Annotated in this window: 54 protein-coding genes (2 of these 54 cut by a window edge); 22 read left to right on the plus strand and 32 right to left on the minus strand. The window is 67.5% G+C overall.

Annotated features, from left to right (window positions below; translation table 11 throughout):
* From ilvD to iscR, 11 genes are all read right to left on the minus strand, one after another.
* Positions 1–1,363, minus strand: the 5' portion of a protein-coding gene (gene ilvD, locus EKE94_RS03865; RefSeq protein WP_127905259.1) for a dihydroxy-acid dehydratase. The gene continues 353 nt to the left of window position 1, outside the view; the window shows 1,363 of its 1,716 coding nt (coding positions 1–1,363); its start codon is at positions 1,361–1,363; its stop codon lies off the left edge, out of view.
* Positions 1,364–1,580: 217 nt separating this feature from the next.
* Positions 1,581–2,801 carry a cysteine desulfurase gene (locus EKE94_RS03870; RefSeq protein WP_127905260.1) on the minus strand — a complete coding sequence of 407 codons (1,221 nt, stop codon included), beginning with the start codon at positions 2,799–2,801 and terminating at the stop codon, positions 1,581–1,583.
* The gene (locus EKE94_RS03875) at positions 2,794–3,393 is read right to left on the minus strand and encodes a YIP1 family protein (RefSeq protein ID WP_127905261.1); all 600 of its coding nucleotides are present in this window, start codon (positions 3,391–3,393) and stop codon (positions 2,794–2,796) included. Before EKE94_RS03875 ends, EKE94_RS03870 begins: the two co-directional genes overlap by 8 nt.
* Complete coding sequence (locus EKE94_RS03880; RefSeq protein ID WP_127905262.1) at positions 3,390–3,905, minus strand: YIP1 family protein; 516 nt, start codon at positions 3,903–3,905, stop codon at positions 3,390–3,392. Before EKE94_RS03880 ends, EKE94_RS03875 begins: the two co-directional genes overlap by 4 nt.
* 5 nt (positions 3,906–3,910) lie before the next feature.
* A complete protein-coding gene (gene sufD / locus EKE94_RS03885; RefSeq protein ID WP_127905263.1) occupies positions 3,911–5,200 on the minus strand; it encodes a Fe-S cluster assembly protein SufD in 1,290 nt (429 codons plus the stop codon).
* A complete protein-coding gene (gene sufC / locus EKE94_RS03890; RefSeq protein ID WP_127905264.1) occupies positions 5,200–5,955 on the minus strand; it encodes a Fe-S cluster assembly ATPase SufC in 756 nt (251 codons plus the stop codon). The genes sufD and sufC overlap by 1 nt, the downstream gene beginning before the upstream one ends.
* A gap of 6 nt (positions 5,956–5,961) precedes the next feature.
* Positions 5,962–6,282: a heavy metal-binding domain-containing protein gene (locus EKE94_RS03895; RefSeq protein WP_127905265.1), complete on the minus strand. Its 321-nt coding sequence runs from the start codon at positions 6,280–6,282 to the stop codon at positions 5,962–5,964.
* Positions 6,279–6,488, minus strand: a complete 210-nt coding sequence (locus tag EKE94_RS03900) for a hypothetical protein (RefSeq protein ID WP_127905266.1) — start codon at positions 6,486–6,488, stop codon at positions 6,279–6,281. Before EKE94_RS03900 ends, EKE94_RS03895 begins: the two co-directional genes overlap by 4 nt.
* Complete coding sequence (sufB, locus tag EKE94_RS03905) at positions 6,485–8,053, minus strand: Fe-S cluster assembly protein SufB (protein ID WP_127905267.1); 1,569 nt, start codon at positions 8,051–8,053, stop codon at positions 6,485–6,487. The genes EKE94_RS03900 and sufB overlap by 4 nt, the downstream gene beginning before the upstream one ends.
* A 16-nt stretch (positions 8,054–8,069) precedes the next feature.
* A complete protein-coding gene (locus EKE94_RS03910) occupies positions 8,070–9,116 on the minus strand; it encodes a cysteine desulfurase family protein (protein ID WP_127905468.1) in 1,047 nt (348 codons plus the stop codon).
* 88 nt (positions 9,117–9,204) lie between these two features.
* Positions 9,205–9,666 carry a Fe-S cluster assembly transcriptional regulator IscR gene (gene iscR, locus EKE94_RS03915; RefSeq protein WP_127905268.1) on the minus strand — a complete coding sequence of 154 codons (462 nt, stop codon included), beginning with the start codon at positions 9,664–9,666 and terminating at the stop codon, positions 9,205–9,207.
* A gap of 173 nt (positions 9,667–9,839) precedes the next feature.
* Between iscR and EKE94_RS03920 the strand changes: the two genes are divergently transcribed.
* The 7 genes from EKE94_RS03920 to prfB all read left to right on the plus strand — a co-directional run bounded on the left by EKE94_RS03920 (position 9,840) and on the right by prfB (position 17,533).
* A complete protein-coding gene (locus EKE94_RS03920; protein WP_127905269.1) occupies positions 9,840–10,493 on the plus strand; it encodes an alpha/beta hydrolase in 654 nt (217 codons plus the stop codon).
* Between the two features lie 3 nt (positions 10,494–10,496).
* Positions 10,497–11,117, plus strand: a complete 621-nt coding sequence (locus tag EKE94_RS03925) for a glutathione S-transferase family protein (protein WP_127905270.1) — start codon at positions 10,497–10,499, stop codon at positions 11,115–11,117.
* Between the two features lie 200 nt (positions 11,118–11,317).
* Positions 11,318–12,529 (plus strand): NADP-dependent isocitrate dehydrogenase, encoded by a 1,212-nt coding sequence (locus EKE94_RS03930; RefSeq protein WP_127905271.1) that lies wholly within the window; start codon positions 11,318–11,320, stop codon positions 12,527–12,529.
* Positions 12,530–12,691: 162 nt separating this feature from the next.
* Positions 12,692–13,309, plus strand: a complete 618-nt coding sequence (locus EKE94_RS03935) for a YitT family protein (protein WP_127905272.1) — start codon at positions 12,692–12,694, stop codon at positions 13,307–13,309.
* Positions 13,296–13,652 (plus strand): SMR family transporter, encoded by a 357-nt coding sequence (locus EKE94_RS03940; protein WP_127905273.1) that lies wholly within the window; start codon positions 13,296–13,298, stop codon positions 13,650–13,652. The genes EKE94_RS03935 and EKE94_RS03940 overlap by 14 nt, the downstream gene beginning before the upstream one ends.
* A 143-nt stretch (positions 13,653–13,795) precedes the next feature.
* On the plus strand, positions 13,796–16,315 hold the full coding sequence (locus EKE94_RS03945) for a penicillin-binding protein 1A (protein ID WP_127905274.1): 2,520 nt from the start codon (positions 13,796–13,798) through the stop codon (positions 16,313–16,315).
* A 93-nt stretch (positions 16,316–16,408) separates the two neighbouring features.
* Positions 16,409–17,533, plus strand: coding sequence for a peptide chain release factor 2 (gene prfB / locus EKE94_RS03950; protein WP_127905275.1), 1,125 nt, complete (start codon positions 16,409–16,411; stop codon positions 17,531–17,533).
* 160 nt (positions 17,534–17,693) lie between these two features.
* On the opposite strand, the gene glpK is transcribed toward prfB, so the two are convergent.
* From glpK to EKE94_RS03975, 5 genes are all read right to left on the minus strand, one after another.
* On the minus strand, positions 17,694–19,187 hold the full coding sequence (glpK, locus tag EKE94_RS03955) for a glycerol kinase GlpK (protein WP_127905276.1): 1,494 nt from the start codon (positions 19,185–19,187) through the stop codon (positions 17,694–17,696).
* Between the two features lie 84 nt (positions 19,188–19,271).
* Positions 19,272–20,876, minus strand: coding sequence for a glycerol-3-phosphate dehydrogenase (gene glpD / locus EKE94_RS03960; RefSeq protein ID WP_127905469.1), 1,605 nt, complete (start codon positions 20,874–20,876; stop codon positions 19,272–19,274).
* Between the two features lie 168 nt (positions 20,877–21,044).
* Positions 21,045–21,665: an exopolysaccharide biosynthesis protein gene (locus EKE94_RS03965; RefSeq protein WP_127905277.1), complete on the minus strand. Its 621-nt coding sequence runs from the start codon at positions 21,663–21,665 to the stop codon at positions 21,045–21,047.
* A 210-nt stretch (positions 21,666–21,875) separates the two neighbouring features.
* The gene (locus EKE94_RS03970) at positions 21,876–23,132 is read right to left on the minus strand and encodes an N-acetylmuramoyl-L-alanine amidase (protein WP_235855884.1); all 1,257 of its coding nucleotides are present in this window, start codon (positions 23,130–23,132) and stop codon (positions 21,876–21,878) included.
* 84 nt (positions 23,133–23,216) lie between these two features.
* Positions 23,217–24,356 carry a pyridoxal phosphate-dependent aminotransferase gene (locus tag EKE94_RS03975; RefSeq protein ID WP_127905279.1) on the minus strand — a complete coding sequence of 380 codons (1,140 nt, stop codon included), beginning with the start codon at positions 24,354–24,356 and terminating at the stop codon, positions 23,217–23,219.
* 270 nt (positions 24,357–24,626) lie between these two features.
* Between EKE94_RS03975 and EKE94_RS03980 the strand changes: the two genes are divergently transcribed.
* Entirely contained in the window at positions 24,627–25,412 is a 786-nt protein-coding gene (locus EKE94_RS03980; protein ID WP_127905280.1) for a DsbA family protein, read from the plus strand.
* Between the two features lie 88 nt (positions 25,413–25,500).
* On the opposite strand, the gene hflX is transcribed toward EKE94_RS03980, so the two are convergent.
* The 4 genes from hflX to trkA form a co-directional block, all read right to left on the minus strand.
* Positions 25,501–26,784, minus strand: a complete 1,284-nt coding sequence (hflX, locus tag EKE94_RS03985) for a GTPase HflX (RefSeq protein WP_164870815.1) — start codon at positions 26,782–26,784, stop codon at positions 25,501–25,503.
* Entirely contained in the window at positions 26,781–27,014 is a 234-nt protein-coding gene (gene hfq, locus EKE94_RS03990) for an RNA chaperone Hfq (protein ID WP_127905281.1), read from the minus strand. Before hfq ends, hflX begins: the two co-directional genes overlap by 4 nt.
* A 123-nt stretch (positions 27,015–27,137) precedes the next feature.
* Positions 27,138–28,646: a TrkH family potassium uptake protein gene (locus EKE94_RS03995; RefSeq protein WP_127905282.1), complete on the minus strand. Its 1,509-nt coding sequence runs from the start codon at positions 28,644–28,646 to the stop codon at positions 27,138–27,140.
* Positions 28,647–28,785: 139 nt separating this feature from the next.
* Entirely contained in the window at positions 28,786–30,162 is a 1,377-nt protein-coding gene (gene trkA / locus EKE94_RS04000) for a Trk system potassium transporter TrkA (RefSeq protein ID WP_127905283.1), read from the minus strand.
* Positions 30,163–30,521: 359 nt separating this feature from the next.
* Here trkA and EKE94_RS04005 point away from each other — a divergent pair, with 359 nt between their 5' ends.
* Positions 30,522–30,998, plus strand: coding sequence for a hypothetical protein (locus EKE94_RS04005; protein WP_127905284.1), 477 nt, complete (start codon positions 30,522–30,524; stop codon positions 30,996–30,998).
* An 86-nt stretch (positions 30,999–31,084) separates the two neighbouring features.
* Here EKE94_RS04005 and EKE94_RS04010 read toward each other — a convergent pair whose 3' ends face one another.
* The 7 genes from EKE94_RS04010 to dusB all read right to left on the minus strand — a co-directional run bounded on the left by EKE94_RS04010 (position 31,085) and on the right by dusB (position 40,490).
* Positions 31,085–32,182 (minus strand): transglutaminase-like domain-containing protein, encoded by a 1,098-nt coding sequence (locus EKE94_RS04010; protein ID WP_127905285.1) that lies wholly within the window; start codon positions 32,180–32,182, stop codon positions 31,085–31,087.
* A 145-nt stretch (positions 32,183–32,327) separates the two neighbouring features.
* Positions 32,328–33,263 (minus strand): alpha/beta fold hydrolase, encoded by a 936-nt coding sequence (locus tag EKE94_RS04015; protein ID WP_164870816.1) that lies wholly within the window; start codon positions 33,261–33,263, stop codon positions 32,328–32,330.
* Positions 33,223–34,644, minus strand: a complete 1,422-nt coding sequence (gene ntrX / locus EKE94_RS04020) for a nitrogen assimilation response regulator NtrX (RefSeq protein WP_127905287.1) — start codon at positions 34,642–34,644, stop codon at positions 33,223–33,225. The genes EKE94_RS04015 and ntrX overlap by 41 nt, the downstream gene beginning before the upstream one ends.
* An 18-nt stretch (positions 34,645–34,662) precedes the next feature.
* A complete protein-coding gene (locus EKE94_RS04025; RefSeq protein WP_127905288.1) occupies positions 34,663–36,900 on the minus strand; it encodes a sensor histidine kinase NtrY-like in 2,238 nt (745 codons plus the stop codon).
* Positions 36,901–37,001: 101 nt separating this feature from the next.
* Positions 37,002–38,375, minus strand: coding sequence for a response regulator (locus EKE94_RS04030; RefSeq protein ID WP_127905289.1), 1,374 nt, complete (start codon positions 38,373–38,375; stop codon positions 37,002–37,004).
* A 28-nt stretch (positions 38,376–38,403) separates the two neighbouring features.
* Positions 38,404–39,477, minus strand: a complete 1,074-nt coding sequence (locus EKE94_RS04035; RefSeq protein ID WP_127905290.1) for a two-component system sensor histidine kinase NtrB — start codon at positions 39,475–39,477, stop codon at positions 38,404–38,406.
* Positions 39,474–40,490 (minus strand): tRNA dihydrouridine synthase DusB, encoded by a 1,017-nt coding sequence (dusB, locus tag EKE94_RS04040; protein ID WP_127905291.1) that lies wholly within the window; start codon positions 40,488–40,490, stop codon positions 39,474–39,476. The genes EKE94_RS04035 and dusB overlap by 4 nt, the downstream gene beginning before the upstream one ends.
* A 180-nt stretch (positions 40,491–40,670) precedes the next feature.
* Here dusB and EKE94_RS04045 point away from each other — a divergent pair, with 180 nt between their 5' ends.
* From EKE94_RS04045 to EKE94_RS04055, 3 genes are read left to right on the plus strand one after another with little or no spacing between them, the layout of a single operon-like run.
* The gene (locus EKE94_RS04045; RefSeq protein WP_235855885.1) at positions 40,671–41,882 is read left to right on the plus strand and encodes a bifunctional 2-C-methyl-D-erythritol 4-phosphate cytidylyltransferase/2-C-methyl-D-erythritol 2,4-cyclodiphosphate synthase; all 1,212 of its coding nucleotides are present in this window, start codon (positions 40,671–40,673) and stop codon (positions 41,880–41,882) included.
* The gene (locus tag EKE94_RS04050; protein WP_127905292.1) at positions 41,879–42,370 is read left to right on the plus strand and encodes a phosphatidylglycerophosphatase A family protein; all 492 of its coding nucleotides are present in this window, start codon (positions 41,879–41,881) and stop codon (positions 42,368–42,370) included. Before EKE94_RS04045 ends, EKE94_RS04050 begins: the two co-directional genes overlap by 4 nt.
* Positions 42,367–42,882, plus strand: a complete 516-nt coding sequence (locus EKE94_RS04055) for a CinA family protein (RefSeq protein WP_268878270.1) — start codon at positions 42,367–42,369, stop codon at positions 42,880–42,882. Before EKE94_RS04050 ends, EKE94_RS04055 begins: the two co-directional genes overlap by 4 nt.
* A 108-nt stretch (positions 42,883–42,990) precedes the next feature.
* On the opposite strand, the gene EKE94_RS04060 is transcribed toward EKE94_RS04055, so the two are convergent.
* The gene (locus tag EKE94_RS04060) at positions 42,991–43,437 is read right to left on the minus strand and encodes a type II toxin-antitoxin system RatA family toxin (protein ID WP_127905294.1); all 447 of its coding nucleotides are present in this window, start codon (positions 43,435–43,437) and stop codon (positions 42,991–42,993) included.
* Positions 43,438–43,502: 65 nt separating this feature from the next.
* Here EKE94_RS04060 and hpt point away from each other — a divergent pair, with 65 nt between their 5' ends.
* The 4 genes from hpt (at position 43,503) to EKE94_RS04080 (ending at position 45,905) form a co-directional block, all read left to right on the plus strand.
* The gene (gene hpt, locus EKE94_RS04065) at positions 43,503–44,051 is read left to right on the plus strand and encodes a hypoxanthine phosphoribosyltransferase (protein WP_127905295.1); all 549 of its coding nucleotides are present in this window, start codon (positions 43,503–43,505) and stop codon (positions 44,049–44,051) included.
* Positions 44,052–44,067: 16 nt separating this feature from the next.
* Positions 44,068–44,250: a hypothetical protein gene (locus EKE94_RS04070; protein WP_127905296.1), complete on the plus strand. Its 183-nt coding sequence runs from the start codon at positions 44,068–44,070 to the stop codon at positions 44,248–44,250.
* Between the two features lie 110 nt (positions 44,251–44,360).
* On the plus strand, positions 44,361–44,861 hold the full coding sequence (locus EKE94_RS04075) for a c-type cytochrome (protein ID WP_127905297.1): 501 nt from the start codon (positions 44,361–44,363) through the stop codon (positions 44,859–44,861).
* A gap of 93 nt (positions 44,862–44,954) precedes the next feature.
* Positions 44,955–45,905: a cytochrome c gene (locus EKE94_RS04080; RefSeq protein WP_127905298.1), complete on the plus strand. Its 951-nt coding sequence runs from the start codon at positions 44,955–44,957 to the stop codon at positions 45,903–45,905.
* 94 nt (positions 45,906–45,999) lie between these two features.
* On the opposite strand, the gene lipA is transcribed toward EKE94_RS04080, so the two are convergent.
* Positions 46,000–46,953 (minus strand): lipoyl synthase, encoded by a 954-nt coding sequence (gene lipA / locus EKE94_RS04085; protein ID WP_127905299.1) that lies wholly within the window; start codon positions 46,951–46,953, stop codon positions 46,000–46,002.
* 267 nt (positions 46,954–47,220) lie between these two features.
* The gene (locus tag EKE94_RS04090) at positions 47,221–48,156 is read right to left on the minus strand and encodes a LysR substrate-binding domain-containing protein (RefSeq protein ID WP_127905300.1); all 936 of its coding nucleotides are present in this window, start codon (positions 48,154–48,156) and stop codon (positions 47,221–47,223) included.
* 105 nt (positions 48,157–48,261) lie between these two features.
* On the opposite strand from EKE94_RS04090, the gene EKE94_RS04095 reads away from it, so the two are divergent.
* Positions 48,262–49,752: a catalase gene (locus EKE94_RS04095; RefSeq protein ID WP_127905301.1), complete on the plus strand. Its 1,491-nt coding sequence runs from the start codon at positions 48,262–48,264 to the stop codon at positions 49,750–49,752.
* A 255-nt stretch (positions 49,753–50,007) separates the two neighbouring features.
* On the opposite strand, the gene EKE94_RS04100 is transcribed toward EKE94_RS04095, so the two are convergent.
* Positions 50,008–51,207: a DUF6456 domain-containing protein gene (locus tag EKE94_RS04100; protein ID WP_127905302.1), complete on the minus strand. Its 1,200-nt coding sequence runs from the start codon at positions 51,205–51,207 to the stop codon at positions 50,008–50,010.
* Between the two features lie 237 nt (positions 51,208–51,444).
* Here EKE94_RS04100 and EKE94_RS04105 point away from each other — a divergent pair, with 237 nt between their 5' ends.
* Positions 51,445–51,729 carry a DUF6477 family protein gene (locus EKE94_RS04105; protein ID WP_235855886.1) on the plus strand — a complete coding sequence of 95 codons (285 nt, stop codon included), beginning with the start codon at positions 51,445–51,447 and terminating at the stop codon, positions 51,727–51,729.
* 260 nt (positions 51,730–51,989) lie between these two features.
* On the opposite strand, the gene EKE94_RS04110 is transcribed toward EKE94_RS04105, so the two are convergent.
* Positions 51,990–53,525, minus strand: coding sequence for a trimethylamine methyltransferase family protein (locus EKE94_RS04110; protein ID WP_127905303.1), 1,536 nt, complete (start codon positions 53,523–53,525; stop codon positions 51,990–51,992).
* Between the two features lie 308 nt (positions 53,526–53,833).
* Between EKE94_RS04110 and guaA the strand changes: the two genes are divergently transcribed.
* The 4 genes from guaA to EKE94_RS04130 form a co-directional block, all read left to right on the plus strand.
* Positions 53,834–55,402: a glutamine-hydrolyzing GMP synthase gene (gene guaA / locus EKE94_RS04115; protein WP_127905304.1), complete on the plus strand. Its 1,569-nt coding sequence runs from the start codon at positions 53,834–53,836 to the stop codon at positions 55,400–55,402.
* Complete coding sequence (locus EKE94_RS04120; RefSeq protein WP_164870817.1) at positions 55,399–56,052, plus strand: YdcF family protein; 654 nt, start codon at positions 55,399–55,401, stop codon at positions 56,050–56,052. The genes guaA and EKE94_RS04120 overlap by 4 nt, the downstream gene beginning before the upstream one ends.
* A gap of 61 nt (positions 56,053–56,113) precedes the next feature.
* On the plus strand, positions 56,114–56,395 hold the full coding sequence (locus EKE94_RS04125) for a putative quinol monooxygenase (protein ID WP_127905306.1): 282 nt from the start codon (positions 56,114–56,116) through the stop codon (positions 56,393–56,395).
* Positions 56,388–56,511, plus strand: partial view of a DMT family transporter gene (locus EKE94_RS04130; RefSeq protein ID WP_407940863.1) — the 5' end (the start) only. Its footprint extends 818 nt past the window's final position; 124 of the gene's 942 nt are visible here — the first part of the coding sequence; the start codon lies at positions 56,388–56,390; the stop codon falls past the right edge of the window. The genes EKE94_RS04125 and EKE94_RS04130 overlap by 8 nt, the downstream gene beginning before the upstream one ends.

The following is a 56,511-nucleotide window of genomic DNA, read 5'->3' on the forward strand; positions in this document are numbered from 1 at the left end:
GCGAGGCACCGCCCATGCCGGGGCCGCCGCGCACCCCCTGCCCGCGCAGCACGACGACGTCGCCCGGCGTAATCTCGCCCGCCAGCAATGCCGCCTCGGCTTCGGCCGAACCGTCGTAGACCTTGGCCGGCCCGCGGAACTGCAACTTGCGGTCGGGGGTGCGCAGGCCGATCTTCACCACGCCCGCCTCGGGCGCCAGCGTGCCCTTCAGGATCACGATTGCCGGCTTGTCGCCCCAGGGGTCGTCGACCGGGCGGATCGCGTTGTCGTCATGGATGACCACGTCCCTCAGCGTCTCGCCCAGCGTCTGACCGGTGACCGTCAGGACGTCGGTGTCGAGTACGGCTTCGAGCCGCTTCATCGTGCCCTGCGCCCCGCCCGCGGCGTCGAATTCCTCGATAGACAGCGGACCTATCGGGCGCACAGCGGTCAGGACCGGGGTGCGCGCGCCCTCTTCGTCGAAGACCTTCCACATGTCGATGTCGACACCCGCCTCGACCGCGATGGATTGCAGGTGCTTGATGCAGTTGATCGATCCCGCCTGCGCCAGGTCCACCCGTGCGGCATTGCGAAAGGCGCCTTCGGTCATGATGTGGCGCGGGCGCAGATCCTCCCACACCATGTCGACGATGCGGGCGCCCGAGCGCGCGACATAGTCCCACATCCGCTCTGAATTCGCGGCCACGGGGGCGGCCCCCGGCAGGCACATGCCCAGGCCCTCGGTCACCGAATGCATCGAGTTCGCCGTGCCCATGCCCGAGCAGACGCCCGGCGACCGGATGGCCTGTTCGCTCATTTCCTTCAGCCGGTCAAAGCTCGTGTTGCCCTGCGCGTGGTAGCCCGCGTGCAGGAACACCTCTTCGATATCGACATGCTCGCCGTCGATCTCGCCCGAGGCCTGGTAGCCGCAGATCACCATCAGGGTCGGGATGTCTTGCCGTGCGGCCGCCATAAGCTGGCCGGGAACCGTCTTGTCGCAGGAAGTCAGCATCAGCATGCCATCCAGCTGCGCGCCCTCGACCTGCACCTCGATGTCATTGGCGATCAGGTCGCGCGTCGGGAGGATGTAGGTCGCCCCCCGTCCGCCCGAGATGATAAAGTCCGACGGCGCCGCGGTGCGGATCTCGAACGGCAGGCCGCCCGCGTCGCGGATCGCCTGCTTGGCCTTTTCGGCGATGGCGTCGAGATGCGAAAAGCAGATCGCCATTTCCGACGAGGTGTTGACCACCGCGATCTTGGGCTTGGCCATGTCCTCGTCGGTCAGCCCAAGGGCACGCCATTGCGCCCGGCGCACGGCCCAACGGGACGTACCCTCTTCGAAATTGGAACGGAGTCGCGATGGATCGCGGCTGTCGCTGGTCATTCTTCCCCCCTGACGCCGCCCGTGGGGACGGCCTTCCTCCGGGATCAAGCGTGACCTATCGCGGATCGCGGGACAATACCCTGAAATCCATTATCAGCTTTCGCGTATCGTGAAAGATCCAACGAACGTGCTGCCTGCGCAGCGCGGCGCGTGAAAACGGCCCGCGCCTGGGGGCCGGGCCGTCTCAGAAAGGGCAGATCGTGGGCGCCGGGTTACGTCAGGCGAAAAGCTCGTGACACAGCTCCAGCGCCGAGACCAGGCGGTCGACCTCGTCGGTGGTGTTGTAAAGCCCGAAGGACGCGCGGCAGGTGGCCGAGACGCCCAGGTGATCCATCAGCGGCCCGGCACAGTGGTGCCCCGCGCGCACGGCGACGCCGCTCTTGTCCAGCACGGTCGAGATGTCGTGCGGGTGCGCGGCCCCCTCCAGCATGAAGGAAAAGATCGCGCCCTTGTCCGGCGTCGTCCCCTGGACCTGCACCCAGTTCAGCCCCCCCAGACGCTCGGCGGCGTAATCGCGCAGCCCGGCTTCGTGCGCGGCGATGTTCTCCATCCCCAGCGCGGTCATGTAGTCCAGCGCCGCGCCCAGCCCGATCTGCGCGACGATGCCGGGTGTGCCGGCCTCGAACTTCATCGGTGGGTCGGCATAGACGACCTCGTCCTTCGAGACCTCGCGGATCATGTCGCCGCCCCCCATAAAGGGGCGCATCTCGGCCTGCCGGTCGGCGCGGATGTAGATCCCGCCCGAGCCCGATGGGCCATAAAGCTTGTGCCCGGTAATGGCGTAGAAATCGCACCCGATGGCCTGCACGTCGACGGGCCCGTGCACGGCGGCCTGGCTGCCGTCGACCAGAACCGGCACGCCCCGTTCCCGTGCGCCCGCGCAGATCGCGGCCACGTCGACCCGCGTGCCCAGAACGTTCGACATGTGGGTGACGGCAACAAGCCGCGTCCGCGGTCCGATCGCGTCCAGCACCGCCTGCGGATCGAGCGCGCCCGTCGCGTCGACATCGACCCACCTGATCACCACGCCCTGACGTTCCCGCAGGAAATGCCATGGCACGATGTTCGCGTGATGCTCCATCACGCTCAGCACGATCTCGTCGCCGGGTTCCAGCCGCGGCATCGCCCAGCCATAGGCGATCAGATTGATGCCCTCGGTCGTGCCGGTGTTCATCACGATCTCATCCTCGCTGCCTGCATTCAGGAAGCGGGCGATCTTGCCACGGACGGCCTCGTACTTGTCGGTGGCGATGTTTGACAGGGTGTGCAGACCGCGGTGCACATTGGCATATTCCATCGCGTAGGCCTTCGTCACCGCGTCGATCACCGCCTGCGGTTTCTGCGCCGAGGCGCCATTGTCGAGGTAGACCAGCGGCTTGCCGTTCGCCTGCCGCGACAGGATGGGGAAATCGGCGCGGATTTTGGTGACGTCATACATTGGCGGGAACCTCGATAACCTGCACGCCGGCCAGCGTCAGTAGAATGGACAGAACGAACGCGGCGGCGACGAAGCTGGCGGCGATCATCGCGAACACCTTGATGAGCGAGGTGAAGCCGTGCATCGCCGCGACGAAATGGGTAAAGACCCAGGCCATGACCAAAAGGCCAATGGCGCCGGTCAGGGACGACAGCAGCGGTGACAGCAGCAATACGAGAATCTGGACCGCCTGCACGCAGATGCGCAGGACTTCGAGCCATGTGAGCAGGATCATCCCGTCCTCGAGCCTGCCGTGCCCGCCGCAGGCCCGTCCGATCCCGAGCACGAGCCACACCGTCACCACCAGAAGCCCGGTCTGCATGATCGCAAAGATCAGCGGGCCGGGCAGCATCAGCGGCGTGACCGGTTGGGCAATCATGTCGAACACCCACTGCGACGCCTCGCCGATCAGGGTCGACACGATGGAGACCGCGATCAAGGCCTGCCAGAGCACCGGCCGCGGCAGGCCCAGCTGCATCAGGCCGTGCGCGGTGCCACGCGGGTCGCGCAGTGTCTGCCCCATCCGCGACGTCAGGGCACTGATACCGTTCATGTTCGCGAAACTCCGGACGTTTCAGGGGCGGGGCGGCGCTCGACGGCGGCAAGACCGGCGCCCCAGATGCCAAAAAAGGCCACCAGAGCCGCGATCCCCACCACATCCTGCAGGACGCCCGGGCCAGGCAGCCCAGACAACGCCCCCCAGAGCACCCAGAGCGGGGCCGCGGCCAGCAATGCCCAGAACAGCGCCAGCCGCGCGGCGAAGAAACTGCCGCGTCCACCCAACGCCCGTGCGCCAAGGTGGCTGAGCGCGGCCAGACCGTAGAAGAGCAGCGGCGCGATGAAAATCCAAGCCAGAAGCGCGCCGGCCAGCCGGGCCTGAAGGTCGATGCCCGGGTCGCTCTCGGCCGCGCGGGCCAGACGTGGCCATTGCGCCACGTAGATCAGCGCACAGCCGAGCATAAGCGTCGCGAGCGCCGCGGCCTCGCGACGCTCGCCCGCCATGCGACGGCGCAGCACCCGCCCCGGAGACCGGTACGAGCGCAGGATGTCCCCCAGCAGCGTCACCCGCTTCAGTCGTCCTTGCGCCGGGCCAGCCAGCCTTCGAGACGTCCGATCAGGTCTTCGGCGATACGGGTGTCGTCGATCTCGTCGATCGCCTCGGCGAGGAAGGCCAGGATCAGCAGGTCGCGGGCCTCGGCATCAGGCACCCCGCGCGAGCGCAGGTAGAACAGCGCCTCCTCGTCGATGGCCCCGGTGGTCGACCCATGCGAACACGCTACGTCGTCGGCGTAGATCTCAAGCTCGGGCTTGGCGAGGAACTGGCTTGTCTCGTCCAGAAGCAGCGCCTGGGAAATCTGATATCCGTCAGTCTTCTGCGCGCCGTCCTTGACGAGGATCTTACCCTGGAACACGCCGACGGCGCCGTTCTTCAGAACCTTCTTGAAGACTTGGCGGCTTTCGCAGGTCTCGCCCCCATGGGTGATGAAGACCGTGTCGTCATGATGAAAGTCGCCATCTCCCACAGCCGCCCCGGCCACGTGGGCCACAGCATCGTCCCCGGTCAGATTCAGCACGCATTCGTTGCGTGTCATGACGCCGTTGACCGTCAGGGTGAAGGATTTGAACACGCTCTCCTGACCCAACCGGCCAAAGAGATGCGTGGCTGCCCGACGTTCGTGATCACGCCCCTGAGCGCGGATGTGGCGGAACTCGCCCCGATCCGCGACATCGACCTCCATCGCTTTGTTGAACCGCGCCGCGGCGGGACCATTTTCCAGAATGGTAATAGAGGCTTCCGCCTCAACCTTCACAATGTGGTGGAGGATAGCCTGCGAGTCGTCGCGTTCGTGCAAATAGACCAGCGACACCGGCTTTTCCACCTTGCCGGTCACACGGATCACGATTCCGTCGCTGGCAAAGGCGGTGTTGAGCGCCGCGAGCGGGCGCGCCACGGGGCTCTGCGCCTCGACTTCGAGCTTGCCGTAGATGTCACGCGCCCAGTGGATGTCCGAGGTCATCGCCTCGGACAGACGCTCGATCTCCAGCCCCGCGAGGGTCAGGTCGTCCGATTGCTCGGGCGAAAAGACACCGTCGACGAAGACGATGCGCAGACGCTCGATCTGGTCGAACATCGGCTCGGGGTCAGCACCGAGCGTCGCCGCCTTCGGTACTTCGGGCACGATCAGGCTGGCCGGGTCGGTAAACCGCCAGTATTCATCCCGGCGGTGCGGCAGCCCCATGGCGGTCAGGCGCGACAGCGCGTCTTCACGCGCGGCGCGGCACCATCCGCCGCAGTCGGGCATTTGCAGGGTGCCCAGCAACGCGGCCGTCGCGTCTTCCTTGGCCTTCGGCAGTGCCATCACGCCACCTCCGACTTCAGGTCCGCATAGCCGTTCTTTTCAACCTCGAGCGCCAGCTCGGGCCCACCGGTCTTGATGATGCGGCCATCGGACATGATGTGCACGACGTCCGGCTTGATGTGGTCCAGAAGACGCTGGTAGTGCGTGATCACGAGGAATCCGCGGCCTTCATCGCGCAGCGCGTTCACCCCGTCCGACACCAGCTTCATCGCGTCCACGTCCAGCCCGCTGTCGGTTTCATCCAGGATGCACATACGCGGTTCGAGCATCGCCATCTGCAGGATCTCGTTACGCTTCTTCTCACCGCCCGAGAAACCGACATTGACCGGACGCTTCAGCATGTCGGCGTCGATCTGAAGGGTCTTGGCCTTTTCGCGCACCAGCTTGAGGAAATCCGCAGCGCTCAGCTCGGGTTCGCCGCGCGCCTTGCGTTGCGCGTTGGCGGCGGTGCGCAGGAAGGTCATGTTGCCGACACCGGGGATCTCGACCGGATACTGAAAGGCCAGGAACATGCCGATGGCGGCGCGCTCCTCGGGCTCCATGCCCAGGATGTCCTCACCATCGAGCGTCGCGGTGCCGTCGGTCACCTCGTAGCCCGCGCGACCCGACAGCACGTAGCTGAGCGTTGATTTGCCCGACCCGTTGGGCCCCATGATCGCATGCACCTTGCCGGCCTCGACCTTGAGGTCGACACCCTTGAGGATCTGCTTATCCTCGTCTTCAAGTTTGACGTGCAGGTTTTTGATATCAAGCATGAATTCTTACCCGAGCTTTACGGCGGTGCCGCTGGCGGAAACCATCAGCATGCCGTTTTCTTTTCCCAAAATCTCGTAATCGAGGTCGACGCCGATCACGGCGTCCGCGCCCAGACGGGCAGCCTCGTCTTCCATCTCCTGCAGCGCGGTATCGCGGGCGTTCCGTAGCGACCGTTCGTAGGCGCCGGATCGGCCACCGACGATATCGCGGATCCCCGCGAACATGTCGCGGAACACGTTCGCGCCCAGGATCGCCTCGCCCGTCACAATGCCGCAGTAATCGGTGACCTTGCGGTCCTCGATATGGGTGGTCGTCGTCACGATCATCGCTTCGTCCTCTTTCCACGGCGCAGGACCGCCTGCGCCACCGCAAAGCCGATCAGGCCCGCAACGATACCCACCGTAGCAAGCCCGATCGCCGTGTCCGTCGCCGACCAGCCCATCAAGAGCCCCATGATCACGAAGACCGCGACGCAAAGGCTGACCAGGAACCGGCGGTTCCTTGGGGCCCGGATCGGGTCGAGCTCGCTCACCCGACCGACCCTTCGAGGCTGATCGCGACCAGCTGTTGCGCCTCCATGGCGAACTCCATCGGCAGAGCCTGCAGGACGTCCTTGCAGAAGCCGTTGACGATCAGCGCAACCGCCTCTTCCTCGTCCAGTCCGCGCGACTGGCAGTAGAACATCTGGTCATCGTCGACCTTCGACGTCGTCGCCTCGTGCTCAACCCGCGACGAGGAGTTCTTGACCTCGATGTAGGGCACCGTGTGTGCGCCGCATTCGCTGCCGATCAGCAAGCTGTCGCATTGCGTGTAGTTGCGCGAATTCGTGGCCTTCGGGTGCATCGAGACGAGTCCGCGATAGGTGTTCTGCGCATGCCCCGCGCTGATCCCCTTGGACACGATGCGCGACCGCGTGTTCTTGCCCAGGTGCACCATCTTCGTGCCGGTGTCGGCCTGCTGGTAGTTGTTGGTGATCGCGATCGAGTAGAACTCGCCCTGGCTTTCGTTGCCGCGCAGGATGCAGGACGGGTACTTCCACGTGACGGCCGAACCGGTTTCGACCTGCGTCCACATCACCTTGGACCGGTCGCCGCGGCAATCGGCCCGCTTGGTGACGAAGTTGTAGATGCCGCCGCGACCTTCTTCGTCGCCCGGGTACCAGTTTTGCACCGTCGAATACTTGATCTCGGCGTCTTCCAGCGCAACGAGTTCGACCACGGCCGCGTGCAGCTGGTGCGTGTCACGCTGCGGCGCGGTGCAGCCTTCGAGGTAGCTGACATACGAGCCCTTGTCGGCAATGATCAGCGTGCGTTCGAACTGGCCGGTATTCTCGGCATTGATCCGGAAATAGGTCGACAGCTCCATCGGGCAGCGCACGCCCGGCGGCACGTAGACAAAGGATCCGTCGGAGAACACGGCCGAATTCAGCGTGGCAAAATAGTTGTCCGACGCCGGCACGACCGAGCCCAGATACTTGCGCACCAGCTCGGGGTGTTCACGGATCGCCTCGGAGATTGAGCAGAAGATCACCCCGGCCTTCCTAAGCTCGGCCTGGAAGGTGGTGCCGACGCTGACGCTGTCGAAGACGGCGTCGACAGCGACACGTCGACCGCCGGTCTCAGGCTCGCCATCCTCGTCCAGCTGGGCGGCCTGCTCCTCGGCGTTCTCGACCCCGGCAAGGACCATCTGCTCTTTCAGCGGGATGCCGAGTTTCTGATAGGTTTCCAGCAGCTTGGGGTCGACATCGTCCAGCGACTTGGGCTTTTCGGCCATCGACTTGGGCTTGGCGTAGTAATACTGGTCCTGATAATCGATCGGCGGGTAGTTCACCATCGACCAGTCCGGTTCGCGCATCTCGAGCCAGCGGCGATAGGCGCCGAGCCGCCAGTCCGTCATCCACTCGGGCTCGCCGTTCTTCTCCGAGATCAGACGCACGATGTCTTCGTTCAGCCCCTTGGGCGCGAAGTCCATCTCGATATCCGTGTTCCAGCCGTGCTTGTAGGTGCCCGAAAGCGCCCGCACCTGATCAACCGTCTCCTGATCGACGCCTTCCTTCACGTCGGCCACGCCGACGTCGGCGGTATCCAAAGATGCCATAACCTCTAACTCCCTCTCAGGCGGCGCGCGCCCGCTGTCTTCTGCGCTGCGCGATCCAAGTCTCGGCAAAGCGCGTCACATCGTCCTGTGTCGTATCCGGCCCGAGCGAGATCCGCAGGGCCTGTCCGGCTTGCTCGGGCGTATAGCCCATGGCGCGCAAGACGTTGCTTTCCCGCACCTTTCCGCTGGAGCACGCGGACCCCGCCGAGACGGCGAACCCCGCAAGATCCATGGCCATCACCTGCGTCTCGCCCTTCCATCCGGGGGCGACGATCAGGCTGGTGTTCGGCAGGCGGTGCGATTCCTTGCCGACAAAAATAGTCTCCAATTCCGCGGATGCCAGAGCCTCTTCTAGAATATTTCTAAGGTTGGCAACCCGATCCCAGACTCCATTGGCCAATTCCCGTGCGGCAGCCTCGGCCGCGGCGCCGAAGCCCGCGATGCCGATCAGGTTCTCGGTGCCCGACCGCCGCCCCATTTCCTGACCGCCGCCGCGGATCTGCGCCTCGATCTCGGTGCCCTGCCGCAGCGCAAGGGCCCCGACCCCCTTGGGGCCGCCGACCTTGTGGGCCGAGACCAGCGCCGCCTGCGCGCCGGACCAGTCGAAAGCGAAGGGCTGCTTGCCAAAGGCCTGCGTGGCGTCGGTGACGGCCAGCGCGTCGGGCAGGTCCTGCACGATCCCGGTTTCCGAGTTCGCCAGCTGCACCGCCGCGCAGGCCGGATCGGGGACGGCGATGCGCCCCGCCCCGTCAACAGCCAGCGTCTGGTCGCACCACGACCGGACGGCGTCATGTTCGACCTCGGCACAGGCGAGGCCCCGCCCGCCGCAGGCCAGCGCCGCGGCCTCGGTCGCGCCCGAGGTGAAGACGATGTCGGCCGACGCCGCCCCCAGCGCCGCGGCGACCTGACCCCGCGCGCGTTCCAGGATCCCCTTCGCCGCGCGCCCCTCGGCATGGACGGAGGACGGGTTGCCCACGGCATCCATCGCCGCGATCATCGCCGCCCGCGCCTCGGGGCGCAGCGGGGCCGTGGCGTTCCAGTCAAGATAGACCCGGCGTGTCATCGTTTCCTCGGGGGGATGGCCGCCCATCGCCCCGCCCCTGTCTCATATCCCGGACGCCCGTGCAGGCGGCGTACCGCCGGCCTCTGCGTCATTCCTCGTCCACGACCGAAAACAAAGTCGGCACCGCAGGGCAAGGGGCAAGCCCGTTGCCGATCACATCCGACAGACGCGCCTGGTGCAGGAAGACGTAGACATGCGCCGACAGCCCCTCCCACAACCGGTTGGTCAGCGATTGCGCCCGCGATCCCGACAGGCCGCCCTGGGCGCCGGCGCCCTTGTGCATCGCGCTTACGGTTTCGTCCACGGCGCCCAGAACCTCGGATACGCGGATTTCGGCCGCGGGCCGGCCCAGCCGGTAGCCCCCGCCGGGGCCGCGCACCGAGGTCACGAGCCCGGCGCGCCGCAGCTTGACGAAAAGCTGTTCGAGATAGGGCAGCGAAATATCCTGCCTGCGGCTGATCTCGCCCAGCGATACGAGCCTGTCATCGGGCTGCAGCGCAAGATCGCACAGCGCCACCATGGCATAACGGCCCTTCGTACTCAGTTTCATCCGGCCCCTCTTACAGTTGACGACCCGCCGCGACACGCTTACCTCGGAACCCAACCCGGACCACGGCGGACGGGCCCGAAACGGCGCCAGTTTAGAAGACTTCTAAATGGACCCGTCGGTCTCGTCAACGTCCGCAGGCCCGACGCGCGCGAAGAACAAGGACAGGGACACGCATGCCCGAGGTTATCTTTCCCGGCCCCGAAGGCCGTCTGGAAGGCCGCTATCATCCGCAGAAAATCAAGGACGCGCCGATCGCGATCATCCTGCATCCGCACCCCCAGTTCGGTGGCACGATGAACAACCGCGTCGTCTACAATCTGCATTACGCGTTCTTCAACATGGGCTTCACCGTCCTGCGGTTCAACTTCCGCGGGGTTGGCCGGAGCCAGGGCGAATACGACCAGGGGGTGGGCGAATTGTCCGATGCCGCCTCGGCGCTCGATTACCTGCAGTCGATGAACCAGAACGCCAAGCATTGCTGGGTCGCGGGCTTTTCCTTCGGCGCGTGGATCGGCATGCAGCTGCTGATGCGGCGGCCCGAGATCACCGGCTTCGTCTCGGTGTCGCCGCCCGCCAACATGTACGACTTCTCGTTCCTCGCGCCCTGCCCCTCGTCGGGCCTGGTGATCAACGGCACCGCCGACCGCGTGGCGCCGCCCAAGGACACGACGACGCTGGTGGGCAAGCTGCACGAGCAGAAGGGCATCACCGTCACCCATACCGAGATCGAGGGCGCGGGCCATTTCTTCGAGGATCCGCACATGGAGCCGATGATCGGTGCGGTCGATGGCTATGTCCGGCGCCGGATGACCGAAGGCACCCGCTGATCCATGGCGATCACCCTGCATCATCTTGAAAACTCGCGGTCGCAGCGGGTTCTGTGGATGCTCGAAGAGCTCGGACTGGACTACGACGTCATCCGCTATGACCGCGATCCCAAGACGATGTTGGCGCCGCCCGCGCTGAAGAAGGTCCATTCTTTGGGCAAGTCCCCGGTGATCGAGGCCGACGGAGAGGTCATCGCCGAAACCGCGGTAATCGCGCAGTTCCTCGTCGACCGGGCCGAGGGGCGGCTTGGCGCGCCCGCGGGACAGGGCCGGCGCTACGACTTCTGGATGCACTACGCCGAAGGGTCGCTGATGCCGCCGCTTCTGCTGAAGCTCGGGATGTCCAAGGTGCCGCTGATGGGCCGGATGGCCAAACGGCGGGTGCAGCCGATGATCGACGTACACCTCGATTTCGTCGAATCCGAGCTTCGGACCCGCGACTGGTTTGCAGGCGACGCGATCAGCGCCGCCGACGTGATGATGAGCTTTCCGCTGGACGCCGCGCAAAGCCGCGGTGGGCTGGACGACAGCCGCCCGGCGACGACCGCATGGCTGCGCCGCATCCACGCCCGCCCTGCCTACCAGGCCGCGCTGAAGGTCGGCGGCCCCTACGCCTACGCCTGAACCGCGCCGCCGGACCGATCCGGGCCGGACCTCGCGGGGGCATGGGTCGGCCGGTGCCCCCGCTATGGCCTGCTGCTGCCGCTGGCAGGCGCGACATCCTGCGTCGCCGGTTCGGTATCCAAAGGTATACCCTTTGCAGCGGCCCGCGCTTGCGGTATGTCCCGCCGAAATCACCACACATCACGCGGAACGAGGATCCCATGGCCAAGATCAAGGTAGACAACCCGGTCGTCGAGCTCGACGGCGACGAGATGACCCGGATCATCTGGGACTTCATCAAGCAGAAGCTTATCCTGCCCTATCTCGACATCGACCTGCTCTACTACGATCTGGGCATCGAGGCCCGCGACGACACTGATGACCAGATCACGGTCGACGCGGCCGAGAAGATCAAGGAGATCGGCGTCGGCGTCAAATGCGCCACGATCACGCCCGACGAACAGCGCATGGAGGAATTCAACCTCAAGCGCATGTATCGCAGCCCCAACGGCACGATCCGCAACATCCTGGGCGGCGTGATCTTCCGCCAGCCGATCATCTGCCAGAACGTTCCGCGCCTGGTCCCCGGCTGGACCAAGCCCATCGTCGTCGGCCGCCACGCCTACGGCGATCAGTACCGCGCCACCGACTTCCGGTTCCCCGGCGCCGGCAAGATCACCATCAAGTTCGAAGGCCGTGACGGCGAAGTGATCGAGGAAGAGGTCTTCGACGCGCCCGAATCCGGCGTCACCATGGCGATGTACAACCTCGACGGGTCGATCTACGACTTCGCCCGCGCGTCGATGAACTATGCGCTCGGCCTCAAGTGGCCGCTGTACCTGTCGACGAAGAACACGATCATGAAGGCCTATGACGGGCGCTTCAAGGACATCTTCCAGAAGGTCTACGACGAAGAGTTCAAGGACAAGTTCGACGCCGCCGGCATCACCTACGAACACCGCCTGATCGACGACATGGTCGCGGCCTCGCTGAAATGGTCGGGCGGCTACGTCTGGGCGTGCAAGAACTACGACGGCGACGTGCAGTCCGACACCGTGGCGCAGGGCTTCGGCTCGCTCGGCCTCATGACCTCGCAGCTGATGACGCCCGATGGCAAGATCGTCGAGGCAGAGGCCGCGCATGGCACCGTCACCCGCCACTTCCGCCAACACCAGAAAGGCGAACAGACTTCGACCAACTCGATCGCGTCGATCTTCGCCTGGACCGGCGGGCTCAAGCACCGCGCCACGCTCGACGGCAACGACAAGCTCAAGACCTTCGCCGAGACGCTGGAGAAGGTCGTCGTCGACACCGTTGAGTCGGGCTCGATGACCAAGGATCTCGCCCTGCTGGTGGGCCCCGACCAGAAATGGCTGACCACGACCGGTTTCCTCGACAAGATCGACGAGAACCTGCAGAAGGCGCTGTCCTGAGCAGACCCGGCAGCAGCCGGCCGAGCATGGGCCCCGCGGATCACCGCGGGGCCTTTTTCTTGGGCACCGCGGGTGACCCGGGCGCGGGTGAGGCTGGGCCCGGCCCCGCAGTCGCACGCGCATGCTTGATTTGCGCGCTCGCCGCGGCATAGCCTTTTTCCCATGAACACCGCCCCGCCGCACGATCCGCTCGACCACAGCCTCATCGACGATGTGCAGGGGCTGGCGCTGGGGATCTTCATGTGCGGGCTGGGCGTGCATATCCTGACGCATGTGGGGCTGATCACCGGTCAGACGGCAGGGATCGCGGTGATCCTGTCCTACCTGACGGGCTGGTCCTTCGGCAGCGTCTTCTTCGTGATCAACCTGCCCTTCTACCTGCTCGCCTATCGCCGGCTGGGGCTTGAATTCACGGTGAAATCGCTGATCTCGGTCACGCTTCTGTCGCTGGTGACCGAGTATCTGCCTGCGGGATTCGAGCCGGGGCGGATCACGCCGGCGCTTGGCGCCGTGACGTTCGGCGCCCTCGTGGGCCTGGGGCTTCTGGCGATGTTCCGGCACAAGGGCAGCCTGGGTGGGCTGGGCGTCGTGGCGCTGATGGTGCAGGACACCACCGGGTTCCGCGCGGGCTACGTGCAGCTGATCGCCGACGCGGTGATCTTCGGGGTGGCGTTCCTGCTGTTCGACTGGCAGGTGGTGGCGTGGTCGCTGCTGGGCGCGGTGGTGCTGAACCTGATCATCGCCATCAACCACCGGCGCGACCGCTATGTCGCCACCTGAGCGGAGCGCAGGCTTGACCTATCTCTACCTGATCCTTGCGGTTGCCGCCGAAACCGTGGGCACCACGGCGCTGCAGGCCAGCCAGCAATTTACCCGGCTGGGGCCGTCGGTTGTGGTCGTGGTCGCCTATGCGATGTCGTTCCTGCTGCTCAGCCAGGTTCTGCGCTATCTGCCCGTGGGCATCACCTACGCGATCTGGTCGGGCCTCGGGATCTTCTTCATTGCCGCGATCGGCTGGCTGGTCTTCGGCCAGCGGCTGGACTGGCCGGCGGTGGTGGGCATCCTGATGATCCTGGGCGGCATCCTCGTCATCAACCTGTTTTCCGAGGCGACCCCGCACTGACCCGGCGCCGGTCCGTGTCGCAAAGACCAGTGGTCGCGGCAATGTGACGGCAAACCACTGCCGACACGCTCTTTCCTGCCATCGCCGTTTTGACCCCGCGCGGCGGTCCGCCTATACATGCCGGGTCTCCCCGAGGAATGCGCATGCTTCGATTCATCCTGTCCTTTTTCGGCGCGATCTTTTCCGCGCTCTGCATCGGTGCGTTGTTCGCCGCCCTGACCGTGGGGGCGATCTTCTGGATGTATGGGCGCGACCTGCCGAACCACGAACAGCTGGCCCAGTACACGCCGCCCACGATCAGCCGGATCTATTCCGGCGAGGGCCGCATCATCGACGAATTTGCCGAGGAGCGGCGGCTTTACGCCCCCGCCGACGAGATTCCCGATCTGGTCAAGCACGCCTTCATCTCGGCCGAGGACAAGAACTTCTACAACCACAAGGGCTATGACCTGCGCGGCATGATCGCCGCCGCCATTCAGGCGGCGCAGGGCGGGCGCCTGCGCGGCGCCTCGACCATCCCGCAGCAGGTGGTGAAGAACTTCCTGCTCAGCTCAGACCGGTCGGCCGAACGCAAGATCAAGGAACTGATCCTGTCGGTGCGGCTGGAAAACACCCTGTCCAAGGACAAGATCCTCGAACTCTATCTGAACGAGATCTACCTTGGTCAGAACACCTACGGCGTGGCGGCGGCGGCCCAAACCTATTTCAACAAGACGCTGGCCGAGCTCAGCCCGGCCGAGGCCGCCTATCTGGGCGCCCTGCCCCAGCGCCCCGCGCGCACCCACCCCGTGCGCGACCGCGAATTCGCGATCTCGCGCCGGAACTACGTGCTGCGCGAGATGTACGAAAACGGCTACATCACCGAAGAACAGTATCGCGAGGCGCGCGTCGCGCCGCTTCTGTCGGTGCAGGGCGGCGATTACGACAGCTTCTCGGCGCAACTGCCGCCACGCGACTACTTCACCGATGAAATCCGCCGCCAGCTGTCGCGCGATTTCGGTGAGGGCGAATTTTTCTCGGGCGGCATGTCGGTCCGCGCGACGATCGACCCCGAGATGCAGAAAGAGGCCGCGCTGGCGCTGCAGGAACAGCTGGAACAGTACGACCGCGGTCTGGGACGCTGGCGCGGCACGGGCAAGACCCTCCCCGAAGAGGCGCTGGCCAGCGAAGAGGCATGGCGCGACGGGCTGGCCAAGGCCGACGTGGCGCGCGACATCTTCCTTGAATCCGAGTGGCATCCCGCCGTCGTGCTCGAGGTGTCGGACACTCAGGCGCGGCTTGGGATCGACGGCGTGGGCGACGACGCGCCCGAGCCCGTCGTCCCGGCCGAGGACATGTCGTGGACCGGCAAGTCGCTGACCGCTCTGCTTGAGCGCGGCGATATCGTCTATGTCCGCAAGATGATCACCGACGCGGATGGCAGCTTCATCCGCTGGACGCTGCGGCAGGTGCCCGAGGTCGAGGGCGGCTTCATGGCGATGGACGTCAAGAACGGCCGCGTCCTGGCAATGCAGGGTGGCTTCTCCTACCAGCATTCGGTCTTCAACCGCGCCACCCAGGCGACGCGCCAGCCGGGGTCGTCGTTCAAACCCTTTGTCTATGCCGCCGCGCTGGATTCCGGGTTCTCGCCCGCCACCATCGTCGTCGACGCCCCGATCGAGGTGAACACGCCGCAAGGCGTCTGGCGGCCGAAGAACTCGTCGAACAAGTACTACGGGCCCACGCCGCTCCGGACTGGGATCGAACAGTCGCGCAACCTGATGACCGTCCGCCTGGCCGAAGAGGTCGGGATGGATACCGTTGCGCGCTACGCCGAACGGTTCGGCGTCTACGACAACATGGGCCGTTACCTTGCGAACGCGCTGGGGTCGGAGGAAACGACGCTGTTCAAGATGGTCGCCGCCTACGCGATGTTCGCCAATGGCGGCGAGCGGGTCGAACCCACTCTGGTCGACCGGGTGCAGGACCGCTATGGCACCACGCTTTACAACCATGACCAGCGCGACTGTCTTGATTGCGACGTGGCGTCCCTGCCCGCGGGCGAAGCCCCGCACATCGTGTCGAACCGCGAACGCGTGATGAACGCGATCACCGCCTACCAGCTGACGTCGATGATGCAGGGCGTGGTCCAGCGCGGCACCGCCTCGGGCGTGGTGAACCTGCCCGTGCCGGTCGCCGGCAAGACCGGCACGACCAACGACGCCAAGGACGTGTGGTTCATCGGCTTCACCTCGAACATCGTCGCGGGCTGCTACATCGGCCACGACACGCCGCGCGGCCTGGGCCGCGGCGCTTATGGCGCGTCGCTCTGCGGGCCGGTCTTCAACCAGTTCATGCAGAAGGCCACGGCGAAATACGGCGGCGGTCCCTTCGCGGTGCCGCCGGGCGGCAGGTTCATCAAGATCGACCGCTTCACCGGCGCGCGTCTTGCCGATGATGCCTCCGGCGACAACGTGGTGTCCGAGTATTTCCGCCTGGGCGAAGAGCCGATCTTCGGCGTCGCCTTCGACGGTGGTTTCGGGATGGGATCGAACCTGCCGCTCTTCGCGCGCGGCGAAACCGAACAGGGCGGATCCGAGGTCACGACATCCTCGGGCCAGACCCGGACGATCCCGAAAAGCCGGGCCAGCTTCGGCTCGCTCTCCTCGGGCGGGCTTTACTGACACATCCCAGCGGCACCCGGCGTAGCGCGGCGCTTGCCGCCCTGCGCTGGCGTTGCTATCTGCGGGGTTCATCAAGACAGACGGGAAACGTTCATGCGTGCAGAGGCACAGAACCGGGTCGAGGCCATCGAGAAATCGCTCGCGCTGCTACGCCAGCGGATGAACTGGGAAACGGTCCCGCACAGGATCGAAGAGTTCAACGCGATGGCCGAGGATCCGACCCTTTGGGACGATCCCGACCGCGCGCAGAAGCTGATGCGCGACCGGCAGGCGCTGGTCGATGCGGCCGACCGGTACAAAGCGATGGCGCAGGAGCTGTCCGATAACGTCGAACTGATCGAGATGGGCGAGGCCGAGGAGGACGAGGACGTCGTCTCCGAGGCCGAGGCGGGTCTGAAATCCCTGCAGGAGCGCGCCGGCGCCGCCGAGATCGAGGCGTTGCTGAACGGCGAGGCCGACGGCAACGACACCTTCCTTGAAATCAACGCGGGCGCCGGCGGGACCGAGGCCTGCGACTGGGCGCAGATGCTGCAACGGATGTATGTCCGCTGGGCCGAGAAGCGCGGCTACACGGTCGAGCTTCAGTCCGAGGAAGCAGGCGCCGAGGCGGGGATCAAGTCGGTGGCCTACAAGATCACCGGTCCCAACGCCTATGGCTGGCTCAAGACCGAGTCGGGCGTGCATCGTCTTGTGCGAATCTCGCCCTTCGGCAAGGGCACGCGCGAGACGTCATTTGCCAGCGTCTGGGTCTACCCGGTCGTCGACGACAACATCGAAATCGAGGTGCCGCCGAACGAGATCCGGATCGACACCTACCGGTCCTCGGGCGCGGGCGGACAGCACGTGAACACCACCGACTCGGCCGTGCGGATCACCCACATGCCGACGGGCATCGTGGTGACAAGCTCGGAGAAGTCGCAGCACCAGAACCGCGATATCGCGATGAAGGCGCTGAAATCGCGCCTCTACCAGATGGAGCTTGACCGCCGGAACGCGGCGATCAACGAGGCGCACGAGGCAAAGGGCTCTGCCGGCTGGGGCAACCAGATCCGGTCCTACGTGCTGCAGCCCTACCAGATGGTAAAGGACCTGCGCACGGCGCACGAGACCTCCGATACCTCGGGCGTGCTGGATGGCGCGCTGGACCAGTTCATGGCCGCGACGCTGGCGCTGGATGTCGCTGGCAAGAGCCGCGCGGAAGCCGCCGGCGAAGACTGAGGCAGCCGTTTGTCCAAGGCTGCCCCATCAACGCGGGGCGGCCATTCCTGCCGCACGCCGACCTGCAGGCTGCGCCGAAACTCTGCCTGGATAGCTGTCGCCAACGGCGCGGCCGGGATCTGATCGACCCGGCCGTGCGCCCCGTGCTCATGCGCCCGCCTCAGACCGAGATCGTCGCCTTGACCGCGCGTTTCCAGCCTTCGTATGCCGCATTGCGCTTGTCGTCGTCCATGCCGGGTTCGAAGCGGCGCTCCAGCTCCCATGCCTCGGCGAAGCCGTCCATCCCGGGATAGATCCCCGCACGCATCCCGGCCAGCCACGCGGCCCCCAGCGCCGTCGTCTCGAGCACCTCGGGGCGATCGACCTGGGCGCCGATGATGTCCGAAAGGAACTGCATCGCCCAGTCGCTGGCGCTCATCCCGCCGTCGACGCGCAGGGTCGGTTCGGTTTCACCCTCCCGGGTCTGCCAGTCGGCATGCATCGCCTCCAGCAGGTCGCGGGTCTGGTAGCCCACGGATTTCAGCGCGGCGCGGGCAAATTCGTTCGGTCCCGTATTGCGGGTCAGGCCGTAGATGGCACCGCGGCATTCGCTCTCCCAGTAGGGCGCGCCAAGGCCGGTGAAGGCCGGCACCAGGATGACCTCCTGCGTGTCGTCGGCCGCCTCGGCCAGCTTCTGGCTGTCGGACGCCTGCGAGATGATTTGCAGACCGTCGCGCAGCCACTGCACCACCGCACCGGCAATGAAGATCGACCCTTCCAGCGCGTAGGTCGGTTTTCCATCGAACTGGTAGGCGATGGTCGTCAGCAGGCGGTTCTTGGAAAACACCGGCTTTTCCCCGGTGTTGAGCAGCGCAAAGCACCCCGTCCCGTAGGTCGATTTCAGCATGCCGGGAGAGAAACACGCCTGCCCCAGCGTCGCCGCCTGCTGGTCGCCCGCAACGCCCAGGATCGGGATTTCGGCGCCCAGAAGTGCGGGATCGGTGGTGCCGAAATCCGCGGCGCAGTCCATCACCTCGGGCAGCATTTCGTAGGGGATGTCCAGAAGCTTGCAGATCGAGGTCGACCACCGCCCCTTGCGGATATCGTACAGCATGGTGCGGCAGGCATTGGTGGCATCGGTGACATGCCGCTTGCCGCCCGTCAGCTTCCAGATGAGAAAGCTGTCGACGGTGCCGAACAGTAGCTTTCCGGCCGCCGCCCGGTCGCGACTGCCATCGACCTTGTCCAGCGTCCATTTCAGTTTGGTCGACGAGAAATAGGGGTCGAGGATCAGGCCGGTGCGGTCGTTGACCATCTCCTCGTGGCCCGCGTCGTGCAGCTCGCGGCAGATGGGCGCCGTGCGACGGTCCTGCCAGACGATCGCGCGGTGGATGGGCTCGCCGGTCTCGGCATCCCAGACGACAACGGTCTCGCGCTGGTTGGTGATGCCGATGCCGGCGATCTGCGACGCCTCGATCCCGGCCTTTTCGATCACCGCGCGGCAGGTGCGCAGCGTGGTGTCCCACAGATCATTCGCGTCATGTTCGACCCAGCCCGACGCCGGGTAGTGCTGTTCGAACTCTTCCTGCGCGGTGGCGACGATCTTCATCTTGTCGTCGAACAGGATCGCCCGGGTCGAGGTCGTGCCCTGGTCGATGGATAGGATATGGCTCATCTGCGGATCTCTCTCCTCCCCTCGTCGCGGACGCTCTGGCGGCGTCCGTCATGCCCTTGCGCCCATGCCGCGGGCGCAGCGGCGCTATTCTGCGGCGGCGCCGATGCTGCGGGCGCGCTCTTCGGTCATGAACGCCTCCAGTGCGGCGATCTCGTCGGCTGACATGCGCAGCCCCAGCTTGGTGCGGCGCCAGACGATATCCTCGGCCGTCATCGCGAATTCGCGCTCCATCAGCCAGCGAACCTCGCGTTCGCTGAGATAGGCGCCGAAGCTGCGGCCCAGGTCCTCTTCGGTCTTTGCGCCGGCCATCACCTTTTCGGCCTCGGTGCCGTAGGCGCGCACCAGACGGCCCGCGCGGTAATCGTCGAGGAAGGGATGCTGCTCCTGCAACTTCGCGATCAGATTGGGCACCCCGTCCACGGGAAAGTCGCCGCCTGGAAGCGCCACGCCCGACGTCCAGTTCTTGCCCGTCCCGGGGAAATAGTGCCCCAGCTTTTCGACCGCCGATTCCGCCAGCCTGCGGTAGGTCGTGATCTTGCCGCCGAAGACGTTAAGCAGCGGCGCCCCGTTTTCGTCCAGCGACAGCACGTAGTCGCGTGTCGCGGCCGTCGCCGACTTGGCCCCGTCGTCGTAAAGCGGGCGCACCCCGGAATAGGTCCAGACGATGTCCTCGGCCGTCACCGGACGCTTGAAGTAGTTCGAGGCGAAATCAAGCAGGTAGTCCCGCTCGGCATCGGTGATCTTCGGCTTGCCGGGGTCTTCGCCCTGCTGTTCGCGGTCCGTCGTGCCGATCAGGGTAAAATCGGTCTCATAGGGGATCGCGAAGATGATCCGACCGTCCTCGCCCTGGAAGAAATACGCCTTGTCGTGGTCGAACAGCTTCTTGGTCACGATGTGGCTGCCCCTGACCAGCCGGATGCCCTCGCTCGAATTGATCCTGAGCGCGCCGTGGATGATGTTGGCGACCCACGGCCCTCCGGCGTTGACCAGCGCGCGGGCGGTGATCGTTTCCTCGCGGCCGTCCTCGTGTGCCAGGTGCACGCGCCAAAGCCGCCCCTCGCGGCCGCGGCCCCGCTCGGCCGAGGTCACGCGGCAGCGGGTCAGGACGCGGGCGCCGCGCTGCGCCGCATCGCGGGCGTTCAGCACCACCAGTCGGCTGTCCTCGACCCAGCAATCGGAATATTCGTAGGCCTTTTCGAACCGGTCCTGCAGGGGGGCTCCGGCGGGATCGGTGCGCAGATCGACGGTCGAGGTGCCGGGCAGGAACTTCCGCCCGCCCAGGTGGTCGTACATGAAGAGACCAAGCCGGATCAGCCAGGACGGCCGCCGCCCCTTCATCCACGGCATTACCGTCGACAGAAGCTTTGATGTCGGCGTGTCGCTTTCGAATCGCATCGAGGCATGCCACGGCAGGACGAACCGCATGGGCCACGAGATGTGCGGCATCGCCTCAAGCAGGGTTTCGCGTTCGATCAACGCCTTACGGACCAGACCGAATTCGAAGTACTCCAGGTAGCGCAGGCCGCCGTGGAACAGCTTGGTCGAGGACGACGATGTTGCAGAGGCAAGATCGTTCATCTCGGCCAGCCCGACGGTCAGGCCGCGGCCCACAGCATCGCGGGCGATGCCGACCCCGTTGATCCCGCCGCCGATCACGAACATGTCGAAATCCGCGCTGTCGGCCGACATGTCGGCGCTCGGCTGGCGCGGCGCGGCGGTCGCTGGCTCGGTTGCGGTGTCGCTTGCGGTCATCGCCTTCCCCCGGCGTTTGATCAATTTGCGTCTGGATCAGGATACTGGGTCCGATCCCCGGTTCGTCAAATCGCGCGTACCTCTGGGCCGGTCGTCCCGGCCCGCCTAACCCGCGATATGACCGGCCACGAATATGGGCACGAGCGAGGCGATCCCGACGAAGACAAACCCGCCCAGGACATAAAGCCCGTCCCGCGCCAGAAAGCCCACTGTAATCAGGGTCACCGCCGCCCCCAGAATCGAGGACGAGAACGGCACAAGCTCGAGAAACGGCATCGCCAGTCCGGCCAGTATACAGATGACACGCGACAGGACCACCACGGGCGGCACCACAAGCACCCGCAGCCTGTCGCGGGCATGGCGGTCCAGCCAGTCGGCAAAACGCCTCATCCGTCCCATGGCACTGTGCAGCCGTTCGCCGGGAATGCGGCGCCGCATCAGCACCCCGGGCAGCCACAGGTGATCGCGGCCAAAGGTCAGCTGGGCCGCGATCAGGGCGATCGACAATCCGCAGACGGACGAAAAGAACGGGATCCCGCTGAGAGGCGAGACAACCAGCAGCGCGGGAATCAGCATCACCGGCAGGAACGAGGCCTGTCCAAAGGCCTGGATGATCGCGCCCAGCGACACCTGGTCGTCGTCGCTGAGCCCGTCCAGACGGTCGACGATGGCACGGACGCTGGAAGTGTCGTCGCCGCCGTCGCGGGCCTGCAAGTTGTCAGTCATGCCGTCTGTCGCCCCCGATCATGTCGCAAGGTCTCCGCCCCGCCCTGATCTAGCGGCTGGCACGGCAAAGGCCAGAGGACGCGGACGCGCCGGCCCGCACGCCCTTGCGGCAGGCGAGGCTGAGGGCGGGATTTTGGCCCTCGCGGGATCCCTGCAGGCGGGGGTTTCGCCCCGACGGCCGCGGACCTGCGCGACGGCGCATGGCCCGCTCTAGTGGCGCAGGCGCGGGCGCAGCTCGGCGTCAGCTTCGGCCCATGCGTCGATGGCCGAGGCAATGCCTTCTGCCGCGCGGGCGCGCCATGGTTCCGAGCGTAGCTTGGCCCGGTCGCGCGGGCTGGAGAGGAACCCCAGTTCCACCAGCACCGACGGGATGTCCGGCGCTTTCAGCACCGAGAAGCCGGCCGACAGGCGCGGACGCTTGTGCAGGTTGCCGGTGCTGTCGGCCAGGCCACGCACGATCGCGTCGGCCAGCGCGTCTGAACGTGGCGTCGTCTCGAGCATGGCGAGGTCCATCAGCACGTCGGCCACCACGTCGTCCTGATCGCTCAGGTCGAGCCCCGCCAGAAGGTCGGCGCGGTCGTGCCGTTCGGCCAGCTTGCGCGACGCGGCATCGCTGGCCGTGTCCGACAGGGTGTAGACCGTGGCGCCCGAGGCGTGGCCCTCGGCGATCGCGTCGGCATGCAGCGACATGAAGAGGTCCGCGCCCGCCTCGCGCGCGATCGACACGCGGGTTTCCAGCGGAACGAACACGTCCGCGTCGCGCGTCAGTACGACCTGCAGGCCGCGTTTCTGCAGCACCTCGCGCAGCTCCAGCGCGAAGGTCAGCATCAGGTCGGCCTCGTGCACCTCGCCCGCCTCTGCGCCCGGATCGATGCCGCCATGCCCGGGGTCGAGCGCGACGACAAGCGGTCGATCGCCCTGCCAGCGGTCGAGGTTCGGCGCGACCTCGGCGGCGTCGGGCAGATCGAACCCCGGGGTATCGGGCTCGCCCACCGAGTCGGCGAAGCTTTCGGCGCTGGTCGGCGCCAGCTGTGCCTTAAGCACCGCGCCCGCCGGGTCCGACCCGGTGGCGAGACCTGCAGTCTCCAGCATCATCGGGCCCGACAATTCGACCACCAGACGCGACCAGCCCTCGGTCACGGGTCCCGCCGCGACGGCGGCGACCATGTCCGACCGCGTAATGTCGCGCAGCGGGAAGGCGGTGAAATCGACCTCGGCGAAATCGAAGATCAGCCGCGCCGGTTCATCGAGGGTAAAGACCCGCCAAGGAACCGGCTGGCTGAGCGTCAGGGTCACCTGAAGGTTGTCCCCGAAATCGGCGATCTCGGACTTGGCGGGATCTGGCCGCGCCAGCGCGGTCATCTCTTCGGCGGCCAAGGCGCCACCTGCCGCCGAGGCTGTCGCCCAGACGAGGAATGCAAAAAATCGAAGCTGGCGCATCTGCCCGGCCGCCTCTCGCGATGTCATCTGCCTGTATGTCCGGCTTCGGCCGGATCTTGCCGATGACAATAGCCCGGATCGGCGCGTCGCGGAACCGCGAATCCGACGCGATCAGAGCTTTGCGAAAAATTCTCTCAACCGATCCAGCCCAAGGGCGATATCCGCCGTCGCCGCTGCATAGGAAAGTCGCAACGTGGTGTGTCCGCGACCGGGATCGAAATCCAGCCCCGGGGTCAGGGCCACGCCCGCCTCGTCCAGGATCCGCCGCGCCAGCGCGCGGCTGTCCTGCGTGATCTCCGACACGTCGGCATAGACGTAGAAGGCCCCGTCGGGGGGGGCGATCCGGGGAAGACCCGCGCCCGGCAGACGATCCAGCATCAGCCGGCGGTTCTCGGCATAGACCTTGAGGTTGGCCTCGCATTCCGGCACCGCGTCCATCGCCGCGAGGGCGGCGACCTGGCTGGCATGCGGCGGGCAGATGAAGAGGTTCTGGGCCAGACGCTCGACCGTGCGGACCATGTGGTCGGGCACCACCATCCAGCCCACGCGCCACCCGGTCATCGAGAAATACTTGGAAAACGAGTTCACGACGATCACGTCGTCTGTCACCTCGAGCGCCGAGACCGCGCGCCGATCGTAGTCGATCCCGTGATAGATCTCGTCCGAGATCACCGCCGTGCCCTGCGCCTGCGCCGCCCCGATCAGGGCGTCCAGCTCGGCCTTGTCCAGCATCGTGCCGGCGGGGTTGCCGGGCGAGGCAAGGATCAGCCCCGCAAGGTCGCCGGGCAGATCCTGCGGCTGCGGCTGATAGCGCGCCTCGGCGCGGGTCTCGAACCCCACCGCCTGCAGGCTGAGCGCGCTCAGGATCTGGCGGTAAGAGGGGTAGCCCGGCAATCCCAGGCCCACTCGCTGGCCCGCATCGAAAAGCGCAGTGAAGGCCAGGATGAAGGCCCCCGAGGCGCCGGAGGTCACAACCACCCGGGCCGGATCGAGGTCGATGCCGTACCAGTCGCGGTAAAGCCGGGCGATCCGGGCGCGCAGCGCGGGCAGCCCCAGAGCCACCGTATAGCCAAGCGCCCCCCGTTCCATTTCGCGGGCGAGCGCGGCGCGGGCGGCGGCGGGGGCGGGCGTGCCGGGCTGCCCCACCTCCATGTGGACAATGTGGCGGCCCGCGGCCTCGGCGGCGCGGGCCGCCTCCATCACGTCCATCACGATGAAGGGATCGACCGCGCTTCGGCTTGAGCTTTTCATCGGCACCTCGCTAGACTTTGCCCCAGTCACCTGCACGGGCTCGGGGCCGGGCGTCAATGCCCACGCCGCTCGGAACGGGGACACGTCGCCCTGCCTGCCAAGGGGTGTCAGCGCGGCCGGGATGGGTCCGGGTCTCGGGGCGGCCACGGGCTTTTGGCTTGTCCTTCGGTCCGATCGCCGCGAAGGTCCCCGCCACGCGCCGCGAGGGTGCAGACTGCCGCCGCCCCCATGGGGCCAGATACGACACGCGCAACCGCAAGAGAGATGCCCATGATCGCCGCCCTGCCCCGCACCCTGTCCCGGCCGCTTCGGCCCCTGCGCGGCCTTGCCTGCGCCGCGACGCTGGCCCTTGCCGCCGCGCCCGCGCTGGCCGACCTTGCCCAGATGACGGACGAAGAGCGCGCCAATTTCCGCGAAGAGGTGCGCGCCTATCTGATGGAGAACCCGGAGGTCCTGATGGAGGCGATCTCGGTGCTCGACCAACGCCAGGCCGAGGCGCAATCGGCCGGCGACGCGGACCTGATTTCAGATCTGTCGGATGACATCTACGACGACGGACATTCCTGGGTCGGTGGCAATCCCGACGGCGACGTCACGATCGTCGAGTTCCTCGATTACCGCTGCGGTTATTGCCGCCGTGCGCACCCTGAAGTCGACGAACTGGTCGAAGCCGACGGCAACATCCGTCTGATCGTGAAGGAATTCCCGATCCTGGGCGAACAGTCGCTTCTGGGCTCGCAATTCGCGATCTCGGTCCTGCAGACCGAGGGCGACGCGGCCTACAAGGCGGTCAATGATGCGCTGATGACGATGCGGGGCAACATCACCGACGAATCGCTTCGGGATCTCGCCGAAGAGCAGGAGCTGGACGTCGAGGCGGTGATGGCCGGGATGGAGTCCGACGACGTCCGCCGGATCATCACCGAGAACCACGAACTGGCGCAGAAGCTGCGGATCAACGGCACGCCCAGCTTCGTGTTCGGTGACCAGATGGTACGCGGCTACGTTCCGCTGGACGCCATGCAGGACATCGTCGAGGAAATGCGCGAAGGCTGAGCGACGGCCGGCCCCTCAGGCATGGGGGGCCGGGCCTTTGTCGACCGACGCATGAAAAGGCGCGGCGCGGGCTTTCCCGCGCCCTGCCTCAAAGCTTGGCGAAGCGGTCGGCCTGCCGGGCGGTCCAGTTGACGGTGACGCGAAAGCCCTCGTCGGTCTGCTCTTCGTCCGTCACGATGGATTGCTCGTGCAGCCAGGCGCGGCGGCGCCCGTCCTCGAAAGCCAGGCCCAGCACCGCGGTTTCGCGCGCGTCATCCAGGCGCTCGGTCACCGCGGCGATGGCGGCATCGATCCCCTCGCCCGTGATCGCAGACAGCGTCAGGATGTCCGGGTCGCGCGCGGCACGATTGGTCAGCGCCTCGCGCGCCGTGGCATCGAGCAGGTCGACCTTGTTCCAGATCTCCAGCTGCGGGGTATCCTCGGCCACGCCGAGGTCCGCCAGGATCGCGGCGACGTCGGCGGCCTGCTCGTCCGTGTCGGCATGCGCGATGTCGCGGACATGCAGGATCAGGTCGGCCTCGAGTACCTCTTCCAGCGTCGCGCGGAAAGCCGCGACAAGCTGGGTGGGCAGGTCCGAGATGAAGCCCACCGTATCCGACAGGATGACCTTCATGCCCGTGGGCAGCGTCACCCCCCGCATCGTGGGATCGAGCGTGGCAAAGAGCATGTCCTTGGCCATCACCTCGGCCCCGGTCAGGCGGTTGAACAGCGTCGACTTGCCGGCGTTGGTGTAGCCCACCAGCGCGACCACGGGGAACGGCACCTTGGCGCGCGAGGCGCGGTGCAGCTCGCGGGTCTTCACGACCTTGTCGAGCTGCTTGCGGATGCGCACGATCTGCTCGTCGATGGCGCGGCGGTCGGCCTCGATCTGCGTCTCGCCCGGCCCGCCCACGAAGCCCAGCCCGCCACGCTGGCGTTCAAGGTGTGTCCAGGCCCGCACCAGCCGCGTGCGCTGGTAGCTGAGCGCCGCCATCTCGACCTGCAGCACCCCCTCGCGGGTGCGCGCCCGGTCCGAGAAGATTTCGAGGATCAGGCCGGTCCGATCGAGCAGCTTGACCCCCCAGGCCTTTTCCAGGTTGCGCTGCTGGACGGGCGTCACCGGCCCGTCGATCAGGACAAGCTCGGCTTCCATATCCTCGAGCTTCTCGTGCAGCTCGTCGATCTTGCCGGTGCCGAACAGCCCCCCGGGCTGCGGCTTCGGCAGGCGCACGATCTCACCGCCGAGGATGTCGAGCCCCGGAAGGGCGGCGGCAAGCGCCAGCGCTTCGTCAAGCGCGGGGCCGGCGGCACGCCGGTCGCGGTTGGTCAGGATCTCGGGGTGAATAACGTAGGCGCGGGTATCGGGCGTCGCGGTATCGTCGGCCAGAATCAATCGTCCCCGTCATAAAGGTTAATGGGCGACGACGGCATGATCGTCGAAATCGCGTGCTTGTAGACCAGCTGCGATTGCCCGTCGCGGCGCAAAAGAACGCAGAAATTGTCGAACCAGGTGATGACCCCCTGCAGCTTGACACCGTTCACTAAAAAGATCGTGACCGGCACCTTGGTCTTGCGCACATGGTTAAGGAACGCGTCTTGCAGGTTTTGTTTGTCGGAGGCCATTTACTGTCCAACCTTTGTCTTTGATGCCGCCACTGGCGGGCGTGCTTTATTGATCGGCAGAAAGATTACGGGGCCTTCGACTGACATTCCAGCCCCTAAACGTCCCGCCGCATCCGAATTGGGTCAATTGCGCCAGATGTCAGGGTTGAAAATGGCGATCAGCGCCAGGGTTTCAAGCCGGCCGACGATCATCGCAAGCCCCAGGATCACCCGCGCGGCATCGCCCAGATCGCCATAGCGTATCGGCACCTCGCCCGCGACCGCGGCAAGCGGGCCGGTGGTCGACAGCGCGGCGATGGTCAGGATCGCCGATTCCTCGAAACTTTGGCCCGCCAGCGTCAGCGCGGCCATCGACAGCGTGATCGACAGCGCAAAAAGCATGAAGAAGATCCAGGCGATATAGGCACCCCGCCGCCGGATACGCCGGGCCAGCGACCCCGAGCCGCCGATCGAATGCGGATGGACCAGCTTCTCCATCTCACGTCGCCCGTGCATGTAAAGCGCGTGGATCCGCAACAGCTTTACCCCGCCCGCCGTGGTCGCCACGCCGCCGCCGACCAGCGCCAGTCCCATCAACACCAGTCCCGGCGTCTCGAGCCCCGACCAGGCGCGCACGTCGGCCCAGTCCTGGCTTTGGAACCCGGTGGTCGTCAGGAAGGACATCGTGGTGAAGAGCCCGCCCCAGAGCGCGCGCGCCATCGCCGGCAGGTTTTCCTGTTCGTCGATATCCAGCGCGCCGATCCAGTGGCGCAGGAACAGCAGCAGCGGCACGATGGTGACCAGCGCCAGCCCCATGCGCAGCTCGGGGTCTTGCCGCAGACCCCGGCGATGCACCACCGACGCGTCGGTCGTAAATGTGGCGCGCGACAGGGCGAAGATCAGGAAGACGAAGATGAACGCCTCGGCCAGGCGACCGGAAAGAGGACCGCCCGTGGGGCTGATCCCGCTGGTCGACAGCGTCGACATCGCGTGGCAGATCGCGTTCAGCGGTGGTTCGCCCGCCGACAGCAGCGCCATCCAGAGCAGCAGCGTCAGCCCCCCGTAGATCGGCGCCAGGTCGCCCGAGTAGCGCGCCAGCCGCTCCGTCGCGCCCGCGACCGAGGTGATCTGCCGCGCGGAACTGCCCGAATCGCCCATCCGGTCGCCGCTGACGACCTCGTAACCGCCCAGCGTCAGGGGGGCGAGGATGGCGATGGCGGTGACCCACATCAGGAAACCACCCAGCCAGCCAACGAGCGCCCGCCACAGGTGCACGGCATCGGGCAACCGGTCGGGCAGGAAGAGCGTGGCGCCCGTGGTCGTGAGGCTCGATACCATCTCGAACCACGACGACAGGAACCGCGTGTTGCCGACCGCGATGTGAAACGGCACCGCCAGCATCAGCGGCAAAAGCGTGAAGGCCGCGACCAGTGCCAGCAGGTGGCTCAGCGCCTTGCGCCGGGCGTGGCGGCCATGCGTGGCAATGGCCAGCAGCACGAAGAGCGTCAGGAAGACGGCGCCCGAATAGAAGAAATCCTCGGCCGTCGACACATCACCTGTCGCGGCGGCAAGGATCGCCGGCGGGAACATCGCCAGCGCACCGACCGCGACCAGCAGCACGGCAAGAGGCACGTTGCGCAGCTTCGTCGTCATCGGCACGCCCCCCCCAGTCCCGGCGCGGTCCCCCGTGGGCGCCCGGAATGGCATGAGGCGGGACAGGCGGCCCGGCCTGCGCGGGCGGGGGCTGCCGAAACCGGTGGCAATCGCCGGGGATCCGGTGCGATGGGGATCATCAGAAGAAGTCGATCGACACCTGGAACAGGCGTTCGACCTCGGGGACGTCGGGGGTCATCGCGAAGACGATGATCACGTCGCCCTCTTCGATCCGGGTGGTGCCCGTAGGCTTGACCATCTTGCCGCCCTTCACCACCGCGCCGACCAGAACGCCTTCGGGGAAATCGATATCTCGGATCACCTTGCCCGAGATCGGCGAGGTCGACAGCACCTGCGCCTCGATCACCTCGGCCTCGGCATCGCCGATCGAATAGACACCGCGCACCCGGCCATGGCGGATGTGCCGCAGGATCGAACTGACGGTCGTCGAGCGCGGGTTGATGTAGGCGTCGATGTCGAGCGGCGACATCAGCGGCTGCAGCGTCGGGTCGTTGACCAGGCAGATCGCCATCTGGCAGCCTGCCGTCTTGGCCCGTACCGCGGCCAGAAGGTTCGTCTTGTCGTCGTCGGTAACCGCCAGAACCGCGTCGGCCTTGCCGATATTGGCCTCGTTCAGAAGCTCCATGTTCAGCCCGTCGCCGTTCAGGACGATGGTCCGCTCCAACGCGTCCGCGGCCCGCTCGGCCTTGGCCCGGTCGATCTCGATGATCCGGGCGCGCACCCGCTCGGTGCGGGTTTCCAGCGCGCGGGCCACGGCAAGACCCACGTTGCCGCCGCCCACGATCACCACCCGCTCCTGCCGGGTGACGGACTTGCCGAAGATCTCGAGCGTGCGGTTGGCATCGTCCTGGTGGGCGACGACGTAGATCTGGTCGCCCTCGAAAAGCTGGTCGGCGGCGTCGGGCGCGAAGAGCCGCCCGCGGCGCCGCACACCCACCACGATGGCCCGCAGCGTCGAAAACAGGTCCGTCAGCTGTCGCAACGGCGTGTTCAGAACCGGGCAATCCGCCCCCAGAGCCACGCCCAAAAGCCGGACCTGCCCGTCGGCAAAGCTCTGCGTGTCGAAGGCCGAGGGCGCGCGCAGGCGCCGCAGGGCGGCATCCGCGACCTCTCGCTCGGGGCTGATCACCACGTCGATGGGCATGTGGTCGCGGCGGTAGAGGTCGGAATAGATCGCCGTCAGGTAGCTTTGCGCCCGAAGCCGCGCGATCTTGCGCGGGATCGCGAACACGGAATGCGCCACCTGGCAGGTCACCATGTTGACCTCGTCCGAGTGGGTGGCCGCGATGATCATGTCGGCATCCCGGGCCCCTGCCCGTTCCAGGATATCGGGATAGGAGGCATGCCCCGCGATCCCCTGCACGTCGAGCGTATCCGTCGCCCGCCGCACCAGGTCGGGGTTGTTGTCGACCACCGTGACGTCGTTGCGTTCGCCCGACAGGTGCCGCGCGATCTGCCAGCCGACCTGACCGGCACCGCATATGATGACTTTCATCCGCGCTTCCTTACGACCGCATACGGGGTGATGACATGCCACCGGGCGCGGTTCAATCCGTCATCATGCGGCCCCCGCCGGGTGTGGCCCGCCGGCCCGGGGCGGACGCGGCGCGGCGCAGACCGGTCGCAGAGGGCGCCCTGCCACCGCTCCGGGCCGAGGCGGACAGGCAACGTCTGCCATTTCGTGTCCGGCCCGCCCCAACGAACGGCCCGGCCGGGTCGCCCGCAGGCCCCGCCCGACGGAGCGCCTACCGTCCGCCCGGCTCTGGCAATTCCCTGCAAAAGGCGCAAGATAGCCGCGGGCCCGGCCCCGCTGCCCCGTGGCCCTGCCCGAACCTGACCAAGGGAGAAACGGCCATGACACAGGTACTCAAGCTCGCCGCCGCGGGCGTTGCGCTGGCCTTTCTGGCGGGCTGCGGCCAGCCCGCGCGCTACTACCAGGCCGGAGTGCCGGTGCAACAGCTGAACGGCGACCTCACGGGCTGCGCTGTGCAGGCCGTCAACACCGTGCCGCCCAACACCCAGCTGCGCCGCACGCCGATCCAGATCGAACCCGGCGTGGTGAGGTGCAACAAGGACGGCAACTGCGTGCGCTTTGCAGGCCGTGTCACGGGCGGAGACGTCTACAGCGTCGACGCCAATGCCGGGCTTCGCCACCGCGTCGCCGGCCAGTGCATGGCCGAGCGGGGGTATTCCCGCGTCGACGTGCCCGCCTGCCCCTCGGGGCTGGGCCGCGTCACGGCCCCCGGGCGCCTGCCGCCGCTGACCGACAGCGTCTGCGTGCTGCGCGACCCCGACGGGCGGCAGGTGTTCCTCGACCGCTCGACTCTCTGACAGGCGGGCCGCGCGGCACCGTCACCCGCCGCAGACGTCCACAACCGGACATGACCCCCGGGCGTACGCCCGGAGGTCGGGGCCGATCAGGCCTCGAGTTCGGTGGCAGTGATGCTGTAGCCCGAAGCCTCGGCATCCAGGTGGTCCTGACGCACGCCGTCGATCTCGACGATCGGGTACATCAGGAACTCGACCGGCTCACCGTCCGAACCGGGAAGCGCCACGTCGTGCGCGAAGTTGTAGGCGACCCAGTTGCCCTCCCACGCACCGAACAGCGCGGCGCGGGCATCGGCGACCTTGGGATCGTCGAGCGACAGGTCCTTCGGCGGCTCTTCCAGCATCACCTTGCGCACATCGGCGGGGTCAACCGCGACCCAGCCGAACCGCTCCAGGAACACCTCGGCCCGGCAGTGCTGCGCCTTGGTGATATCCTGCGACCCGGCGCCCAGGCTCTTGTACCCGAAACGCGACGGCGCAACGCGGACGCCATAGACGTCGCGCGCCGGCAGGTCCGCCGCCCGCGCAAGCCCGACATAAAGCGCGTTGAGATCGGCGCACTTGCCCGTCAGATCGCCCATCGCCAGCATCGAGGCGACATCGCCCAGTCCGCAGCCGCGGGTCTCGGGGTTACGCTCGGTGTTCTCGACAACCCAGTCGTAGATCTTGCGGGCCTTGGTCAAGTCTCCGCGCGACCACCCGACGATGTCGTCGGCGGTGTCCTTGACGATGCCGTCGGTCGGGATCAGGTCGGTCGCGCTGGTGTAAAGCGCGCGGGCCTCATCGGGCAGCGACCGGGGCTGGCCCGGCTCGGAAAGGTCGATGTGCCGGTCCTGGGTCTGCGCCGTCGCGGTCACGGTCAGCTGCGGCGCGGGCGCGTCCGCGTCCCACTCGGCGTGGACGAAGCGCGCGCCGTAGACCGGATCGGTCTTGATCTCGGCCCGCGTCGCGTTGGTCTCGAAACTGGCGTCGCCCGCCTGCATCCAGCCCTCTTCGGTGACCGACGGAACCGGCACCCAGACCTGCACCGGACCATCGGCCTGCGGCAAGGCGACCTCTGTCACGATCTCGAACCGGCGCCAGCCCTCGGGCCGGGGGCGGAACGCGGCGCGGGCCCCGCGGGGCAGAAGCGCCGCCGCGGGAAACGCGGCGCCGGTGGTAAGCAGGGTTCGTCTGGTCAGTTGCATATCACGGTCCTCGGGCAAGATCCTTTCGCCCTGCCCTAGGGCCGAGACCCTGAAAGAGCAAGTCTGCACGCCCCTGTCGCGCCCCTTCGGCGTCGGGTACAGGCCCGGTCCGGCGCCACGCGACTGCGGCAGGTCGCGCCCCGGCTCAGGTCGCGGCGGGGGCCCGGGACGGTGCGGCGCGGCGCAGCCGCCCGGCCTCGACATCCGTCAGGAATGTGTCGAGCGCGCTGTCGAAGATCTTGGGCTGTTCGCGCATTGGCCAATGGCCCGCGTCCATCTCCAGCAGCCTAGCCTCGGGGGCGACCCGCGCGGCCTCGCGCGCGTGGCGCAGCGGGACCATGCGATCGGATCGCCCGTGCATCACGAAAAGCGGCGGCACGAGGCCCGGTAGACGGTCGAGGAAACAGGTGCGGAAACTCGCCGCGCCCACCTCGGCCTGGAGGAACCCGCGAAAGGTCTGCAGCTCGGCCTGGCGCTGCGCCTCCTGGTACATCTCCTCGACCAGCCCGGGCGTGACGCGACGCGGGTCGGCGTAGACGGCCATCAGCGCCGCCCGAGCGGCCAGACGGCTGCGCGCCGCGGAAAGCGCGATGAAGCGTCCCGCAGGCCCCAGGGAATACAGGTGCAAGGCGGGGTGCAGCGGCGCGCGCCGGGCCAGCCCATAGGATCCGACGACGGTGACAGAGCGCACCCGCGCGGGCGCGTCCAGCGCCAGCCACAGCGCGGTGCCCCCGCCCATCGAACTGCCGACAAGGTGGGCCCGGTCGATCCCGCGCGCGTCCAGAACCGCGCCCAGCCACGGCCCGAAATCCGCGATCCCATGCGCGCGACCGAACCCGTCCGAACCGCCGTACCCCGGCATGTCGGGGGCGAAACACCGAAACCGTGGGGCCAGGTGCCGCATGGTGCGGCCCCACGCCCAGTCGCCCCGGTCGATGCCGCCGCCGTGCAGCAACACCACCCAGGGCGCGGCCCCCTCGGGGCCGGTTTCGACGTAGGAGACCTGCCGTCCGCGCAGGCGCAGCCGCCCGCGCCGAAGGTCAGCTACCGACGCCGCTGCGGGGCTCGTCTGCATCGACATGGGCGATCCGGTTTCCGGTGCGGTTCGAGGTGACGACATTGAGGCTCTTGAGCTTGCGGTGCAGGGCCGAGCGCTCCATCCCGACGAAGGTCGCGGTGCGCGAGATGTTGCCGCCGAAACGGTTGATCTGGGTCAGCAGGTATTCCCGCTCGAACAACTCGCGCGCTTCGCGCAGGGGCAGCGTGGCAAGGCTGCCCGACAGAACGACACGGCCCTCTTCGTCGGGCTGGGTGTCGTTGCCGGGAATCTCGTTCGGGCCGATTTCGCCCTTGTCGGGACCGAGGATCAGCACCCGCTCGATCACGTTCTTCAGCTGCCGCACGTTGCCCGGCCAGATCATGGTCTGCAACTGCGCCACCGCGTCTTCGCCCAAGGGGCGCGCGGGCAACCCTTGCGTCTTGTTGAACTGGTCGATGAAGTGATCGGCCAGCTCGGGGATATCCTCGCGCCGGTCCTCGAGCGAAGGCACAGGTATCGGCACCACGCTCAGCCGGTGGAACAGTTCCTGCCGAAAGCGACCCAGCTCGATCTCCGAGGCCAGATCGCGGTTGGTCGACGAGATCACGCGGATATCGACGCGCACCTTGTCGGTGCCACCCACCCGCTGGAACTGGCTGTCGACCAGCACGCGCAGGATCTTGGATTGCGTACCCAGCGGCATGTCCGCGACCTCGTCGAAGAACAGCACGCCGTTATGCGCCTGCTCCAGCAGCCCGGGCTCGATCCCGCGTTCCGGGGATTCGCGGCCGAACAGGACCTCTTCCATCCGGTCGGGTTCGACGATGGCCGAGCTGACGGTGATGAACGGCCCGTCGGCGCGCGGGGAATTGGCATGGATGTAGCGCGCGGCGACCTCCTTGCCCGCGCCGGGAGGGCCGGACAGCATCACCCGGCCATTGGACTTCGTCACCTTGTCGAGCTGGGATTTCAGGGTGCGGAACGACGGCGAGGTGCCGATCATCTCGGCCGGGTTGGCATCGCGCCGCTTCAGCGCGACGTTTTCCCGCCGCAGCCGCGCGGTTTCCATCGCGCGCTGGATCACCACCATCAGCTGGTCGATGTTAAAGGGCTTCTCGATAAAGTCGTAGGCGCCCTGCTTGATCGCGGCGACGGCGATCTCGATGTTGCCGTGGCCCGAGATGATGACAACCGGAATCTCGGGGTTGTCGCGCTTGGCGGCCTTGAGGATGTCGATACCGTCCATCCGGCTGTCCTTGAGCCAGATGTCGAGGATCATCAGCGCCGGCGGCTCGGCATTGATCGCGGCCATGCATTCGTCGCTGTTCGACGCGACCCGGGTGGAAAACCCCTCGTCCTTCAGAATGTCCGAGATCAATTCACGGATATCGCGTTCGTCGTCCACGATCAGGATGTCACTCATGGGAACTGTCCTCTCACCTCAAAGCCTAGTTTCGTCCGCCAGAATCGGCAGGCGGACCTCGGCGCGCGCGCCGCGGCGACCGTCGTCCCCGAAGGGATCGGCATCGGTCAGCGTCAGCGTGCCGCCATGTTCCTCGATAATCTTCTTCACGATCGGCAGGCCCAGCCCGGTGCCCTTGTCGCGCGTGGTCACGTAGGGTTCGAACAGGCGCGCGCGGTCCTCGGGCAGGCCGATGCCGTTGTCGGAGATCGCGATCAGGGCGCGGCCCTCCGCGACCTCCATGGTGACGCGGATCTCGGGCGTCCAGCCCTCGGGGGCGCCCGCCTCGACCAGGCTTTCGGTGGCCTCGCCCGCGTTCTTGATGAGGTTGGTCAGCGCCTGCCCGATCATCGTCGCGTCCAGGTCGGCCATCGCGGCGTCCTGCGGCAGGTCGGCCGTGATCCGGACCGTCTCCTGCCCGGCCTCCTGCAGGGTCAGCGCGTCGCGCACCAGCTTGACCAGATCGTTGCGGCGGCGGTCGGGCTCGGGCATCCGCGCGAATTTCGAGAACTCGTCGACGATGCGACGCAGGTCGTTGGTCTGGCGCACGATGACGCCGGTCATCTGGTCCAGCGTCTCGGCGTCGTCGCCGGCGGCGGCGCGGAACTTGCGCTTGATCCGTTCGGCCGAAAGCTGGATCGGCGTCAGCGGGTTCTTGATCTCGTGCGCGATGCGGCGCGCGACATCGCCCCACGCCGCCATGCGCTGCGCCGCGACAAGATCCGACACGTCGTCGAAGGCCACCACGTAGCCTTCCAGGTGCCCGTCCTCGCTGCGCCGGGTGGCCATCCGAACCAGCAGGCTTTCCAGCTTGCCATCGCGGGTCAGCCGCGTCTCTTCCTGCGCGACCTCGCCGCCGCCGTCGCGGAGGCGTTCGAAAAGCGCGCCGAACTCGGGCACCGCGACGGCGATGGGCGTGTCCTGCCCGTGCGCCTCGTCGAGGTGAAGCAGCCGTTCGGCCGAGCGGTTGACGAAGGTCACCCGCCCCTCGGGGTCGAGCCCGACGACCCCCGCCGTCACAGACGACAGCACCGAATCGAACAGCCTGCGGCGCCGCTCGATCTGGTCGTTGGTGGCCAGCAGCGCGTCGCGCTGGCCCTTCAGCTGCCGAGTCATCCCGTTGAAGATGCGCCCCAGCATGGCGATCTCGTCGTCGCCGTCCTCTTCCTGCACGCGCACGTCCAGGTCCCCGGCGCCGACCCGCTGGGCCGCGCCTGCCAGCCGACCCACCGGGCGCGACAGCCGCTCGGCGAACCACAGTCCCAGCCAGATCGAGGCGAGGATCAGGATCAGCGCGAAGCCGAGGTAGAGCAGACCGAACTCGAAAAGGATGCGGCCTCGCTCGTCCTCCAGCTGGTTGTAAAGGCGCACGGTCTGCTGCGTGTCGTCGAGCAGCGACAGGATCTCGCCGTCGACCGTGCGGGTCACATAGAGAAACCGGTCGCCGATCCCATCGAGCCGGGTCAGCGCGCGGAATTCGTTTCGGTCCCAGTCCTCGATGACCACGGTTTCGCCCGAGCGGGCGCGCGCGATGTCCTCGTCGTCGGGAGGCTCGAAATCGAACAGGTACGAGCGGTCGCCCCGCGCCCGGATCTCGCCCGATCCGTCGATCACATAGGCCTCTTCCAGCCCGCGTTGCACCTGCGGCTGCCCCTGCCCCAGAAGCTGACGCAACTCGCCGTCGGTGGCGAAGAAGGACGAGCCCGAGGCGGCATAGAGGAACTGCGCCAGCGCGTCGGCATCGGTGACCAGATCCTCGCGCTGCTCGCCCTCGTAGGCCTGCGCAGCAGCGAGGCTGGCGCCCACGACGTTGCGCACCCGGTCCGAGAACCAGCTTTCAAGCCCGACATTGATGGTGAGCGCGGCGAACACCGCGACCGACACCGTGGGCAAAAGCGCGATCAGCGCGAAGACCCCGGTCAGCCGCAGGTGCAGGCGGGATCCGGCTGACTGGCGCCGCCGCGCCGCCACCATCCGCATGATGGTGCCGAGGACGAGCGTCGCCAGAAGCAGCGCGTAGATGAGGTCGGCCAGCAGAACCAGCCGCAAGGACATCGACCCCGCGCCGGGATCAAGAGGCCCCAGCACGAGAAACGTCGCGAGCACCAGAACAGGGCCCAACACGGCCAGACCGACCGTCGCCCAGTTCTGAAGCCTGCGTCGCCGGCGCAGGCGCGCCAGCCGCTCCCATGTGGCAGCCCGGACCGGAACCGTCACAGGACCTAACCCCCAATGATGTGGCGCCTTGCGCGCCGTACCGCTCAGTTTGGTGGCCCTGTCCGATCACGCGATCTGCGGGCCACTCTTCTGTTGCGGTTTTACATCAATTTGCGGCGCCGTGTCACGCGGATATCGAGGTCTGTGATCTTCTTGCGCAGGGTATTGCGGTTGATCCCCAGCAAATCGGCGCATTTCGCCTGATTTCCGCCCGTCGCATCCAGCGCGATCTCGATCAGCGGCATCTCGACCTCGCGCAATATGCGCTGGTAGAGGCCCGGGGGCGGCAGAACGCCGCCGTGCAGGTCGAAATAGCGCTTGAGGTGCTTGGCGACCGAGGCGGACAGCTTCTCTCCCTCGCCGCCGCCCACCAGCGGCTCCATCGCGGGCTGGTTGCCCAGCACCGCCTCGGCCTCGGCGCGGGTGATCTCGTCCTCGGTGCCCGTCACCATGATCCGGCGCACGGTGTTTTCCAGCTGCCGCACGTTACCGGGCCAGGAATAGGTCCGCACGAGGTCCATGGCATCGGACGAGAATCGGCGCAGCGGCAGTCCGTCGCGTTCGGCCCGGGCCAGAAAGTGGTCGGCCAGCAGCGGGATGTCATCGACCCTTTCGCGCAGCGACGGCACCTGGATGCTGACCCCGCCCAGACGGTAGAACAGATCCTGCCGGAACAGCCCCGCCTCCATCCGCTGCGACAGGTCGGCCTGGCTGGTGGCCATGACCCGCGGCGCGGTGTCGGTAAAGCTGTCGAGCATGCGCACGATGCGCCCCTGCGCCTCTTCGTCGAGGTCGCCGACCTCGTCGAACAGGATCGACCCGTTGCGCGCCCGCGACAGCACCTGCGAAGGCCCGTCCATGGTGGCCAGGTCGGCGGCGCTGGCGATCACGAAGGGCAGCGTGCGGCGGTCGGAAAAGTCATGGATGGCCCGGGCGATCAGCGACTTGCCGGTGCCCGATTCCCCCGTGATCAGGACCGGCAGGTCGGTGTTCATCACCCGCGCCACCAGCCGGTAGAGGGTCTGCATCGCCGGGGTCCGCCCCACCAAAGGCAGATCATCCGAGGGGCGCGGACGCGCCTCGCTCGCCGGGCGCGGCGCGGGGGCGCGGCGCTTGATCTCCAGCGCGCGGGCGGCGCGCTTCATCAGGTCGGGCAGGTCGAAGGGCTTGGGCAGGTAGTCATAGGCCTCGGCCTCGGCCGCCTGGATCGCGGTCATGATCGTGTTCTGGGCCGAGATCACGATGACCGGCAGCCCCGGCCGCTGCTCCCCGATCTTCGGCAGCTGATCCAGCCCGTTGCCGTCGGGCATGACCACGTCCGAGATCACAAGATCGCCCTTGCCCTCTTCGACCCAGCGCATCAGCGTGACCAGGCTGGATGTGGCGTGCACCTTGCAGCCCGCGCGCGTCAGCGCCTGGGTCAGAACGGTGCGGATCGTGCGATCATCGTCGGCGACGAGAACGGTGCCGTCCATCAAAGGTACTCCTGCGAAGCTGTTGGGGTCATTCCCGGGTCTCCTTCGGCGCCACCGGCAGCGAAATACGGAACACGGTGCGGCCGGGGACCGAATCGACAGTGATCCAGCCGTCGTGGTCCGACACGATCTTGGACACCAGCGACAGGCCAAGGCCGGTGCCGTTCTCGCGGCCCGACACGAATGGTTCGAAGATGTCGCCCTCGATCTCGGGCGGCAGGCCGGGGCCGTCGTCGGTGATCTCGACCTGCAGCGGCAGCGCCCCGCCGGTACCGTCCTTGCGCCGCACCCTGAGCGACAGGTCGTAGAAGGTGCGGATGGTGATCGTGCCGCCCGTATCGCCCGCCGCCTCGGTCGCGTTGCGCAGAAGGTTCAGGAACACCTGAAGCATCTGGTCGGCGTCGACATGGGTAGGCGGCAGCGAGGGGTCGTAATCCTCGATGATCTTCATGTGCGGCGCGAATCCCAGGATCGCGGTCCGGCGCGCCCGGTCCAGAAGGTCGTGCACGTTGATCGCGCGGCGGTCGGGCGGACGCAGGTTCCCGAATTGCTCGACCTGTTCCAGCAGCGCGACGATGCGGCGGCTTTCGGTGACGATCAGGTCGGTCAGCTCCAGATCCTCGCTCGACAGCCCCATCGACAGAAGCTGCGCGGCCCCCGTGATGCCCGCCAGCGGGTTCTTGATCTCGTGCGCCAGCATCTCGGCCATGCCGATGGCAGACCGCGCCGAGCTTTTGACCATGTGCGACCGGCCCAGGCGGTCTGCGATCTGGCGCGGCTCCATCAGCAGCAGCATGAAGCCCGGCATACCGATCATCGGGGCGATCTGGATATTGGTCTGCACCGGCGGCCTGTCCCCGCCCGAGACGTCGACATTGTTGATGAAGAGCGCCGAGTGATCGCGGCGCACGCGCGAAAACGCCTCGTCCAGCTCGGCCGCGATCGAGACCCGGTCGAAGAAGGGCGCGCCGCGCATCGACCTGGCCGAGGCGTTCAGAAAGGTCTCGGCCGCGGCGTTGACCTCGGCGATGGTGTCGCCGGGATCGAGGATGAAGGCCGGCACGGGCAGAGAGGTCCAGAGCGTGTCGGGAAGCGTGTTCATGCGGCGAGCGTCCCGGATGATGTGTCGGAGGATCCCGGGGCGGGCGGCGTCCCCGCCATGGCTCCGGGCAGCGCGGCCAGAAGACGCGCGGGATCGGTCTGGGTCAGCACCTCGCGGCGCAGGCCGGGCGCGGTGCCGGCGTGATCCATGTACCAGCCCAGGTGCTTGCGGATCATCTTGGTGCCGAGGGCGGTGCCGTAGAAGGACAGCGATGCCTCGACATGACCCGCCACCATCTCGGCCAGCGCGGCGCCGGCGGGCACCCGCGGCACGGGCCCCTGCCCAGCCGCCGCCGCGATCTGCGCCAGAAGCCAGGGCCGCCCCTGCACGCCGCGTCCCACCATCACGCCCGCCGCGCCGGAGGCCGCTCGCGCCGCCTCGGCCGTTGCGGGCGAGGCGATGTCGCCATTCGCCACGACGGGGATGTCGACGGCGCGGACGATGTCGCCGATCGCCGTCCAGTCGGCCTTGCCCTTATAGAACTGGCACCGGGTGCGACCATGGATCGTCACCATGCGGACGCCCGCCGCCTCGGCCCGCCGGGCCACGTGGGCGGCGTTCAGGCAGTCGTCGTCCCAGCCCAGACGGGTCTTCAGCGTCACCGGCACCGACACCGCGCCCACCACGGACTCGATCAGCCGAAGCGCATGGTCCGGCGTCCGCAGAAGCGCCGAGCCCGACAACCCGCCCGTGACCTTCTTAGCCGGGCAGCCCATGTTGATGTCGATCACCGCGGCGCCTGACGCCTCGACCCTTCGGGCGGCCTCGGCCATCCAGTAGGCGTCGCGCCCGGCCAGCTGCACCGCGGTGGGCGCCGACCCGCCGATCCCCAGCGCCGCACGTTCGCGCACGCCGGGCTTGGCCTGCACCATCTCCTGGCTCGCGACCATCTCGCTGACCACGAGGCCGGCGCCGAAGCTTGCCACGAGGTCGCGAAACGGGGCATCCGTGATCCCGGCCATCGGGGCCAGAAGAACCGGTGTGTCGATCTCGATGTCGTCGAGGCGCAGCACGCTTGCCTAATCCTTGTGCAATTGCCGCAACTGTTATCGAGCCGTCGGGACCTTGGCAAATACCCGCCCCCGGTGCGCAGGATCGGAATCGACAATTGCCCAAACTTTGGGCAGTTGCGTCCGCAAGAACGGCGGGTTTGATCTACGCGCGACCATCCCGCGCCTAAAAGGAGCCTTGGAATGCAGCACCCCGCGATGACCGAGGTCGTCATTGTCGCCGCCGGACGCGGTCGCCGGGCGGGCGGACCTTTCGCCAAGCAATGGCAGACGCTGCGCGGCCGCCGGATCGCCGACCTGACGCTCGACGCATTTCTCGCCGCTCCGGGGATCGGCCGGATCGCCGTGGTGCTGCATCCCGACGACCTGCCGCTGGCCGAGCCCTGGACAGAGAATCCGCGCGTGCTGGCGGTGCCGGGCGGCGACACGCGGGCCGACAGCGTGCGCCGGGGGCTCGAAGCACTGGCGCCCGGGGCCGCGGCCGACGCCCGCGTCCTGATCCACGATGTCGCGCGACCGCTCGTGTCGCACGCGCTGATCGCCCGGGTGATCGCGGCGCTGCAGGCCGCGCCCGGCGCGGCGCCGGCGCTTCCGGTGACCGATGCGCTGTGGCGCGGTGACGGGGACGACGACAGCACCGGCAACCGAACCGGCGTTGGCACCGGCATCGGCATCGGCGCCCGCGTCGTCGGCACGGTCGACCGAACCGGGCTGTTCCGGGCCCAGACCCCGCAGGGGTTTCACCTCGACGCCATCCTGCGGGCGCACCGCGTCCATCCCGGCGGCGCGGCGGACGATGTCGAGGTCGCGCGGGCCGCGGGGCTTGAAGTCGTCATCGTGGAAGGCGAAGAGAGGAACCTGAAGATCACCGCTCCGGGCGATTTCGCCCGCGCGCTGGGCATGATGGAGGCGGATCTGGATATTCGGACAGGCAATGGTTTCGACGTGCACGCCTTCGGTGACGGCGATCACGTGACGCTCTGCGGGGTCGCGGTGCCGCACGACCGCGGGCTTTCTGGCCACTCGGACGCCGATGTCGGCATGCATGCGCTGACCGACGCGATCTATGGCGCGCTAGCCGCGGGCGATATCGGGCGGCATTTTCCGCCCTCGGATCCGCAGTGGAAGGGCGCCGAAAGCCGGATCTTCCTGGCCCATGCCGCCGCTCTGGCGGCCGAGCGGGGCTACCGGATCGGCAATGCCGACGTCACGCTGATGTGCGAACGGCCCAAGATCGGCCCGCATGCCGATGCCATGGCCGCCGCGCTGGCCGGCATCCTCGGGACCGCCTCGGACCGGGTGAGCGTCAAGGCCACGACCACCGAACGGCTGGGCTTTACCGGCCGCGAGGAAGGGATCGCCGCCATGGCCACCGTCACGCTGGTGCAGGGATGAGCCGCCTCGTCGCAACCTTTCTCTACGTGGGCCTGCTGCGGCCCGCGCCGGGCACCTGGGGCTCGGCCGCGGCGATCCCGGTCGCGTGGCTCTTGCACTGGGCGGGCGGCTTTCCGCTGCTGACCGTTGCCACGCTGGTCGCGCTGGCCGCCGGCTATCCCGCGGCACGGGCCGAGGCCGCGCGGTCGGGCGATCACGACCCGTCGCACGTCGTGATCGACGAGGTCGTGGGCATGTGGATCGCGCTCTGGCCGCTGTCTGCCGGGCTGTGGTTCGCGGGGGCCGAGGCGCATGTCTTTCCCTGGCCGGGCTGGGTCGGCGGCTTCGTGATGTTCCGGCTCTTCGACATCTGGAAGCCCTGGCTGGTTGGCCGGTTGGACCGGCGCGGCGATACCGCCGGGCTGATGCTGGATGACGTGGTCGCGGGGATCATGGCCGCAGTGGTGGTCAGTATCGCCGCCGCCATCTCGCACGGGGTCCTGATGTGAGCGGCTCCGCCGGACCCGGCATACCCGCTCCCCATCCCGAGGACGTCCTGAAAGCGATGCGGGCCGCGGGCCTGCGGCTGGTGACCGCGGAAAGCTGCACCGGCGGGATGGTCTGCGCCGCCCTCACCGCCGTGCCGGGATCGTCCGACGTGGTCGAGGGCGGGATCGTGACCTATTCGAACGCGATGAAACGCAGCCATCTTGGCGTGTCCGAGACCAGCCTCGCCACCCATGGCGCGGTAAGTGAGGCCGTCGCAGAAGAGATGGCGGAGGGCGCCCGGGCCCGCTCCGGCGCCGATGTCGCGGTGTCGATCACCGGCATCGCCGGGCCCGGTGGCTCAGAGCACAAGCCCGAGGGGCGCGTGTGCTTTGCCATTGCCGGACCGGCTGGCACGCACAGCGGCACGCAGGAATTCGGCGCCATCGGCCGCGCCGAGGTGCGGCAGGCAAGCGTCGCGCACGCCCTGTCGCTGCTGCTGGACGCGGCCCAGAAGGTCGCTCCGGACCGTTGACCGGCGCCGCAGGCAGGCCGTGGCCCTTACGACCACGCTCGGCGACCGGTCAGCCAGCGCGCAGCCGGGCGGCACGGGATGGCTCAGGGGCGCCCGCCACCCCGGGCCTCAGTCGTAGAGCGCGGCGGCGCGGCGTTCGAAGGCCCGCACGATACGCTGCATCGCGTCGTTGAAGAACATCCCCGCCGCGCCCTGCAACAGCCTGTTCTTGAACTCGAAATCCACGAAGAACTTCACCTCGCAACCGCCTTCGGGCAGGTCGGTGAACCCCCATTTCGAGATCATGTGCTTGAACGGCCCATCCAGGTACTCGGTATCGATCCGCTTTTCGCCGGGCCACATCGTGACGCGGCTGGTGAAGCGTTCGCGGAACACCTTGAACGACACAACCAGATCGGCCTCCATGATCTCGGCCGCGCCCTCGGTTCTGGTGCTCTTGATCCGGGCCGCGGCGCACCACGGCAGAAACTCGGGGTAACTCTCGACATCGGCGACGAGCGTGTACATCTGATCTGCGCTATAGGGCAGTTTGCGGCTTTCGGCGTGTGTGGTCATGTCGTATCCGATGCTTGGTCGGTGCCGGGTGTCGGACAGCCCGGCCCGGAAATCAAGAGGAGCCCATGGCCGAGACAAGTTCACAGCCCGCCTACGTCATTGACGAGATGATCTCGGCCAAGGCCATCGCCGCCAAGATCGAGGAATTGTCGAAGGCGATCGAACGCACCTTCGCGGGTACCGAAAAGCTGGTGGTCGTCGGGCTCCTGCGCGGGTCCTTCGTGTTCATCGCCGACCTGGTGCGCGAGCTCGACCTCGACGTCGAGGTCGATTTCCTCGAAGCCTCCTCCTACGGCGATTCGATGGAAAGCTCGCGCGAGGTGCGGATCCTGAAGGACCTGCGCGGCGAAATCGCCGGGCGTGACGTGCTGGTCGTCGAGGACATCGTCGACACCGGCTATACCCTGGCCCACGTCGTGGGGTTTCTCAACGCGCGCGCGCCCAAGCGGCTGGAATCCATCGCCCTTCTCGACAAGCCCTCGCGCCGCGAGATCGAGGTCAAGGCGACCTGGACCGGCTTCGAGATCCCCGACGAATTCGTCGTGGGCTACGGAATCGACTACGCGCAACGCAACCGCAACCTGCCCTTCATCGGCAAGGTGCGGTTCACCTGATCGAGGGGGGCGCCCGATGAACTTCATGTGGTTTATGCGCGCCTCGAACTGGGCACGCCGGCCCCCGTCATGGGGCCGGGTCAAACTGGTGCTGGCGGTGATCGCCGTGTGCATCCTGCTGTTCGTCGTCGAACGCTACGTCGGCTGGCCCGACTGGATGACGACCGAAGGCCCCCGTGGCGGCCGCATCCTGCGATAGCGTCGGAAATATTTCACAACCCTGACGAAATCGTGAGGTTCTGTCGGGGCTCTTTCCACGTTAGCCTTTCTTCCGAGACACAGCCAAACGCCAGTCCCGGGAGAGTTTCCATGACCCATCGCGCCGCGCGCCTCTGCGCCCCGCTCTTCGCCGCCGCCGTCACAGCCGCCGTCACGACGTCGGCCCTGATCGGCACCGCCGGGCCCGCCATGGCCCAGGACGACCTGCCGCCCGCCGTCGCGGCGCGGCAGCACCACATGGATCTTTACGGCTTCAACCTCGCGCTGCTGGGCGGAATGGCCAAGGGCGAGATCGACTACGATGCGGACGCCGCGACCGGCGCCGCCGGCAACATCGCGGCGCTCGCCATGCTCGACCAGTCGGGCTACTGGCCCGAAGGCACGTCGTCCGACGACATCGAGGGGACGCGCGCCCTGCCCGCGATCTGGGAGAACATGGACGACTTCCAGTCCCATATCGACGCGCTGGCCGAAGCCGCCACCGCGCTGGAAGAGACCGCCGGCGACGGGGTCGAGGCGGTGCGCGCCGGGATGGGCGGCATCGGCAAGTCCTGCGGCGGATGCCACGAGGATTACCGCGTCTCGCGCTGAACGGGGCGCGCCTGCGGGGCGGCATGGTCGCCCCACGACGCGGTCAAGGGGGCGGCGCGCGCGGCCCCGCCATCTGGATGAAAGGACGCCTTGATGCGCCGTTGGCCGATCGCCCTTCTTCTTCTGATCTGCCTCGGCGCGGCCGCGTTCTGGTGGCTGACCCGCCCGCGCCCGCTGGCCGCCGATGCCATCGCGGGCCTGCAGGGCGATGCCGAGGCCGGCGCGCTGGTCTTTGCCGCGGGCGGCTGCGCCTCGTGCCACACCGCGCCCGGGGCGGAGGGATCCGCCGACGACGCGACCGCCGGAACCGCGGCTGCCGAGGACTCGCCGATCGTGCAGAGCGGGCCGGTGCTGGCCGGGGGCCAGGCCTTTGCGACCGAGTTCGGCACCTTCTACGCCCCCAATATCTCGTCCGATCCCGAGGCAGGCATCGGCGACTGGACCGACATCCAGATCGTCAACGCCGTGACGCGCGGGGTCTCGCCCGAGGGGCAGCATTACTACCCGGCCTTCCCCTATGCCGTCTATGGCCATGCGGATCTGGAAGATATCGTCGATCTCGTGGCCTACCTGCGCACCCTTCCCGCCGCGCAGACCGAGGTGCCGCCGCACGACGTGGGCTTTCCCTTTTCGCTGCGACGCGGGCTGGGCCTTTGGAAGCGCGCCTTCATCCCGACGGACTGGGTGGTGGCGGGCGACCTTTCCCCCCAGGCCGCGCGCGGCCGCTACCTGGCCGAGGCGCTGGCCCATTGCGGCGAATGCCACACGCCGCGCAACGCAGCCGGCGGTCTGGTCACCGCCGAATGGCTGGGCGGCGCAGAGAACCCCGACGGCCCGGGACGGATTCCCAACATCACGCCCGGCGGATTGGACTGGTCCGAAGCCGACATCGCCGAATACCTGACGTCGGGCTTCACGCCTGAATACGACACCGCGGGCGGTCAGATGGCCGAGGTGATCGAGAACCTCTCGGCCCTGCCGCAGGAAGACCGCGACGCGCTTGCCGCCTATCTCAAGGCCGTGCCGCCGGTCGCCCCCGACTGATCCTTTGAGTGGGTCCCCAAGGCCCCACAACGCACCGCCCCCGCGACCTCGCCACCCTACCGGGCGTCCGGCCCCGGGCCCGTCCGGCACCCGGTCAGGCGCCCAGACGCTCCAGCCTGGCGGCGCGCAGGCGGGCGAAGTCATCGCCGGCATGATAGGACGAGCGTGTCAGCGGCGTCGCCGACACCATCAGGAAACCCTTGCCGAACGCAGCCTTCTCGTAGCCCTTGAACTCTTCGGGCGTGACGAAGCGGTCGACGCGGTGGTGCTTCGAGGTCGGCTGCAGGTACTGGCCGATGGTCAGAAAGTCGATGTCGGCGGCGCGCATGTCATCCATCACCTGCCGCACCTCCTGCGCACCTTCGCCCAGGCCCACCATGATGCCCGACTTGGTAAAGATCGTCGGATCCAGCTCCTTTATCCGCTGCAACAGGCGCAGCGAATGGAAATAGCGCGCGCCCGGCCGGACCGAGGGGTAGAGCGCCGGCACGGTTTCGAGGTTGTGGTTGAAGACGTCCGGTTTCGCCGCGACCACGACCTCCAGCGCGCCGGGCGCGGATTTCAGGAAGTCGGGTGTCAGGATCTCGATCGTCGTGCCCGGCGCCTGCCTGCGGATCGCGCGGATCGTCTGGGCGAAATGCTCAGCGCCGCCATCCTCGACATCGTCGCGGTCGACGCTGGTGATGACGACGTGGTTCAGCCCCAGCTTCTTGACCGCATCCGCCACGCGCCCCGGTTCAAAGACGTCCAGCGCATCGGGCCGCCCCGTCGCGACGTTGCAGAAGGTGCAGCCGCGGGTACAGATCTCGCCCATGATCATCATGGTCGCGTGACCCTGGCTCCAGCATTCGCCGACATTGGGGCAACCGGCCTCTTCGCAGACGGTCGACAGCTTGTGTTCGCGCATGATCTCGCGCGTCTGCTGGTAACCGGCGCCCGACGGCGCGCGGACGCGGATCCAGTCGGGCTTCTTCGGCTGGGCGTTGTCGGGGCGGTGCGCCTTTTCAGGGTGCCGCTGGTCGGGGATGGAAAGATCGCGCGGTCGCATATCGGGACTCCGTCGTGCCGTCGGTTTCACCTAGGCATTTTCCAGCCACAAGTCCAACCCCGCCAGACGCCGGGTGCATGGCAGGCATGCCGTTGCCGGGGTCAGCGCCGCGCAGGTCTCTGCCGGTTGCCACGGCCTGCCGCGACCGCAGCCGGCGGTGCAGGATATGGCCGTCGCTCCCGATCGCGATCACGTCCGGGGGGCTCTCCGGCCCCTCCGCCTGCGCCGCGCGCGATTGGTCCCTATCCCCGGCGGAAGCCCGGGCATCTACGGCGCAACGGGCACCAGATCGCGCGCCCGGGCCACAAGCGTGCTGCCAGCGTCGCGCAGCAGGCCCGCAAGATCGGCGGCCCAGGCGCCATCGCCGCCGCCACGATGGACAAGCGCCAGGTCGCGCTGCGGCTCGGGCGCCGCGAAGCGCATCAGGCGCAGGCCCCGGGCCGCCGCGGCCTCGGTCCGGACGGCCAGTTCCGGCAGCAGCGTCAGGCCGAAGCCCTCGCTGACCAGCCCGCAAAGCGTCGACAGCGACGAGGCGCCAAGATCCACCTGCCGCCGCGCAGGGATCCCGCAGACCTCGAGCGCCTGATCGGCAAGGCAATGCCCCTCGTCCAGCAGCAGAAGCTGCTCGGGCACCAGGTCATGGGGGCTTAACCGGGCGGCCTGATGCGCCCAGGTCTGCAACCGCTGTTCGGATCCCGCCAACAGGAACCGGTCCGACAGGAAGGGGATCGCCTCGAACCCCGGGGCGGGCACAGGCAGGGCCAGGATCGCCGCATCGATCTGGCCCCGCCCCAGCGCCTCGACCAGCGCGTCGGTCTGTGCTTCGCGCACCCGGATGTCCAACGTCAGGTCGCGCGCCCGGATCCGGGTCAGGACATCGGGCAGCAGGTAGGGCGCGACCGTCGGGATGACGCCCAGATGCAACCGTCCCGATAGCCCGTCATGCCAGCGCACCGCCTGCTCCAGGTCGCCGACCTCGGCCAGGATGCGGCGGGCGCGCGCCAGAACCTCCTGCCCCCGCCGCGTCAGCCGGATTGTCCGCGGCAGACGGTCGACAAGCGGCGCGCCAAGATGCGTTTCAAGATCGCGGATCTGCGCCGAGAGTGCGGGTTGGCTGACGTGAACCGCCTGCGCCGCCGTCCCGAACCCGCCGGTTTCGGCCAGCGCGACGAAGTAATGCAGCTGCTTGAGAGTAATTGCCATAAGGAAAACCTATCGCAAATCTCAGTAAATCCAATTTTTATTTATTCCAACTCTCGAGCTATTCTCCCGCCCAAGAGCCCGAATGTGATTCCAAGGAGGATAGCCATGGCCGACAGACCCCGTCTGACAACATCCGCCGGCGCGCCGCTCGCCAGCAACCAGAACTCGAAGACGGTGGGCGCCAACGGCCCCGTCCTGCTGGAAGACTACCAGCTGATCGAAAAGCTCGCCCACCAGAACCGCGAGCGTATCCCCGAGCGTGTGGTTCACGCCAAGGGCTGGGGCGCCTATGGAACCCTGACCGTGACCGAGGATGTCAGCAAGTACACGCGCGCCAAGGCGCTGCAGCCCGGAACCAAGACCGAGATGCTGGCGCGGTTCTCGACCGTGGCCGGTGAACAGGGCGCGGCGGATGCCGAACGCGACGTGCGTGGCTTTTCGCTGAAGTTCTACACCGAGGAGGGCAACTGGGACCTCGTGGGCAACAACACGCCCGTGTTCTTCGTCGCCGATCCCTACAAGTTCCCCGACTTCATCCACACGCAGAAGCGGCATCCCCGCACCAACATGCGCTCGGCCACCGCGATGTGGGATTTCTGGTCGCTCTGCCCCGAATCGCTGCACCAGGTCACGATCCTGATGTCCGACCGCGGCCTGCCCGTCAGCCCGATGCACATGAACGGCTATGGCAGCCACACCTTCAGCCTGTGGAACGACGCGGGCGAACGCTACTGGGTGAAGTTCCACTTCAAGACCCGGCAGGGCCACAAGCACCTCACTAACGAAGAGGCGGTCGAGGTCGTGGGCAATTCGCGCGAGACCTACCAGGAGCAGCTGTTCGGCTCGATCGAAGATGGCCAGTTCCCCAAGTGGGACATGTACATCCAGGTCATGCCCGAGATGGAGGCCGAGGAGTTCGAGAAGAAGACCGGCTGGTCGGCTTTCGATCTCACCAAGGTCTGGCCGCACGGGGACTATCCGCTGATCAAGGTCGGCGAGCTTGAGCTGAACCGCAACCCTGACAACTACTTCGCGGAAATCGAGCAATCGGCCTTCAACCCCAGCAACGTCGTGCCGGGCATCGGCTTCTCGCCCGACAAGATGCTGCAGGGGCGGCTGTTCTCGTATCCCGACGCGCACCGCTACCGGATCGGCACGCATTACGAGAGTCTCGAGGTCAACAAGCCGCGCTGCCCGGTGGCCCATTATCACCGCGACGGCACCATGCCCTTCGGGCTGAAGACCAACCCCGACGCGTATTACGAGCCGAACTCCTTCGGCGGCCCGGTGGAGGATCCGTCGGTCGAAGAGCCGCCGCACCGCTATGCGGGCCAGGTCGGCCGCCACGAATACCGCGCCAATGCCGATCACTACTCGCAGCCCCGCGCGCTGTTTACGATGTTCGACGCGGGCCAGCGCGACCGGTTGTTCCGCAACATCGCGGGTGCGATGGCGGGCGTCCCGTCCGAGATCGTCGAACGGCAGTTGGGTCATTTCGAGAAGATCGATCCGGCCTATGCCGAGGGTGTCCGCACCGCCATCGCGGCCCATGCCGAGGACAACCCGTCGGCCAGCACCAGCCACGCGGCCGAATAACGCCGGACCGCGCTCAGCGCACGGCGGCGGCGCCCGGGAAACCGGGCGCCGTTCTTCGTTTCCGGGACCACCCCACCGGGGAGTGACGCCGGTCTAACCATGGCCCGCGGCGCCACGGACATCAGGTCTGCAGGCAGGCTCTCGAGCCCCGCGAGCGCAGTCATGCAAACCTCCCGTAGCTCCATTTACATTCAAGCCGAGATGCCTCCAGTTCGCGGCTGAAAACGGTCCGCCGGACCGTTTGCCGGGCGCCGCTCACCCCACCAGCGGTGTGCGGCCTCCGTGTTTCTCATCGTAGTGCCGCAGAAGGCGCTGCAGCGCGATCCGCAAGACGATCTTGCCCGACCGGGCCGCCCAGCCCAGACGCCTCTCGACCGCCTCCATGCCTTCCAGGTAGCAGCAGGTGCGCAGGACCACGTCGCCGAGGCCCGGCCCCAGATCTGCAAGCGCCTCGGTCACCCGGGCCCGCGCGCCCTCGGGTCCGCGGCCCGCGGGGTCGCCCCAGTTGCCGCCCTGGGTGCCGGCGGTCAGGAACCGGTCCCAGTTCTGCGTCACCCGCGGGCCCATCTGCGCCAGTTCGAAATCCTCGCGCAGACGTTCACCGGCGGCGACCAGGTCGGGCGACAGGAACCGCCGCCCGTCGCGGTCACGCCGCCGCGCCAGCAAAGCCAGCGGGCTTTCGGCCATGTTCCCCCGCCCGACGCGGGGCACGGCGTCCTCCTCTCGGGCAGCGAACTCTCGGTGCTGGTCGGCAAAGGGCGCGTCGGCCCCGCCCTCCTCGGCCAGCATCCGCTTCAGCGCGATCCGGCCCGTGGCCGACAGGACATAACGCGACACGCGCCCGGTCGAGCGGACGGCGATCCAGTCGCGCAACGCCAGCGCCTCGGCCAGACCGCGCGAGACGACCGCCGTGCGCACCGGACCCTCGGGCGCATCGCGCACCACGATCGCGCTTTCCATGCCGGGCGCCAGGGCCAGGCTCGAGTCGGGCTCGGCCAGCCGCCGCATGATCCGCAACGCCTCGTGCTCGAAGCCCTCGTCCTCGGGGCCGGGCGCGGTGTTCCGGGCCGACGCCGCCGGGGCCTGACGCGAAGACGATGCGGTCCGGGCATCGACCTTTCCCGGGTGCTGCGACCGCGGCGCGGGCGGCACGGTGTCGGTGATCGCGCCGGTGTCGACGGGGCGCGGCTGCGGAACGCGGATGGTATCTTGCTTGGGCATAGAGCCTCCGGTATCGGCACCCGCCGCGCAAAGGCGGTCGAGCGCGTGGTCGATCAGAGGATCGTCGCGGGAGGCCTCGACCTTCCGGATGCGACGCAGCATCGTCGACGGGTGGCAGCCGTGGCGCTGCGCCAGCTTGCGCAGCGATGTGCCGCCCTCGACATGCTCAAGATACAACTGTGCCCTCTCCGGCAGCCATGACGGCGCCGGACCGGCGGGTCTTTGCATACCCATTTGCGATCCCCCAACAATACCTGCCCGGACGGGCCGAATGATGTCCCACACACCACGATCAGCCTTTGCGGCTTTGGTTAGCGGAAGCTTAATGTCCGGTCAGTCAGGTCAAATTGTTCTAAAATCGTTAACAATATCGGGGGGCATCGCGCGCAGGTTGCATGGCTCCCGCAACACCCCCGCAGGACGGGTCATCCTTCGTCCCGATTGCTGATCGAGATCCGAAGGAGAGCGATAATGATGACCCGCGACACCCTGTCCCTCACCGGCCTGCGCCGGCCCCGCCTGCTGATCCGCGCCGCCCGTCACGCGCTTGCCGATTACGACCGCGGGCGTGTGCTGCGCCGCCTGCTGCCCGGTGTCACAGGCGCTGGCGCACGCGTGGTCGCCCGGCTGTGCGCCGCCGAGGTCGAGCTGGAAGAGAGCCGCAAGAGCGGCGCGTGCTACGACGCATCGCGGCATATCGAGGTTCTGACCGCGCTGATGGCCGAAGCCGCCCTGCTGCCCCGCCGCACCGCCTGAGCCGGGAAAGCTGCGCGCCGGGTTCTTTCCGGCGCGCATATCGGGCCGGTCGCGGACCGTCCGAGGCGATCGGTCCCGGCACCTGCCGTTAACGAATTCTGGCGCTCAGTGGCGTTTCACGGCCGGCTCGGCCCGATGCCGCGCGATCGCGGATGTCGACCGCGATCGGGCGTGCCGGCGGTCCGCCACACCTGTTCAATCACCCCACGGCCCGCGGTGCCGGCGCCCGTCCCGAGGACGCGAGGCGCGCGGTTGCGCCCTCAGGCAAAGCTGTCGGTGATCTCGGATTTCCGGCGGGCGACGTAGGCGTCGAGCGCCTCGCTGATGCCCGGATCCAGCGGCGGTTGGACATAGTCGCCCAGCAACTTCGACACGCGGGCGGCAGCGATCTTGGGCGTGTCCCGCGCGCCGTCTTCGACCCACGTCTCGTAGGGTTTGTAGTCCAGCACCTCGCTGCGCCAGAACGCGTCCTTGAAATTGCGCTGGGTGTGGCTGCACCCTAGGTAGTGCCCGCCCGGCCCGACCTCGCGGATTGCGTCCATCGCCTGCGCCTCCTCCGACATGTCCACGCCGGCGGCGAGGCGGTGAAGGATGCCAAGCTGATCGGCATCCATCACGAACTTTTCGAACGAGGCGACCAGCCCGCCTTCGAGCCAGCCACACGCGTGCAGCATGAAGTTCACGCCGGACAGGAGCCCCATGTTGAGGCTGTTCGACGTTTCGTAGGCGGCCTGCGCATCCGGAAGCTTGGCCCCGGTGAAGGCCCCGGCCGACCGGTAGGGCAGCCCCAGCCGGCGGGCCAGCTGGCCCATGCCATAGGTGATCTGGCTGGCTTCGGGCGTCCCGAAGGTCGGCGCACCCGAGTTCATGTCGATCGAGGTGACAAAGGTCCCCGCGATCACCGGGGCGCCGGGGCGGACGAGTTGCGAATAGGCGACGCCGGCCATCACCTCGGCCAGCACCTGGGTGAGCGTGCCCGCGACGCTGGCCGGTGCCATCGCGCCGCCCACCACGAAGGGCGATATGATGGCGGCCTGGTTGGCCTCGGCGTAGACCTCGAGCGCGCCCATCATCGTGGCGTCGAAGGTCAGCGGCGAGTTGATGTTGATGAGCGAGGTCATCGCTGTGCGACCCTCGAGCGGGCCGAAGAGGATCTCGCACATCTCGACGGAATCGCGGGCGCGCGAGGGTTCGGTGACGGAACCCATGAAGGGTTTGTCCGACAACGTCATGTGCGCGTGCAGCATGTCGAGGTGGCGTTTGCTGACGGGGATGTCGGTGGGCTCGCACACCGTGCCGCCCGAATGGTGCAGCCATTTCGACATGTACCCCAGCTTCACGAAGCTGCGGAAATCCTCGATCGTGGCATAGCGGCGGCCGCCGTCGACGTCGTGAACGAAGGGTGGGCCATAGACCGGGGCCAGCACCAGATTGCGGCCCCCGACCTCGACATTACGCTCGGGATTGCGGGCGATCTGGGTGAAATGCGCGGGCGCGGTTGCGCACAGCTTGCGGGCCAGCCCGCGGGGCAGTCGCACCCGCTCGCCTTCGACCTCGGCCCCGGCGGCGCGCCAGCGGTCCAGCGCGGCGGGATTTTCGGCGAAGGTGACGCCGATCTCGGCAAGGACGGTTTCGGCGTTGGTCTCGATGATCTCGAGCGCCTCGGCGTTCAGAATCTCGAGGTCGGGGATCGCGCGTTCGATGTACCGCGCCGCCTCAATCCTGACCGCGCTGCGTTCAGCCCGCCGTGCGGCGCCGCCACCGCCCCGTGCCCGTCTGCGCCCCTGATCAGTCATGCCGCGCCACCTTCCCTCGTGATCCGTCCCTTGCGATCTGTCCCGCCTTCTACCTGCATGGCGTCAGGGGGTCATGTGCGGTTTGCGCCGCTTGGGTCGCAGAAACGACATCGACGCGACGGACTGCGACATTGTGCCCGGCCCGCCGTCGCGACCGCGGGGGTTTTCCACCCCCGCACCCCCGGAGAGTATTTGCAAAGAGAAGAATGGACGGTTCGGAGAGGCAGACCCGGCAGCTTTCCGGGCCCTGGTCCGGGCGCGGCCGCGCAGGCTTGCGCCGGGGGACGGCGCTCAGTAACAGAAGCGGCATGATAGCCTCAGATTCCCACGACCTCTGCCTTGTCATCGACTTCGGGTCGCAAGTCACGCAGCTTATCGCGCGTCGGCTTCGCGAAGCCTCGGTCTTTTGCGAGATCCGCCCCTATCAGTCCGTCGACGACGCGCTGCTCGATGACCTTCGGCCCAAGGCAGTGATCCTGTCGGGCGGCCCCGCCAGCGTGCGCGATGCGGAGAGCCCGCGGGCCCCGCAGAAGGTGTTCGAACTGGGCGTACCGGTGCTGGGCATCTGCTATGGTCAGCAGGTGATGATCGAACAGCTGGGGGGACGGGTCGAGGGCGGGCATCACCGCGAGTTCGGCCGCGCCTTCGTCGAACCCGCAGGGGCGCATCGCGAGGATTCGATCTTTGCCGGGCTCTTCGGCACGGGGCGCGAAGAGGTGTGGATGAGCCATGGCGACCGGGTCACCGACCTGGCGCCCGGCTTCGAGATCCTCGGCAAGTCGCCCAACGCGCCCTATGCCATGATCGCCGATTACGACCGCAACTTCTTTGCCGTGCAGTTCCATCCCGAAGTGCATCACACGCCGAACGGCCGCAAGCTGCTGGAGAACTTCACCCGGCTTGCCGGGTTCAAGGGCGACTGGACGATGGGCGCCTACCGCGAGGAGGCCATCGCAAAGATCCGCGAGCAGGTGGGCGATGCCAAGGTGATCTGCGGCCTGTCGGGCGGTGTCGACAGCTCTGTCGCCGCCGTGCTGATCCACGAGGCGATCGGCGACCAGCTGACCTGCGTCTTCGTCGACCACGGCCTTCTACGGCTGGGCGAGGCCGAGGAAGTGGTCACGATGTTCCGCGATCACTACAACATCCCCCTCGTCCATGCCGACGAGAGCGAGCTGTTCCTGGGCGAGCTCGACGGCGTCAGCGACCCCGAGGAGAAGCGCAAGACCATCGGCCGGCTTTTCATCGACGTGTTCCAGAAGCATGCCGATGAGATCGACGGCGCGAAGTTCCTGGCGCAGGGGACGCTTTACCCCGACGTGATCGAATCCGTCAGCTTCTCGGGCGGGCCGTCGGTCACGATCAAGAGCCACCACAACGTGGGCGGCCTGCCCGAGAAGATGGGGCTGAAGCTGGTCGAGCCGCTGCGCGAGCTTTTCAAGGACGAGGTGCGGGCGCTGGGACGCGAGCTGGGCCTGCCGCAGAGCTTCATCGGCCGCCATCCCTTTCCGGGGCCGGGCCTTGCCATCCGCTGCCCCGGCGAGATCACGCGCGAGAAGCTCGAGATCCTGCGCCAGGCGGACGCGGTCTTCATCGACCAGATCCGGCGGCACGGGCTTTACGACGACATCTGGCAGGCCTTCGTGGCGATCCTGCCCGTGCGCACCGTGGGCGTCATGGGCGACGGCCGCTCCTATGATTTCGCCTGCGCGCTGCGCGCGGTGACAAGCGTCGACGGGATGACCGCCGACTACTATCCTTTCACGCACGAGTTCCTAGGCGAGACTGCGACCCGGATCATCAATGAGGTGAACGGCATCAACCGCGTCACCTACGACGTGACCTCGAAGCCCCCGGGCACCATCGAGTGGGAGTGACCCGGGCGCTGCGGCGCCTGGCAATCCTGATCTTCGTGATCTGGGCCCTACCCGCCGCGACGGCGGCGTATTTCGCGACGCTCTGGACCCCGCCGGCGATCCCCGAGGACCTGGGCGCCGTTGTCGTTCTGTCGGCCGGGGTGCCGCCGGACGGGCGCATCCTGGGCCAGACCAAGGCGCGGACCGAAACCGGGGTCGCGCTGGTGGCGGCAGTCGCCGAAGGTGCCGCGGCGCCGGCCATCATCTTTTCGGGCGGACGCGGAGGCATGGATCCCGCGGCCAAGGGCACGCTGATGCTGGACCATGCGCGTGCCATGGGGCTGAGCACCGATCGCGCACGAGCCGAGACGGGGTCGCACTCGACCCTGCAGAACGCACTTCTCTCCGCGCCGCTGCTGCCGCGGGACGGGCGGCCCGTCGCAATCGTCACCCATCGCTATCACCTGCCGCGCAGCTGGGCGTCCTTTCGCTGGGCCGGGGTGCGGCCGCTGGTACTGGTGCCCGCCGACCCCGCGGGCGCGCCCGTGGAATGGCGCGACATCGCGATGGAGGGGATCAAGCTGCCGGTGAACGCCGCGCGCGCCCTGCTCTTCGACGTGCTGGAGGCACTGGGGCTGTCCGTGGATGCGACGCTGCCGCTTCTGGACTAGCCCCTTGCCGCGGGTCCGGGTTGCGCCTACGCCCGGGAGTGCGGGGAAGAGGAGAACGCCGATGCCGACCACCACGCTCACGGGCAAGCTGACCTGCAGCACCATGGCCGAGGCCGAGCGGGTCTGCGAACTGCTGCCCCGGCACATCGAACTGACCCGCGCCGAACCGGGCGTCCTGCAGTTCGACTTCACCGTGGACCCCGAGGATCCTCTGGTCTTTCACGTCAGCGAAAGCTTCGTCGACCGCGACGCCCTGACGGCGCACCAGAACAGGACGGCCGCATCGGACTGGGGGCGGCAGACGGCCGGCATCCCGCGCCATTACGAGGTGCAGGATGTCTGACCACGCGCCCCCCGCAGCCTCTGCCCTGCCTGCGGACCGGACTGAAAGCCGCGGCCGCGCGGCGCTCTGGATGGCGGGGGCGGTGGTGTCGTTCTCGTCGATGGCCGTCGCCGGGC

The sequence above is a fragment of the Mesobaculum littorinae genome (assembly GCF_004011175.1).
In the GTDB taxonomy this organism is placed as follows: domain Bacteria; phylum Pseudomonadota; class Alphaproteobacteria; order Rhodobacterales; family Rhodobacteraceae; genus Tranquillimonas; species Tranquillimonas littorinae.

Bases quoted from the DNA above. Each gene is read 5' to 3' on its own strand.
- EKE94_RS03870 (WP_127905260.1), bottom strand. From the start codon at position 2,801: ATGTATGACGTCACCAAAATCCGCGCCGATTTCCCCATCCTGTCGCGG.
- EKE94_RS03875 (WP_127905261.1), bottom strand. From the start codon at position 3,393: ATGAACGGTATCAGTGCCCTGACGTCGCGGATGGGGCAGACACTGCGC.
- sufD (WP_127905263.1), bottom strand. From the start codon at position 5,200: ATGGCACTGCCGAAGGCCAAGGAAGACGCGACGGCCGCGTTGCTGGGC.
- sufC (WP_127905264.1), bottom strand. From the start codon at position 5,955: ATGCTTGATATCAAAAACCTGCACGTCAAACTTGAAGACGAGGATAAG.
- EKE94_RS03895 (WP_127905265.1), bottom strand. From the start codon at position 6,282: ATGATCGTGACGACGACCACCCATATCGAGGACCGCAAGGTCACCGAT.
- sufB (WP_127905267.1), bottom strand. From the start codon at position 8,053: ATGGCATCTTTGGATACCGCCGACGTCGGCGTGGCCGACGTGAAGGAA.
- EKE94_RS03910 (WP_127905468.1), bottom strand. From the start codon at position 9,116: ATGACACGCCGGGTCTATCTTGACTGGAACGCCACGGCCCCGCTGCGC.
- iscR (WP_127905268.1), bottom strand. From the start codon at position 9,666: ATGAAACTGAGTACGAAGGGCCGTTATGCCATGGTGGCGCTGTGCGAT.
- EKE94_RS03920 (WP_127905269.1), top strand. From the start codon at position 9,840: ATGCCCGAGGTTATCTTTCCCGGCCCCGAAGGCCGTCTGGAAGGCCGC.
- EKE94_RS03925 (WP_127905270.1), top strand. From the start codon at position 10,497: ATGGCGATCACCCTGCATCATCTTGAAAACTCGCGGTCGCAGCGGGTT.
- EKE94_RS03930 (WP_127905271.1), top strand. From the start codon at position 11,318: ATGGCCAAGATCAAGGTAGACAACCCGGTCGTCGAGCTCGACGGCGAC.
- EKE94_RS03935 (WP_127905272.1), top strand. From the start codon at position 12,692: ATGAACACCGCCCCGCCGCACGATCCGCTCGACCACAGCCTCATCGAC.
- EKE94_RS03940 (WP_127905273.1), top strand. From the start codon at position 13,296: ATGTCGCCACCTGAGCGGAGCGCAGGCTTGACCTATCTCTACCTGATC.
- EKE94_RS03945 (WP_127905274.1), top strand. From the start codon at position 13,796: ATGCTTCGATTCATCCTGTCCTTTTTCGGCGCGATCTTTTCCGCGCTC.
- prfB (WP_127905275.1), top strand. From the start codon at position 16,409: ATGCGTGCAGAGGCACAGAACCGGGTCGAGGCCATCGAGAAATCGCTC.
- glpK (WP_127905276.1), bottom strand. From the start codon at position 19,187: ATGAGCCATATCCTATCCATCGACCAGGGCACGACCTCGACCCGGGCG.
- glpD (WP_127905469.1), bottom strand. From the start codon at position 20,876: ATGTCGGCCGACAGCGCGGATTTCGACATGTTCGTGATCGGCGGCGGG.
- EKE94_RS03965 (WP_127905277.1), bottom strand. From the start codon at position 21,665: ATGACTGACAACTTGCAGGCCCGCGACGGCGGCGACGACACTTCCAGC.
- EKE94_RS03970 (WP_235855884.1), bottom strand. From the start codon at position 23,132: ATGACATCGCGAGAGGCGGCCGGGCAGATGCGCCAGCTTCGATTTTTT.
- EKE94_RS03975 (WP_127905279.1), bottom strand. From the start codon at position 24,356: ATGAAAAGCTCAAGCCGAAGCGCGGTCGATCCCTTCATCGTGATGGAC.
- EKE94_RS03980 (WP_127905280.1), top strand. From the start codon at position 24,627: ATGATCGCCGCCCTGCCCCGCACCCTGTCCCGGCCGCTTCGGCCCCTG.
- hfq (WP_127905281.1), bottom strand. From the start codon at position 27,014: ATGGCCTCCGACAAACAAAACCTGCAAGACGCGTTCCTTAACCATGTG.
- EKE94_RS03995 (WP_127905282.1), bottom strand. From the start codon at position 28,646: ATGACGACGAAGCTGCGCAACGTGCCTCTTGCCGTGCTGCTGGTCGCG.
- trkA (WP_127905283.1), bottom strand. From the start codon at position 30,162: ATGAAAGTCATCATATGCGGTGCCGGTCAGGTCGGCTGGCAGATCGCG.
- EKE94_RS04005 (WP_127905284.1), top strand. From the start codon at position 30,522: ATGACACAGGTACTCAAGCTCGCCGCCGCGGGCGTTGCGCTGGCCTTT.
- EKE94_RS04010 (WP_127905285.1), bottom strand. From the start codon at position 32,182: ATGCAACTGACCAGACGAACCCTGCTTACCACCGGCGCCGCGTTTCCC.
- EKE94_RS04015 (WP_164870816.1), bottom strand. From the start codon at position 33,263: ATGTCGATGCAGACGAGCCCCGCAGCGGCGTCGGTAGCTGACCTTCGG.
- ntrX (WP_127905287.1), bottom strand. From the start codon at position 34,644: ATGAGTGACATCCTGATCGTGGACGACGAACGCGATATCCGTGAATTG.
- EKE94_RS04030 (WP_127905289.1), bottom strand. From the start codon at position 38,375: ATGGACGGCACCGTTCTCGTCGCCGACGATGATCGCACGATCCGCACC.
- EKE94_RS04035 (WP_127905290.1), bottom strand. From the start codon at position 39,477: ATGAACACGCTTCCCGACACGCTCTGGACCTCTCTGCCCGTGCCGGCC.
- EKE94_RS04045 (WP_235855885.1), top strand. From the start codon at position 40,671: ATGCAGCACCCCGCGATGACCGAGGTCGTCATTGTCGCCGCCGGACGC.
- EKE94_RS04050 (WP_127905292.1), top strand. From the start codon at position 41,879: ATGAGCCGCCTCGTCGCAACCTTTCTCTACGTGGGCCTGCTGCGGCCC.
- EKE94_RS04060 (WP_127905294.1), bottom strand. From the start codon at position 43,437: ATGACCACACACGCCGAAAGCCGCAAACTGCCCTATAGCGCAGATCAG.
- hpt (WP_127905295.1), top strand. From the start codon at position 43,503: ATGGCCGAGACAAGTTCACAGCCCGCCTACGTCATTGACGAGATGATC.
- EKE94_RS04070 (WP_127905296.1), top strand. From the start codon at position 44,068: ATGAACTTCATGTGGTTTATGCGCGCCTCGAACTGGGCACGCCGGCCC.
- EKE94_RS04075 (WP_127905297.1), top strand. From the start codon at position 44,361: ATGACCCATCGCGCCGCGCGCCTCTGCGCCCCGCTCTTCGCCGCCGCC.
- EKE94_RS04080 (WP_127905298.1), top strand. From the start codon at position 44,955: ATGCGCCGTTGGCCGATCGCCCTTCTTCTTCTGATCTGCCTCGGCGCG.
- lipA (WP_127905299.1), bottom strand. From the start codon at position 46,953: ATGCGACCGCGCGATCTTTCCATCCCCGACCAGCGGCACCCTGAAAAG.
- EKE94_RS04090 (WP_127905300.1), bottom strand. From the start codon at position 48,156: ATGGCAATTACTCTCAAGCAGCTGCATTACTTCGTCGCGCTGGCCGAA.
- EKE94_RS04095 (WP_127905301.1), top strand. From the start codon at position 48,262: ATGGCCGACAGACCCCGTCTGACAACATCCGCCGGCGCGCCGCTCGCC.
- EKE94_RS04100 (WP_127905302.1), bottom strand. From the start codon at position 51,207: ATGGGTATGCAAAGACCCGCCGGTCCGGCGCCGTCATGGCTGCCGGAG.
- EKE94_RS04105 (WP_235855886.1), top strand. From the start codon at position 51,445: ATGATGACCCGCGACACCCTGTCCCTCACCGGCCTGCGCCGGCCCCGC.
- EKE94_RS04110 (WP_127905303.1), bottom strand. From the start codon at position 53,525: ATGACTGATCAGGGGCGCAGACGGGCACGGGGCGGTGGCGGCGCCGCA.
- guaA (WP_127905304.1), top strand. From the start codon at position 53,834: ATGATAGCCTCAGATTCCCACGACCTCTGCCTTGTCATCGACTTCGGG.
- EKE94_RS04125 (WP_127905306.1), top strand. From the start codon at position 56,114: ATGCCGACCACCACGCTCACGGGCAAGCTGACCTGCAGCACCATGGCC.